The sequence below is a fragment of the Enterobacter cloacae complex sp. IR53041 genome, assembly GCF_049238285.1.
In the GTDB taxonomy this organism is placed as follows: Bacteria; Pseudomonadota; Gammaproteobacteria; order Enterobacterales; family Enterobacteriaceae; genus Enterobacter; species Enterobacter roggenkampii.
Genome location: NZ_JBMKHB010000036.1, coordinates 1 through 44,468 on the forward strand (window position 1 = coordinate 1; position 44,468 = coordinate 44,468).

42 protein-coding genes are annotated in these 44,468 nt (G+C 54.7%); 27 read left to right on the forward strand and 15 right to left on the reverse strand.

What is annotated here, in order from left to right; all coding sequences use genetic code 11:
* Positions 1–122 precede the first annotated feature (122 nt).
* From ACOTXF_RS20135 to mtnN, 3 genes are read right to left on the reverse strand one after another with little or no spacing between them, the layout of a single operon-like run.
* Entirely contained in the window at positions 123–746 is a 624-nt protein-coding gene (locus ACOTXF_RS20135; protein WP_008501922.1) for a TRIC cation channel family protein, read from the reverse strand.
* 27 nt (positions 747–773) lie between these two features.
* Positions 774–1,574, reverse strand: coding sequence for a vitamin B12 ABC transporter substrate-binding protein BtuF (gene btuF, locus ACOTXF_RS20140; RefSeq protein ID WP_045415360.1), 801 nt, complete (start codon positions 1,572–1,574; stop codon positions 774–776).
* Positions 1,567–2,265, reverse strand: a complete 699-nt coding sequence (gene mtnN / locus ACOTXF_RS20145; protein ID WP_048961823.1) for a 5'-methylthioadenosine/S-adenosylhomocysteine nucleosidase — start codon at positions 2,263–2,265, stop codon at positions 1,567–1,569. Before mtnN ends, btuF begins: the two co-directional genes overlap by 8 nt.
* Positions 2,266–2,347: 82 nt before the next feature.
* Here mtnN and dgt point away from each other — a divergent pair, with 82 nt between their 5' ends.
* From dgt to cdaR, 3 genes are all read left to right on the forward strand, one after another.
* Positions 2,348–3,862, forward strand: coding sequence for a dGTPase (gene dgt / locus ACOTXF_RS20150; RefSeq protein WP_008501919.1), 1,515 nt, complete (start codon positions 2,348–2,350; stop codon positions 3,860–3,862).
* A gap of 130 nt (positions 3,863–3,992) precedes the next feature.
* Entirely contained in the window at positions 3,993–5,429 is a 1,437-nt protein-coding gene (gene degP / locus ACOTXF_RS20155) for a serine endoprotease DegP (RefSeq protein ID WP_008501918.1), read from the forward strand.
* Between the two features lie 147 nt (positions 5,430–5,576).
* Positions 5,577–6,734, forward strand: coding sequence for a DNA-binding transcriptional regulator CdaR (cdaR, locus tag ACOTXF_RS20160; RefSeq protein ID WP_008501917.1), 1,158 nt, complete (start codon positions 5,577–5,579; stop codon positions 6,732–6,734).
* Between the two features lie 89 nt (positions 6,735–6,823).
* On the opposite strand, the gene ACOTXF_RS20165 is transcribed toward cdaR, so the two are convergent.
* The 4 genes from ACOTXF_RS20165 to map form a co-directional block, all read right to left on the reverse strand.
* Positions 6,824–7,213: a DUF3461 family protein gene (locus tag ACOTXF_RS20165; RefSeq protein ID WP_008501916.1), complete on the reverse strand. Its 390-nt coding sequence runs from the start codon at positions 7,211–7,213 to the stop codon at positions 6,824–6,826.
* A 111-nt stretch (positions 7,214–7,324) separates the two neighbouring features.
* Positions 7,325–8,149, reverse strand: a complete 825-nt coding sequence (dapD, locus tag ACOTXF_RS20170; protein ID WP_008501915.1) for a 2,3,4,5-tetrahydropyridine-2,6-dicarboxylate N-succinyltransferase — start codon at positions 8,147–8,149, stop codon at positions 7,325–7,327.
* 32 nt (positions 8,150–8,181) lie between these two features.
* Positions 8,182–10,857, reverse strand: coding sequence for a bifunctional uridylyltransferase/uridylyl-removing protein GlnD (glnD, locus tag ACOTXF_RS20175; RefSeq protein ID WP_232927248.1), 2,676 nt, complete (start codon positions 10,855–10,857; stop codon positions 8,182–8,184).
* A 63-nt stretch (positions 10,858–10,920) separates the two neighbouring features.
* Positions 10,921–11,715: a type I methionyl aminopeptidase gene (gene map, locus ACOTXF_RS20180; protein ID WP_232927247.1), complete on the reverse strand. Its 795-nt coding sequence runs from the start codon at positions 11,713–11,715 to the stop codon at positions 10,921–10,923.
* A gap of 321 nt (positions 11,716–12,036) precedes the next feature.
* Between map and rpsB the strand changes: the two genes are divergently transcribed.
* The 20 genes from rpsB (at position 12,037) to tilS (ending at position 35,520) form a co-directional block, all read left to right on the forward strand.
* Complete coding sequence (rpsB, locus tag ACOTXF_RS20185) at positions 12,037–12,762, forward strand: 30S ribosomal protein S2 (protein WP_013095653.1); 726 nt, start codon at positions 12,037–12,039, stop codon at positions 12,760–12,762.
* A gap of 117 nt (positions 12,763–12,879) precedes the next feature.
* On the forward strand, positions 12,880–13,731 hold the full coding sequence (gene tsf, locus ACOTXF_RS20190; RefSeq protein ID WP_014830708.1) for a translation elongation factor Ts: 852 nt from the start codon (positions 12,880–12,882) through the stop codon (positions 13,729–13,731).
* Positions 13,732–13,881: 150 nt separating this feature from the next.
* Entirely contained in the window at positions 13,882–14,607 is a 726-nt protein-coding gene (gene pyrH, locus ACOTXF_RS20195; protein WP_008501910.1) for a UMP kinase, read from the forward strand.
* Between the two features lie 167 nt (positions 14,608–14,774).
* Positions 14,775–15,332 (forward strand): ribosome recycling factor, encoded by a 558-nt coding sequence (frr, locus tag ACOTXF_RS20200; protein ID WP_008501909.1) that lies wholly within the window; start codon positions 14,775–14,777, stop codon positions 15,330–15,332.
* Positions 15,333–15,425: 93 nt separating this feature from the next.
* Positions 15,426–16,625, forward strand: a complete 1,200-nt coding sequence (ispC, locus tag ACOTXF_RS20205; RefSeq protein ID WP_048961825.1) for a 1-deoxy-D-xylulose-5-phosphate reductoisomerase — start codon at positions 15,426–15,428, stop codon at positions 16,623–16,625.
* Between the two features lie 186 nt (positions 16,626–16,811).
* Entirely contained in the window at positions 16,812–17,570 is a 759-nt protein-coding gene (gene ispU, locus ACOTXF_RS20210) for a (2E,6E)-farnesyl-diphosphate-specific ditrans,polycis-undecaprenyl-diphosphate synthase (RefSeq protein WP_021240487.1), read from the forward strand.
* 12 nt (positions 17,571–17,582) lie between these two features.
* Positions 17,583–18,440, forward strand: a complete 858-nt coding sequence (gene cdsA, locus ACOTXF_RS20215; RefSeq protein ID WP_008501906.1) for a phosphatidate cytidylyltransferase — start codon at positions 17,583–17,585, stop codon at positions 18,438–18,440.
* 11 nt (positions 18,441–18,451) lie between these two features.
* Positions 18,452–19,804, forward strand: a complete 1,353-nt coding sequence (gene rseP / locus ACOTXF_RS20220; protein ID WP_008501905.1) for a sigma E protease regulator RseP — start codon at positions 18,452–18,454, stop codon at positions 19,802–19,804.
* 31 nt (positions 19,805–19,835) lie between these two features.
* A complete protein-coding gene (bamA, locus tag ACOTXF_RS20225; protein ID WP_047746674.1) occupies positions 19,836–22,253 on the forward strand; it encodes an outer membrane protein assembly factor BamA in 2,418 nt (805 codons plus the stop codon).
* Positions 22,254–22,375: 122 nt separating this feature from the next.
* Positions 22,376–22,870, forward strand: a complete 495-nt coding sequence (gene skp / locus ACOTXF_RS20230; protein WP_008501902.1) for a molecular chaperone Skp — start codon at positions 22,376–22,378, stop codon at positions 22,868–22,870.
* Positions 22,871–22,873: 3 nt separating this feature from the next.
* The gene (gene lpxD, locus ACOTXF_RS20235; RefSeq protein WP_008501901.1) at positions 22,874–23,899 is read left to right on the forward strand and encodes a UDP-3-O-(3-hydroxymyristoyl)glucosamine N-acyltransferase; all 1,026 of its coding nucleotides are present in this window, start codon (positions 22,874–22,876) and stop codon (positions 23,897–23,899) included.
* A 102-nt stretch (positions 23,900–24,001) separates the two neighbouring features.
* Positions 24,002–24,457, forward strand: coding sequence for a 3-hydroxyacyl-ACP dehydratase FabZ (fabZ, locus tag ACOTXF_RS20240; RefSeq protein ID WP_010426706.1), 456 nt, complete (start codon positions 24,002–24,004; stop codon positions 24,455–24,457).
* Between the two features lie 3 nt (positions 24,458–24,460).
* Complete coding sequence (gene lpxA, locus ACOTXF_RS20245; protein WP_008501899.1) at positions 24,461–25,249, forward strand: acyl-ACP--UDP-N-acetylglucosamine O-acyltransferase; 789 nt, start codon at positions 24,461–24,463, stop codon at positions 25,247–25,249.
* A complete protein-coding gene (gene lpxB, locus ACOTXF_RS20250) occupies positions 25,249–26,397 on the forward strand; it encodes a lipid-A-disaccharide synthase (protein ID WP_008501898.1) in 1,149 nt (382 codons plus the stop codon). The genes lpxA and lpxB overlap by 1 nt, the downstream gene beginning before the upstream one ends.
* Positions 26,394–26,990 (forward strand): ribonuclease HII, encoded by a 597-nt coding sequence (gene rnhB / locus ACOTXF_RS20255; protein ID WP_008501897.1) that lies wholly within the window; start codon positions 26,394–26,396, stop codon positions 26,988–26,990. Before lpxB ends, rnhB begins: the two co-directional genes overlap by 4 nt.
* Positions 26,991–27,028: 38 nt before the next feature.
* Positions 27,029–30,511, forward strand: coding sequence for a DNA polymerase III subunit alpha (gene dnaE / locus ACOTXF_RS20260; RefSeq protein ID WP_008501896.1), 3,483 nt, complete (start codon positions 27,029–27,031; stop codon positions 30,509–30,511).
* A 12-nt stretch (positions 30,512–30,523) separates the two neighbouring features.
* Positions 30,524–31,483, forward strand: a complete 960-nt coding sequence (gene accA / locus ACOTXF_RS20265; RefSeq protein ID WP_234115347.1) for an acetyl-CoA carboxylase carboxyl transferase subunit alpha — start codon at positions 30,524–30,526, stop codon at positions 31,481–31,483.
* Positions 31,484–31,583: 100 nt separating this feature from the next.
* Positions 31,584–33,716: a lysine decarboxylase LdcC gene (locus tag ACOTXF_RS20270; protein WP_047746668.1), complete on the forward strand. Its 2,133-nt coding sequence runs from the start codon at positions 31,584–31,586 to the stop codon at positions 33,714–33,716.
* Positions 33,717–33,781: 65 nt separating this feature from the next.
* The gene (locus tag ACOTXF_RS20275) at positions 33,782–34,171 is read left to right on the forward strand and encodes a VOC family protein (protein WP_023293230.1); all 390 of its coding nucleotides are present in this window, start codon (positions 33,782–33,784) and stop codon (positions 34,169–34,171) included.
* Between the two features lie 59 nt (positions 34,172–34,230).
* Complete coding sequence (gene tilS, locus ACOTXF_RS20280; protein WP_234115346.1) at positions 34,231–35,520, forward strand: tRNA lysidine(34) synthetase TilS; 1,290 nt, start codon at positions 34,231–34,233, stop codon at positions 35,518–35,520.
* Between the two features lie 28 nt (positions 35,521–35,548).
* Here the strand turns inward: tilS and rof are convergent, their stop codons facing one another.
* Positions 35,549–35,809: a Rho-binding antiterminator gene (rof, locus tag ACOTXF_RS20285; protein ID WP_008501890.1), complete on the reverse strand. Its 261-nt coding sequence runs from the start codon at positions 35,807–35,809 to the stop codon at positions 35,549–35,551.
* Positions 35,796–35,996 carry a YaeP family protein gene (locus tag ACOTXF_RS20290; RefSeq protein ID WP_008501889.1) on the reverse strand — a complete coding sequence of 67 codons (201 nt, stop codon included), beginning with the start codon at positions 35,994–35,996 and terminating at the stop codon, positions 35,796–35,798. Before ACOTXF_RS20290 ends, rof begins: the two co-directional genes overlap by 14 nt.
* A 196-nt stretch (positions 35,997–36,192) precedes the next feature.
* On the opposite strand from ACOTXF_RS20290, the gene ACOTXF_RS20295 reads away from it, so the two are divergent.
* The 3 genes from ACOTXF_RS20295 to nlpE are packed head-to-tail and all read left to right on the forward strand — an operon-like array spanning position 36,193 to position 37,890.
* Positions 36,193–36,738, forward strand: coding sequence for a YaeQ family protein (locus ACOTXF_RS20295; protein ID WP_316937193.1), 546 nt, complete (start codon positions 36,193–36,195; stop codon positions 36,736–36,738).
* Positions 36,735–37,157, forward strand: coding sequence for an alternative ribosome rescue aminoacyl-tRNA hydrolase ArfB (gene arfB, locus ACOTXF_RS20300; RefSeq protein WP_045415348.1), 423 nt, complete (start codon positions 36,735–36,737; stop codon positions 37,155–37,157). Before ACOTXF_RS20295 ends, arfB begins: the two co-directional genes overlap by 4 nt.
* A 34-nt stretch (positions 37,158–37,191) precedes the next feature.
* Positions 37,192–37,890, forward strand: a complete 699-nt coding sequence (nlpE, locus tag ACOTXF_RS20305) for an envelope stress response activation lipoprotein NlpE (RefSeq protein WP_021240479.1) — start codon at positions 37,192–37,194, stop codon at positions 37,888–37,890.
* A gap of 47 nt (positions 37,891–37,937) precedes the next feature.
* Here nlpE and proS read toward each other — a convergent pair whose 3' ends face one another.
* From proS to metN, 6 genes are all read right to left on the reverse strand, one after another.
* A complete protein-coding gene (gene proS, locus ACOTXF_RS20310; RefSeq protein WP_045406472.1) occupies positions 37,938–39,656 on the reverse strand; it encodes a proline--tRNA ligase in 1,719 nt (572 codons plus the stop codon).
* Positions 39,657–39,768: 112 nt separating this feature from the next.
* The gene (gene tsaA, locus ACOTXF_RS20315; protein WP_032675982.1) at positions 39,769–40,476 is read right to left on the reverse strand and encodes a tRNA (N6-threonylcarbamoyladenosine(37)-N6)-methyltransferase TrmO; all 708 of its coding nucleotides are present in this window, start codon (positions 40,474–40,476) and stop codon (positions 39,769–39,771) included.
* Entirely contained in the window at positions 40,473–40,877 is a 405-nt protein-coding gene (gene rcsF, locus ACOTXF_RS20320; protein WP_008501883.1) for an Rcs stress response system protein RcsF, read from the reverse strand. The genes tsaA and rcsF overlap by 4 nt, the downstream gene beginning before the upstream one ends.
* Positions 40,878–40,983: 106 nt before the next feature.
* Positions 40,984–41,799: a methionine ABC transporter substrate-binding lipoprotein MetQ gene (gene metQ, locus ACOTXF_RS20325; protein ID WP_014168729.1), complete on the reverse strand. Its 816-nt coding sequence runs from the start codon at positions 41,797–41,799 to the stop codon at positions 40,984–40,986.
* Between the two features lie 40 nt (positions 41,800–41,839).
* Positions 41,840–42,493, reverse strand: coding sequence for a methionine ABC transporter permease MetI (locus ACOTXF_RS20330; RefSeq protein ID WP_003856130.1), 654 nt, complete (start codon positions 42,491–42,493; stop codon positions 41,840–41,842).
* Positions 42,486–43,517, reverse strand: coding sequence for a methionine ABC transporter ATP-binding protein MetN (metN, locus tag ACOTXF_RS20335; RefSeq protein WP_008501880.1), 1,032 nt, complete (start codon positions 43,515–43,517; stop codon positions 42,486–42,488). The genes ACOTXF_RS20330 and metN overlap by 8 nt, the downstream gene beginning before the upstream one ends.
* Positions 43,518–43,705: 188 nt before the next feature.
* Between metN and gmhB the strand changes: the two genes are divergently transcribed.
* On the forward strand, positions 43,706–44,272 hold the full coding sequence (gene gmhB / locus ACOTXF_RS20340) for a D-glycero-beta-D-manno-heptose 1,7-bisphosphate 7-phosphatase (RefSeq protein ID WP_032654754.1): 567 nt from the start codon (positions 43,706–43,708) through the stop codon (positions 44,270–44,272).
* Positions 44,273–44,468: the final 196 nt, after the last annotated feature.

A 44,468-nucleotide genomic window follows, 5' to 3' on the forward strand; every position in this document is an offset into this window, starting at 1 on the left:
ACTACGACCGAAAAACCCAGAGTGTGGTGCGGATAGACTAAAAGTGTTACCTATGTTCCCGGTCTGATCTGTCACCTATGTATCCGGTCATACAGAAGCGCCACCGGGCTTATAAACGACGCCTATCTTGAAGTTTCATCCAGCGCAAACGTCGGCAGCTTCAGGTGCCAGCGTATCGCCGCTAAACGTATCGCCAGCGTCACGATCATCCCCAGCATCGCGGCGTTTTCCAGCGGAATGGCAAAGGTGTAATACGCGGTCGCGTGGACAATGCCGCCCGCAATACAGGCCGTTGCGTAAATTTCAGTACGCAGGATCATCGGCACCTCACGTGCCAGAATGTCGCGAATGATCCCGCCGCCCACGCCGGTTAATACGCCCATGCAGATCGCCACCATCGGACCGGTGCCCGCATTAAACGCCTTATTGACGCCAATACCGACAAACACGGCCAGACCGACGGCATCCAGTACCGGCAATATCCATTTTGGTAATCGACGGGGCTGGCGAACCAGCACAATGGTTAACAGACAGGTGACCATCGCGACCACCAGGTCGGTTGGATCTTTCACCCAAAACACCGGGCCATTGGCCAGCGCCATATCGCGGATTGTCCCGCCGCCCACGGCGGTCACCACGCCCAGCACCAGCACGCCAAACGGATCCATGCGAAGTTTTCCGGCGAGCAGGACGCCGGAGATAGCAAAAACGGCTGTGCCAAGAATATCCAGCCAATAAACGAGCATCGTTAAATCCTCGAAAAGGGTCTTATGTTAGTGACTCTCTGCCAGCGCGGCACAGAGCTGTTTTGCGGCGAGGATAATACGCGGGCTGGCGCGTTCAAACCAGTCGCTGTTGAGGGGTATTACCGGTATTTTTAGCTGCTTTTGCCAGAATTGCTCGATTTTGGGAATTTCGCTCGCATTTCCGACCACCACGATGGCCTGTGGCTGGCGCGCCAGAACCTGCTCACGGCTTACCTGAGGCCACGGTACCCGGCTGGCTGCAAAGATGTTTTCACCGCCACAGACTTCCAGTACCTGATTCTGAATCGACCCTTTACCGGTGGTGAACAGCGGCTGGCTGCCAAACTGCAGGAAGATGCGCTTTTTAACAGGGGTATCGTATCGGGATTTCAGCGCGGCATAGTCGCTGAGCATCTGTTTCGCTGCAGCCTCGGCTTTTTTGGGCGTAGGGCTATAGGGTGCCAGGGCCTGTAGCGCCTGAGCGACCTGCTCAATGCTGACGGCATCAATCCACATGATCTTGATGCCAAGGGAGGTAAGCTGGTTAACCTGCCGCTCGGCGTTTCCGCCGCGCCAGGCCAGCACGAGATCCGGTTTCAGCGCCACGATGCGCTCAAGGTTCATCCCTTGCCAGGTTGCCACCTGTTCAATGCCCGCAGCCTGTGGGGGATAATCCGAAAAGCTGCTCACGCCAACGGGCGTGATCCCGGCGGCAAACGCCAGTTCGGTATTGGCGGGAGAGAGGGTAATCACACGCGGCGCGGCAAAAAGCCACGCCGGTGCGAGCAGAAGCAGGGCGGCCAGCGCCCTGAAGGTATGTTTAGCCACGTGCCAGGTTCTGCACCAGGCGTTCCACCATCACGGTGGACTGTTTTGCCGCAACGGTCAGGAACTCGTCGAAGCTGATGTGGGACTGCTGATCTGCCACGTCAGAGATGGCGCGAACCACTACAAACGGTACGTTGAAATTATGGCAAACGTGCGCGATCGCGGTCGCTTCCATCTCAACGGCCACCGCCTGAGGGAAGTTATGACGGATTTTCGCCAGGCCAACGGAGCCGTTGATGAACGCATCACCGCTGACAATCAGACCGCGTACCGCGTTGAGGTGGAGCTCCGCAATGCAGGTCTCTGCCGCCGCAATCAGTTTGTCGTCCGCTTTAAACCCTGCCGGGCAGCCCGGAAGCTGGCCGTACTCGTAGCCGAACGCGGTGACGTCCGCATCGTGATAGCGCGCTTCGTCGGAAACAACGATGTCACCCACTTTCAGCGTCGGCGCCAGGCCGCCCGCAGAGCCGGTATTCACGATCACGTCCGGCTTGCAGCGCTCAAGCAGCAGGGTGGCGCCCAGTGCCGCAGCGACTTTACCGATGCCTGATTTCAGCAGAGCCACGTCAACACCGTTTAGCTGACCGGTATAGATCTCACAACCTCCCAGAGAGAAGGTCTGACGGTTCTCAATTTTGTCACGCAGAAGCGTAACTTCTTCTTCCATTGCACCAATAATGCCGATTTTCATAGATTTACTCGCGATGTGCCTTGTTAAGATGCATAGTCTATCATGCGGTTAAGGGGAAACGCATTCTCACGCGGGGGAGCACATGTCACCAATCGATTTTCGCACCAAAATTAACTGGCACCGACGTTTCCGTTCGCCGCAGGGCGACAAGAGCGAACATGAGATCCTGCGTATCTTCGAAAGCGATCGCGGGCGGATCATTAACTCGCCCGCCATCCGCCGTCTGCAGCAAAAGACCCAGGTCTTTCCGCTGGAGCGTAACGCCGCGGTGCGCACGCGCTTAACCCACTCCATGGAGGTGCAGCAGGTCGGGCGCTACATCGCCAAAGAGATTTTAAGCCGTCTCAAAGAGCAGCGCTTACTGGAAACCTATGGTCTGGATGAGCTGACGGGGCCTTTTGAGAGCATCGTTGAGATGGCCTGCCTGATGCATGACATCGGCAACCCGCCTTTCGGCCACTTTGGTGAGGCGGCTATCAATGACTGGTTTAAGCAACGGCTTTACCCTTCGGATGCGGTAAGCCAGCCGCTGAGCGACGACCGCTGCATCGTACGCGATTTACGCCTGCGTGAAGGTGAAGAGGGGCTGAACGATCTGCGCCGCAAGGTGCGCCAGGACCTCTGTCACTTTGAGGGTAACGCGCAGGGGATCCGGCTGGTGCATTCCCTGATGCGTATGAACCTGACCTGGGCGCAGGTCGGCTGCATTCTTAAATATACGCGCCCCGCGTGGTGGATGGGGGAGACGCCCGCGTCCCACAGTTATTTAATGAAAAAACCGGGCTATTACCTTTCCGAAGAGGCTTATATTGAACGGTTACGTAAAGAACTTTCATTGACGCCAAACGGCCGTTTTCCATTGACCTGGATTATGGAAGCCGCCGATGATATTTCCTATTGCGTGGCCGATCTGGAAGACGCCGTTGAGAAAAGAATTTTCAGCGTCGAGGAGCTTTATCAGCATCTTTATACGGCCTGGGGCACCCATGAAAAAGGCTCGCTGTTTGCGCAGGTTGTCGAAAATGCCTGGGAAAAATCGCGCTCAAATACATTAAGCCGCAGTACGGAAGACCAGTTCTTTATGTATTTGCGGGTCAATACATTAAATAAGCTGGTGCCGTACGCGGCGTCACGCTTTATTGATAATTTGCCGCTGATTTTCAGCGGGGAATTCAACCACGCCCTGCTGGAAGATGACAGCAGTTTCAGCCAGCTCCTCGAGCTTTATAAACATGTGGCGATGCGGCATGTATTCAGCCATCCGGATGTCGAACAGTTAGAGCTGCAGGGATATAGGGTGATCAGTGGGTTACTGGAAATTTATGCTCCGCTGCTCCAGCTGTCGGTCGACGAATTCAGCGAGCTGGTAGAACACGAGCGCGTGCGCCGTATTCCCATTGAATCACGACTTTATCAAAAACTTTCTACCCGACACCGTCTGGCGTATGTCGAAGCGATTGGCAAGCTGGATCGCCAGTCACCGCAGTGGCCAGTGATGGAATATTATTACCGCTGCCGTCTTATCCAGGACTATATCAGCGGCATGACGGATTTGTATGCCTGGGATGAATATCGCAAGCTGATGGCGGTGGAATAACCCGGAGTTTTGTAAAGACGGCCAATAAATTTTTACCTTTTCCATAAACTTATCGCCGGAACTAAGCGGTATAAAACGAATCTGAGTTACACAGCAATTTTGCGTTACCTGTAAATCGAGATTGAGAAACATGAAAAAAACCACATTAGCAATGAGTGCACTGGCTCTGAGTTTAGGTTTAGCGCTGTCTCCTCTGACTGCTACTGCAGCCGAGACCGCGTCGTCGGCAGCAACCGCGCAGCAGATGCCAAGCCTGGCACCGATGCTCGAAAAAGTGATGCCATCGGTGGTGAGTATTAACGTTGAGGGTAGCACGACCGTCAATACGCCGCGCATGCCGCGTAACTTCCAGCAGTTCTTCGGCGACAACTCGCCGTTCTGCCAGGACGGTTCGCCATTCCAGAGCTCTCCGTTCTGTCAGGGCGGTGGCGCAGGGGATGACAGCCAGGGCGGCGGCCAGCAACAGAAATTCATGGCGCTTGGCTCGGGGGTAATCATTGATGCAGCGAAAGGCTATGTCGTCACCAACAACCACGTTGTTGATAACGCGAGCAGCATTAAGGTTCAGCTGAGCGATGGCCGTAAGTTTGACGCCAAAGTGGTCGGCAAAGATCCGCGCTCCGACATCGCGCTGATCCAGATTCAGGATCCGAAAAACCTGACGGCGATTAAAATTGCCGACTCCGACGCGCTGCGCGTGGGTGACTATACCGTGGCGATCGGTAACCCGTTCGGTCTGGGTGAAACCGTGACCTCGGGTATCGTCTCTGCACTGGGCCGTAGCGGCCTCAATGCTGAAAACTATGAAAACTTCATCCAGACGGATGCAGCGATCAACCGCGGTAACTCCGGCGGTGCGCTGGTCAACCTGAACGGCGAGCTGATCGGTATCAACACCGCGATCCTGGCACCGGACGGCGGCAACATCGGGATCGGCTTTGCTATCCCAAGTAACATGGTGAAAAACCTGACCGCGCAGATGGTGCAGTATGGCCAGGTGAAACGCGGTGAGCTGGGTATCCTGGGTACGGAACTGAACTCCGAACTGGCTAAGGCAATGAAAGTTGACGCCCAGCGCGGGGCATTCGTCAGCCAGGTGATGCCGAACTCCTCTGCGGCGAAAGCGGGCATTAAAGCGGGGGATGTGATCACCTCCCTGAACGGTAAACCGATCAGCAGCTTTGCTGCCCTGCGTGCGGAAGTGGGTTCCATGCCGATTGGCAGTAAAGTCACCCTCGGCCTGCTGCGCGACGGCAAGGCGGTTAACGTCAGCCTGGAGCTGCAGCAGAGCAGCCAGAATCAGGTGGACTCCAGCACCATCTTCAGCGGTATTGAAGGTGCCGAGATGAGCAACAAAGGCGCAGATAAAGGCGTAGTGGTGAATAACGTGAAAGCGAATTCACCGGCAGCCCGTATTGGCCTGAAAAAAGGCGATGTGATCATGGGCGCTAACCAGCAGCCGGTGAAAAACATCGCGGAACTGCGCAAAATTCTCGACAGCAAGCCTTCCGTGCTGGCGCTCAATATCCAGCGTGGGGACACCTCTATTTACCTGCTGATGCAGTAATCCTCTGAAGCCCCTGTTCGCAGGGGCTTTTCTCGTTTCTGTGACCTTTCACACAAGTCCACACTTCTTCCTCTCTCTTTGTGCATCTGCACAATGCGGGCACCGCTGAACTTCCCTATGCTTGAGCTCTGCTCACGGGAGGGTTCTATGGCTGGCTGGCATCTTGATACCAAAATGGCGCAGGATATTGTGGCGCGCACCATGCGCATCATTGATACCAATATCAACGTAATGGATGCCCGCGGGCGCATTATTGGCAGTGGCGATCGCGAGCGTATTGGGGAATTGCACGAAGGCGCGCTGCTGGTGCTCTCCCAGGGGCGCGTGGTTGATATAGACGATGCGGTAGCGAAACACCTGCACGGCGTCCGTCAGGGCATCAATTTACCGCTGCGCCTTGAAGGCGAGATTGTGGGGGTCATCGGCCTCACCGGCGAGCCTGAGTCACTGCGAAAATACGGTGAGCTGGTCTGCATGACGGCGGAGATGATGCTGGAGCAGTCGCGGCTGATGCACCTGCTGGCTCAGGACAGCCGACTGCGCGAAGAGCTGGTGATGAACCTTATTCAGGCGGAAGAGCATACCCCTGCGCTGAGCGAGTGGGCGCAGCGTCTGGGGATCGATCTGAATCAGCCGCGCGTGGTGGCGGTCATTGAGGTCGACAGCGGCCAGCTGGGCGTAGACAGCGCGATGGCCGAGCTGCAGCAGCTGCAAAATGCACTGGCGACGCCGGAGCGCGATAACCTGGTGGCGATCGTTTCTCTGACGGAGATGGTGGTGCTCAAACCGGCGCTCAATGCGTTTGGCCGCTGGGATGCGGACGATCATCGCCGTCGCGTGGAGCAGTTAATTTCCCGTATGAAAGAGAATGGTCAGCTGCGTTTTCGCGTTGCGCTGGGCAACTATTTTACCGGTCCGGGCAGTATCGCCCGCTCCTGGCGAACCGCGCGCACCACCATGATGGTGGGTAAGCAGCGAATGCCGGAAAGCCGCAGCTATTTCTATCAGGACCTGATGCTGCCGGTGCTGCTCGACAGCCTGCGCGGTGGCTGGCAGGCCAATGAGCTGGCGCGGCCATTAGCGCGTCTGAAAGCCATGGATAACAACGGCCTGCTGCGCCGGACGCTGCAGGCGTGGTTCCGTCATAACGTGCAGCCGCTGGCGACGTCAAAAGCGCTGTTTATTCACCGCAATACCCTGGAGTATCGGTTAAACCGAATTTCAGAGCTGACGGGGTTAGATCTGGGAAATTTCGACGACAGGCTGCTGCTGTATGTGGCGCTGCAGTTGGATGAACAGAGATGATGCTGTTTGCCGGGTGGCGGCTTCGCCTTACCCGGCCTACATGCGTTCGTAGGCCCGGTAAGCGAAGCGCCACCGGGCAATAAAACGGCTTATTTGTTGCGGGTTAATTTCTCAAGATCCGCTTCAATCTCGCTGATCTTATTGGTAACAACGCTTTCAAGGTGACGCAGGTCGTCAAGGATCTTGCGCTTGAGATCGACTTCGGTGCGGTCGCGCTGGCAGATCTGATCGAGTTCATCGATCACATAGCGCAGGTTAGGGCTGATTTCCTGTACTTCTTTGTATCCCTGTCCTACACCGTCAGCAACAACGGTCTTACGCTGGCGTGGGTATTTAAACTTCACGCTTTTGGCGAAAAACTCTCCTTTGTCCTTGTGAAAATAGATTTTCAAAATATCGTTATTGGCTTCCTGGCGGAGGCTGTAACGATCAATTTCATCAGGATTGGTAATGCCCAGACTTTTCAGATTATCGTACATAGCGGTACCCTTGATCTCAACATAACCTTTGAATAATTAACGAAAAAATCTATTTTCGCCACCCTCAGATATAAAAAAAGCGGGGTTGCCCCCGCTTTTTGTTATACCCGATTAATCGATGGTGCGCAGCAATTCGTTGATGCCCACTTTACCGCGCGTTTTCGCATCCACTTTCTTCACGATAACCGCACAGTACAGGCTGTATTTGCCATCTTTTGACGGCAGGTTGCCGGAAACCACCACGGAGCCCGCCGGAACGCGACCGTAATGCACTTCACCGGTTTCACGGTCGTAAATACGGGTGCTCTGGCCGATGTAAACGCCCATGGAGATCACGGAACCTTCTTCCACGATCACGCCTTCCACCACTTCTGAACGCGCGCCGATGAAGCAGTTATCTTCGATGATGGTTGGGTTAGCCTGCAGTGGCTCCAGAACACCGCCGATGCCCACGCCGCCGGACAGGTGAACGTTTTTCCCGATCTGTGCGCAGGAACCAACCGTTGCCCACGTATCCACCATGGTGCCTTCATCAACGTAGGCACCGATGTTCACGTAGGATGGCATCAGCACGGTGTTGCGTGCGATGAAGGCACCCTGACGCACCGCCGCAGGCGGCACCACGCGGAAACCTTCTTTCTGGAAACGCGCTTCGTCGTAGTCAGCGAACTTCATTGGCACTTTATCGAAGTAGCGGCTTTCTGCTCCGTCGATAACCTGGTTATCGTTGATGCGGAAAGAGAGCAGCACGGCTTTCTTCAGCCATTGATGAGTGACCCACTGACCGTCGATTTTTTCTGCCACGCGCAGTGCGCCGGAATCCAGCAGGGAAATCACCTGGTTTACCGCTTCACGGGTCACGGTATCCACATTTGCCGGGGTAATCTCGGCGCGACGCTCAAAAGCGGACTCAATAACGTTCTGTAACTGCTGCATTGTTTACTCTTTCCATTTCACTAAAAAACATATCACCCTTTATCGTTTGGATTGAGGGCTGCTGTCAACCGTTGTTGCACTTCAAGCTGCAGGTCATTATTAAGGGCACGCCGGTCGGCGGTGGCGATTATAAATAAATCTTCTACTCGCTCGCCAATCGTTGTAATTCGGGCCCCATGAAGCGAAATTCCCAGATCGGCAAAAACCTGGCCGACGCGGGCGAGCAGCCCTGGCTGGTCGAGCGCGATCAGCTCCAGGAACGATTTACGATCGGTGTGGGTCGGCAGGAAATTGACCTCGGTATCCACGGTAAAGTGGCGCAATTTTGCCGGCTGGCGACGCGGCTGCGGGGGCTGCCAGCTGCGCTGGGTAATCGCCTGCTCCAGACCAAAACGTATCCCTTCATGCCTGTCCGACGACAGCGGGCTGCCGTCCGGCTCCAGCACGATAAAGGTGTCCATGGCCATACCGTCGCGGGTGGTGAAAATCTGCGCGTCATGCACGCTCAGGTTACGTCTGTCCAGCTCGGCGCAGACGGCAGCAAACAGATAAGGGCGGTCCGGGCTCCAGATGAAAATCTCCGTTCCGCCGCGCGTGGCCTGCGGGCTTAGCAGGATCATCGGCTGGGACAGATCGTGCTTGAGCAGATGCCGCGCGTGCCACGCCAGCTGGTTTGGGCTGTGGCGGACAAAATAGTTGGCGCGGCAGCGGGCCCAAATCTGATGTAGCGCCTCTTCATCAATGTTATCCATCCGCAGCAGCGCCAGCGCCTGAAGCTGGTGGTGACGCACGCGCTCGCGCATGTCCGGCGTGTTCTGCATCCCGCGACGCAGCTGTTTCTCCGTAGCGAAGTACAGCTCGCGCAGCAGGCTCTGCTTCCAGCTGTTCCACAGGGTCTCGTTGGTGGCGCAGATATCGGCGACCGTCAGGCAGACCAGATAGCGCAGGCGGTTTTCCGTCTGAACCTCTTCCGCGAACTGCTTAATGACTTCCGGATCCTGAATGTCCCGACGCTGGGCGGTGACCGACATCAGCAGGTGATGGCGCACCAGCCAGGCCACCAGCTGCGTTTCACGCGAGTTGAGGCCGTGCAGCTCGGCAAATTTCAGCACGTCCTGCGCGCCGAGCACCGAGTGATCGCCGCCGCGGCCTTTGGCGATGTCGTGGAACAGGGCGGCAATCAGGATCAGCTCCGGATGGGTCAGACGCGGCCACAGCTCGACGCACAGCGGGTGGCGGGAGCGCGTCTCTTCTTTCGCGAAGCTTTCCAGCTTGAGCATCACGCGGATCGTGTGTTCATCCACCGTGTAGGCGTGGAACAGATCGAACTGCATCTGCCCGACGATGTGAGACCACTGCGGCATATAGGCCCACAGCACGCTGTGACGGTGCATAGGCAGCAGACCGCGGCTGACGGCACCCGGGTGGCGGAGCATGCTCAGGAACAGCGAGCGTGCTTCCGGGATATAGCATAGCGGCTGCGTCAGATGGCGGCGCGCGTGGCGCAGATGGCGCAGGGTGGTGGAGTAGATCCCGGTGATGGTGCTGTTGCGCACCATGGTATAGAACATCCGCAGAATCGCTTCCGGCTCGCGGATGAACAGCGTTTCGTCGCCCAGATCGATAAGCGTGCCGCGCAGCTGGAATTCGTCATCAATCGGGCGCGGCTTTTCGTCGGCCGTCAGGGCCAGAATGGCCTCGTCGAACAGCTGCAACAGCATCTGGTTCAGCTCGGTGACCCGGCGGGTGACGCGGAAGAAATCCTTCATCATCTGCTCAACCGGCTCGTTACCTTCCCCCTGGTAATTCAGGCGCTGCGCCACGCTGAGCTGGCGGTCAAACAGCAGACGGTTATCGTAGCGGGTGACTTCCAGATGCAGGGCAAAGCGGATGCGCCAGAGCAGGTGCAGACACTCGTTAAGCTCGTTACGCTCCGCCTCGGTTAAAAAGCCGAAGCCAACCATCTCGTCCAGCGAGGTGGCGCCAAAATGGCGACGGGCGACCCACTGTAACGTGTGGATGTCGCGCAGGCCGCCGGGGCTGCTTTTAATATCGGGCTCAAGGTTATAGCTGGTGCCGTGGTAGCGCTGGTGGCGCTGGTTTTGCTCCTCGACCTTCGCGGCGAAGAACTTTTCTGACGGCCAGAAGCCATCGCTGAAGATGTGTTTTTGCAGCTCCAGGAACAGCGCGACGTCGCCAATCAGCAGGCGAGTTTCAATCAGGTTGGTGGCGACGGTCAGGTCCGATAGTCCCTCCAGCAGACACTCTTCCAGGGTACGCACGCTGTGGCCGACTTCCAGTTTTACGTCCCAGAGCAGGGTCAGCAGCTCGCCGATTTTTTGCGCCTGCTCGTCCGGCAGCTTTTTGCGGCTTAAGATCAGGAGATCGATATCGGAAAGCGGATGCAGCTCACCGCGGCCATAGCCCCCGACGGCAACCAGCGCAACATCGCTGATTTGCCCAAACCCGTAATCGATCCACAGGCGCTGCAGCAGCTGGTCGATAAATTCGGTGCGCGCCTCAATCAGCTGTTCTGCTGATATGCCCGCATCAAATGCGCTGCCCAGCCAGCGGTGAAAGACGTCCATGTGCGCCTTGATGCCGGGACAGGTCAGCTCGTGCTGCGGCCAGACGCCCGGGTTATCGGGCTGGTCGGGGAGGGTGGGAAGGGCTGTGTTAGCATACTGTTCGGGTAAAAGATTACTCATCGTGCGCCACCCATAAGAAAAAGCTATAGCCATTAAAAAAGCCGGCATTTGCCGGCTTTTTTATCATTCGTCGTGCGTCAGTATCGCCGGGATGGTGTCATCCTTGCGCAACGTCATAATTTCGCAGCCGTTGTCAGTTACCACAATAGTATGCTCGTACTGCGCAGACAAGCTTCTGTCTTTGGTTTTCACCGTCCAGCCGTCTTTCATGGTACGGATGCGGTAGTCACCCGCGTTGACCATTGGCTCAATGGTAAAGGTCATACCTTTTTGCAGCACCACGCCGCCGTCATCAGCATCATAGTGCAGCACCTGCGGCTCTTCGTGGAAGACGCGACCGATGCCGTGACCGCAGTACTCGCGCACCACGGAGAACCCTTCCGCTTCCACAAACTTCTGGATTGCCGCACCGATGGTGCGCAGGCGAATACCCGGCTTCACCATTTTCAGCGCCAGGTAGAGGCTGTCCTGGGTAACTTTGCACAGACGCTCGCCAAGAATGGTTGGCTTGCCAACGATGAACATTTTTGAGGTGTCACCGTGGTACTCGTCTTTAATGACGGTCACGTCGATGTTAACGATGTCGCCGTCTTTCAGCAGTTTTTCATCGTCCGGAATACCGTGACACACCACTTCATTAATAGAGATGCAGACGGATTTCGGGAAACCGTGGTAGCCGAGGCAGGCGGAAACCGCGTGCTGCTCGTTCACGATATAGTCGTTACAGATGCGGTCCAGTTCACCGGTGCTGACGCCCGGCTTCACGAACGGCTCGATCATTTCCAGCACTTCCGCGGCCAGCCGACCGGCGATGCGCATCTTTTCAATTTCTTCAAGTGTCTTAATAGAGATAGCCATGTAATCTGTCCATCGGTGTCGATTTTTTCGACAATACTAGTCTAAGTGTCGTCAATGGTATCAGTCAGGCACGCTTCGTGCCAAATTGAGAATCATTAACAGCACACTCCGCCAACAACTGTTGGTTTCTGGTCGTGTTTTGTGGTATAAAGCGCGCCGGACTTCCGATCCATCTCAGATACACAGGCTGGACGGGAGCGACAAATCTCACTTTGTGTAACAACACACACGTATCGGCACATATTCCGGGGTGCCCTTCGGGGTCGGTAATATGGGATACGTGGAGGCATAACCCCAACTTTCAATATAGAGGTTTTAAACATGGCAACTGTTTCCATGCGCGACATGCTCAAGGCTGGTGTTCACTTTGGTCACCAGACCCGTTACTGGAACCCGAAAATGAAGCCTTTCATCTTCGGCGCACGTAACAAAGTTCACATCATCAACCTTGAGAAAACTGTACCAATGTTCAACGAAGCCCTGGCTGAGCTGAACAAGATCGCTTCCCGTAAAGGTAAGATTCTGTTCGTTGGTACTAAGCGCGCTGCAAGCGAAGCTGTGAAAGATGCTGCTAACAGCTGCGACCAGTTCTTCGTGAACCATCGCTGGTTGGGCGGCATGCTGACCAACTGGAAAACTGTTCGTCAGTCCATCAAGCGCCTGAAAGATCTGGAAACCCAGTCTCAGGACGGTACTTTCGACAAGCTGACTAAGAAAGAAGCGCTGATGCGCACTCGTGAACTGGACAAGCTGGAAAACAGCCTGGGCGGTATCAAAGATATGGGCGGCCTGCCAGACGCGCTGTTCGTAATCGATGCAGACCACGAGCACATCGCAATCAAAGAAGCTAACAACCTGGGTATCCCGGTATTCGCTATCGTTGATACCAACTCCGATCCGGACGGTGTTGACTTCGTTATCCCGGGTAACGACGACGCAATCCGTGCTGTTAGCCTGTACCTGAGCGCTGTAGCTGCTACCGTTCGTGAAGGCCGTTCCCAGGATCTGGCTTCTCAGGCGGAAGAAAGCTTCGTAGAAGCTGAATAATAAGGTTTTACCCCTTATTAGTACCGTGTATGAATAGGGGCCCATTACCGGCCCCTTTTTTCAATTTACACTGTTTGGCCCCCGGCCGGGCAGTTCACATCTCCCGAGGATTTAAGAATGGCTGAAATTACCGCATCCCTGGTAAAAGAGCTGCGCGAGCGTACTGGCGCAGGCATGATGGATTGCAAAAAAGCGCTGACTGAAGCGAACGGCGACATCGAGCTGGCAATCGAAAACATGCGTAAATCCGGTGCGATCAAAGCAGCTAAAAAAGCAGGCAACGTTGCTGCTGACGGCGTGATCATCACTAAAATCGACGGCACCTACGGCATCATTCTGGAAGTTAACTGCCAGACTGACTTCGTTGCTAAAGATGGTGGTTTCCAGGCATTTGCTAACAAAGTTCTGGACGCAGCTGTTGCTGGCAAAATCACTGACGTTGAAGTTCTGAAAGCACAGTTCGAAGAAGAACGTGTTGCGCTGGTTGCTAAAATCGGTGAGAACATCAACATCCGTCGCGTTGCTTCTCTGGAAGGCGACGTTCTGGGCTCTTACCAGCACGGTGCACGTATCGGTGTTCTGGTTGCGGCTAAAGGCGCTGACGAAGAGCTGGTTAAACAGCTGGCTATGCACATCGCTGCAAGCAAGCCAGAATTCGTTAAGCCAGAAGACGTGTCTGCTGAAGTCGTAGAAAAAGAGTACCAGGTTCAGCTGGACATCGCGATGCAGTCTGGTAAACCAAAAGAAATCGCAGAGAAAATGGTTGAAGGCCGCATGAAGAAATTCACCGGCGAAGTTTCTCTGACTGGCCAGCCATTCGTTATGGATCCAAGCAAGTCTGTTGCTCAGCTGCTGAAAGAGCACAACGCTGACGTAACTGGCTTCATCCGCTTCGAAGTGGGCGAAGGCATCGAGAAAGTTGAGACTGACTTCGCAGCAGAAGTTGCTGCAATGTCCAAGCAGTCTTAATGATTGAAAAGGAGCCGCCTGAGGGCGGCTTCTTTTTGTCACCCGTCACAGGAAATCAGACAGGCTCCAGTATCGCTGTACTGATTTGCGGCATATCATGTCGCCAGAATTAACCCCCATCTTAATCGTTGACAGTCTCAGGAAAGAAACATGGCTACCAATGCAAAACCCGTGTACAAACGCATTCTGCTTAAGCTGAGTGGCGAAGCGCTGCAGGGATCGGAAGGCTTCGGTATTGACGCAAGCATCCTTGATCGCATGGCACAGGAAATCAAAGAACTGGTCGAACTGGGTATCCAGGTTGGCGTGGTCATTGGCGGTGGCAACCTTTTCCGTGGTGCTGGTCTGGCGAAAGCGGGGATGAACCGCGTTGTGGGCGACCACATGGGTATGCTGGCAACCGTCATGAATGGCCTGGCGATGCGTGATGCGCTCCATCGCGCCTATGTTAACGCTCGCCTGATGTCCGCAATCCCCCTGAATGGCGTATGCGATAATTACAGCTGGGCAGAAGCCATCAGCCTGCTGCGCAATAACCGCGTGGTGATCCTCTCCGCCGGTACGGGTAACCCGTTCTTTACAACCGATTCCGCTGCCTGCCTGCGCGGTATCGAGATCGAAGCTGATGTGGTGCTAAAAGCGACTAAAGTCGATGGCGTGTTTACTGCCGACCCGGCAAAAGATCCTTCTGCGACCATGTACGATCAGCTGAGCTATAGCGAAGTGCTGGATAAAGAGCTGAAAGTGATGGATCTTGCCGCCTTTACGCTGGCTCGCGACCACAAACTGCCGATCCGCGTCTTCAACATGAACAAGCCAGGCGCATTGCGTCGCGTGGTCATGGGCGAAAAAGAAGGCACTTTGATCACGGAATAATTTCCGTTGACGATAAATACAGGTAAGATTCCGCTTTATTTTGTAGTGGTATCTTACCCGGGCGCGCCTTTGGCGTTGTCATGAATTAAACGCGACTATACTTAGCACACCTGTAGCGCTGTGCTGGCGGATAGTCTGCCTGAGACAAGTTTTCAAGGATTCGTAACGTGATTAACGACATCAGAAAAGATGCTGAAGTACGCATGGAAAAATGCGTAGAAGCGTTCAAAACCCAAATCAGCAAAATCCGTACTGGCCGTGCTTCCCCAAGCCTGCTGGATGGCATCATCGTAGAGTACTACGGTACGCCAACCCCTCTGCGTCAGCTGGCAAGCGTGACGGTAGAAGATACCCGTACGCTGAAAATCAACGTATTCGATCGTTCTATGGGCCCGGCAGTTGAGAAAGCGATCATGGCGTCTGACCTCGGTCTGAACCCAAGCTCTGCGGGTGCTGACATCCGCGTTCCGCTGCCACCGCTGACCGAAGAGCGTCGTAAAGACCTGATCAAAGTGGTGCGTGGCGAAGCTGAGCAGGGTCGTGTCTCCGTACGTAACGTCCGTCGCGACGCGAACGATAAAGTCAAAGCGCTGCTGAAAGAAAAAGAGATCAGTGAAGATGACGATCGTCGTTCCCAGGACGACATTCAGAAAATGACTGACGCTGCGATCAAGAAAATTGATGCGGCGCTGGCAGATAAAGAAGCGGAACTGATGCAGTTCTGATTTTTGTCGTACACTGATAAACGCCGTTCAGAGAGACTTTGGGTCTTGCTGGCGGCGTTTTGCTTTTATCTGGTCTAACTTTTCGGGCATCCCATGAAGCATTTAACACTCCTCGGCTCAACCGGCTCTATCGGTTGCAGTACTCTCGACGTTGTTCGCCATAATCCTGAGCTTTACACCGTGACAGCGCTGGTGGCCGGTAAGAATGTGCAGCGAATGGTTGAGCAGTGCCTGGAGTTTACGCCTCGCTATGTGGTGATGGATGACGAAGAGAGCGCGCGCCTGCTGAAAGCACAGCTGCTTGAGAAGGGTAGCCGAACCGAGGTGCTGAGTGGCCAACAGGCCGCCTGCGAAATGGCGTCGCTGGATGAGGTGGATCAGGTGATGGCGGCCATCGTCGGGGCGGCAGGATTATTGCCGACGCTTGCCGCAATTGATGCCGGTAAGGACGTTCTGCTGGCCAATAAAGAGTCCCTGGTCACCTGCGGACGCCTGTTCATGGAGGCGGTGAAGCAGCATGGGGCGCGTCTTTTGCCGGTCGATAGCGAGCACAACGCGATTTTTCAGAGTTTACCGCAACCTTTTCAACAGAACCTGGGGTACGCTGACCTGGAGCAGAATGGCGTCGTGTCGATTCTGCTTACCGGGTCTGGTGGCCCGTTCCGTGAAACGCCACTGTCTGAACTGCGTGCGATGACGCCGGATCAGGCGTGCCGTCATCCGAACTGGTCGATGGGGCGTAAAATCTCCGTTGACTCTGCCACCATGATGAACAAAGGTCTGGAATACATTGAAGCGCGCTGGCTGTTTAATGCGTCAGCGAAACAGATGGAAGTTCTGATTCACCCGCAATCGGTGATTCATTCGATGGTGCGTTATCAGGATGGCAGCGTGCTGGCGCAGTTGGGCGAACCTGATATGCGTACGCCGATTGCCCATTCCATGGCGTGGCCGAATCGAGTGAAGTCCGGCGTGAAGCCGCTTGATTTCTGCAAGCTAAGTTCCCTGACGTTCAGTGAACCAGACTATGACCGTTACCCTTGTCTGAAGCTTGCAATGACGGCCTTTGACCAGGGGCAGGCGGCGACAACGGCACTGAATGCAGCCAATGAAATTACCGTTGAAGCATTTCTGAATCAGCAAATTCGTTTTACCGATATTGCGGCGTTAAATTTATCGGTACTGGAGATGATGGATTTGCGCGAACCACAGAGCGTGGAAGAGGTGCTGGCGGTGGATGCAGCTGCGCGTAATATTGCGCGCCAACAGGTGACACGTCTCGCAAGCTGGTGATAAAGCAACCACTAGTCGTCGTGCTATTTGTTAGCGTTGGGCTTCAGTGATATAGTCTGCGCCACCTGATCGCAGGTATTTGACTTTATGTGGTCAGGTGAGCCGTGGTTTGACACGGCTTTTTTATGTATCGGCTTCAGTATTCCTGAGTACCGTTAAATCCTTTTCAGGGACAAAAAACGCGTTATGTTGTCTGCGAATCAACCAATAAGCGAAAACTTGCCAGCTCATGGCTGCCGTCATGTAGCAATCATTATGGATGGCAATGGCCGCTGGGCGAAAAGACAAGGGAAGATACGAGCCTTTGGGCATAAAGCTGGGGCGAAATCCGTTCGCCGCGCCGTTTCTTTTGCCGCCAATAACGGCATTGATGCGTTAACGCTCTATGCTTTTAGCAGTGAAAACTGGAATCGACCACTGCAGGAAGTGACTGCGTTGATGGAACTGTTCGTGTGGGCGCTAGACAGCGAAGTAAAAAGCCTGCACCGCCACAACGTCCGCCTGCGTATCATTGGCGATACCAGTCGTTTTAACTCACGTTTGCAGGAACGGATTCGTAAAGCAGAAGCGCTGACGGAAAACAACACCGGTCTGACGCTGAATATTGCGGCGAATTACGGCGGACGCTGGGATATTATCCAGGGCGTTCGGCATCTCGCCGAACAGGTTCAGGAAGGGCTGTTGAGACCTGACCAAATTGATGAAGAGGCGCTGAGCAAGCAAATCTGCATGAATGAACTGGCACCTGTGGATTTGGTAATTAGGACAGGGGGGGAGCATCGCATAAGTAACTTTTTGATATGGCAAATTGCCTATGCCGAACTTTACTTTACAGATGTTCTTTGGCCCGATTTTGATGAACAAGACTTTGAAGGTGCGCTGCATGCCTTTGCCAATCGAGAGCGTCGTTTCGGCGGCACCGAGCCTGGTGGCGACAACGCCTGATGGGGGTAGCTTTTGCTGAAGTATCGCCTGATTTCCGCTTTTGTATTAATACCCATTGTCATTGCGGCGCTGTTTTTACTGCCCCCGGTGGGATTCGCTATTGTTACGCTGGTGGTGTGCATGCTCGCCGCGTGGGAATGGGGACAGTTTAGCGGCTTTACCTCGCGTACGCAGCGAGTATGGCTTGCGGTACTTTGTGGCTTTATTCTGGCCGTAATGCTGTTCACGTTGCCTGAATATCATCATGATATTCATCAGCCTCTGGTGGCTGGTTCCTTGTGGATATCGTTGGCCTGGTGGGTTGCCGCGCTGTTGCTGGTGCTGTTTTATCCCGGCTCCGCGGCGTTGTGGCGTCATTCAAAAGTGCTGCGACTGATTTTTGGTTTGCTCACCATTATTCCTTTTTTCTGGGGTATGGTTGCGCTGCGCGCCTGGCACTACGACGAAAACCACTACAGCGGTGCGATCTGGCTGCTTTATGTGATGATTCTCGTCTGGGGGGCTGACTCCGGGGCCTATATGTTTGGTAAACTGTTTGGCAAACATAAGCTGGCACCGAAGGTTTCTCCGGGCAAAACCTGGCAAGGATTTATCGGCGGTTTGTTTACGGCCGCGATCATCTCCTGGGGCTACGGCGTCTGGGCGAATCTTGAAGTGGCACCATCAATACTGCTGGTGTGCTCGATTTTTGCTGCGCTTGCCTCCGTGCTCGGTGATTTAACCGAAAGTATGTTCAAGCGTGAAGCAGGGATTAAGGACAGTGGACACCTGATTCCAGGGCATGGCGGTATACTGGATCGCATTGATAGCCTGACAGCGGCTGTTCCAGTGTTTGCATGTTTGCTTTTACTGGTATTCGGGACGATTTAACGGAAGGTTTTATGCTGAGCATTCTCTGGAATCTGGCGGCGTTCATAGTTGCACTGGGTGTACTGATTACCGTGCATGAATTTGGCCATTTCTGGGTTGCTCGCCGCTGTGGCGTGCGCGTAGAGCGATTTTCCATCGGTTTTGGTAAATCACTCTGGACGCGCACCGACCGCCACGGTACGCAATTTGTCATCGCCCTTATCCCGCTGGGTGGCTACGTCAAAATGCTCGACGAACGCGTCGAGCCTGTCGCGCCTGAACTGCGACACAGCGCATTCAACAATAAAACCGTTGGACAACGCGCCGCCATCATCGCTGCCGGACCGGTAGCCAACTTCATCTTTGCAATTTTCGCTTACTGGCTGGTGTTTATCATCGGCGTCCCTGGCGTGCGTCCGGTAGTAGGTGACATTGCCCCCAACTCCATCGCGGCGAGTGCGCAAATTACATCCGGGATGGAACTTAAAGCGATTGATGGCATCGAAACCCCTGATTGGGATGCCGTGCGACTGCAGCTGGTTGCTAAAATTGGCGATCCGCAGACCACCATCAGCGTATCGCCATTTGGGTCAGACGCCCGTCAGGACAAAGTGCTCGATTTACGTCAATGGCGTTTCGAGCCAGACAAAGAGGATCCCGTCGCTGCGCTGGGCATTCGTCCGCGCGGCGCGCAGATCGAGCCGGTATTAGCCGAAGTACAGGCAAACTCGGCGGCGAGCAAAGCGGGTTTGCAAGCAGGCGACAGGATCGTTAAAGTCGATGGTCAACCATTAACAGAGTGGATGACCTTTGTTACTCTGGTGCGCGATAATCCGGGTACGTCTCTCGCGCTGGAAGTTGAAAGGCAGGGCAGTCCGCTTTCGCTGACGCTGATCCCGGATACGAAGTCGGTCGGCAAGAAGGCAGAAGGGTTTGCAGGCGTTGTGCCAAAAGTGATCCCGCTGCCAGATGAGTACAAGACAATACGCCAGTATGGGCCGTTCAGCGCCATCCTTGAAGCCACGGATAAAACATGGCAACTGATGAAGCTGACGGTCAACATGTTGGGGAAATTGATAACCGGTGATGTGAAACTGAACAACCTCAGTGGGCCAATTTCGATTGCCCAGGGGGCTGGGATGTCAGCGGAATTCGGGGTGATTTACTATCTCATGTTCCTCGCGCTCATTAGCGTGAACCTTGGGATAATCAACCTGTTCCCGCTTCCCGTTTTAGACGGGGGTCATCTGCTGTTTTTAGCGATTGAAAAGCTAAAAGGCGGGCCGGTATCCGAGCGAGTTCAAGACTTTAGTTATCGCATTGGCTCGATTTTGCTGGTGCTGTTAATGGGGCTTGCACTTTTCAATGATTTCTCTCGGTTGTAAGAGAGTTAGTTAGGAAGAACGCATAATAACGATGGCGATGAAAAAGTTGCTCATAGCGTCGCTGCTGTTTAGCAGCGCCACCGTATACGGTGCTGACGGGTTCGTAGTGAAAGACATTCATTTCGAAGGCCTTCAGCGTGTCGCCGTTGGTGCGGCCCTCCTCAGTATGCCTGTGCGCCCCGGCGATACGGTTAATGATGATGATATCAGTAATACCATCCGTGCTCTGTTTGCCACCGGCAACTTCGAGGATGTCCGCGTCCTGCGTGATGGTGATACCCTGCTGGTACAGGTAAAAGAACGTCCAACGATCGCCAGTATCACTTTCTCCGGTAACAAGTCGGTGAAAGATGACATGCTCAAGCAAAACCTTGAAGCATCCGGTGTTCGTGTGGGTGAGTCTCTGGACCGCACAACCCTTTCAGACATTGAAAAAGGTCTGGAAGATTTCTACTACAGCGTCGGTAAATACAGCGCCAGCGTGAAAGCGGTTGTGACTCCGCTGCCGCGTAACCGTGTTGACCTGAAGCTGGTCTTCCAGGAAGGTGTCTCTGCGAAGATCCAGCAGATCAACATTGTGGGTAACCACGCGTTCAGCACCGACGAACTGATCTCCACCTTCCAGCTGCGCGATGAAGTGCCGTGGTGGAACGTGGTGGGCGATCGCAAATACCAGAAACAGAAACTGGCGGGCGACCTTGAAACCCTGCGCAGCTACTATCTGGATCGTGGTTACGCGCGTTTCAACATCGACTCGACGCAGGTGAGCCTGACGCCGGACAAGAAAGGCATCTACATTACGATCAACATCACGGAAGGCGATCAGTACAAGCTTTCGGGTGTTGAGGTGAGTGGTAACCTGGCGGGGCATTCTGCTGAAATCGAATCGCTGACCAAAATTCAGCCCGGCGATCTCTATAGCGGATCCAAAGTCACCAAAATGGAAGACAGCATTAAGAAGCTGCTCGGCCGCTATGGTTATGCCTATCCGCGCGTACAGACTCAGCCGGAAATCAATGACGCGGATAAAACCGTTAAGCTGCACGTGAATGTTGACGCGGGTAACCGTTTCTACGTGCGTAAGATCCGCTTCGTCGGTAACGACACCTCCAAAGACTCCGTTCTGCGTCGCGAAATGCGTCAGATGGAAGGCGCATGGTTAGGTAGCGATCTCGTTGATCAGGGTAAAGAGCGTCTGAACCGTCTGGGCTATTTTGAAACGGTTGATACTGATACCCAGCGCGTACCGGGTAGCCCGGATCAGGTTGATGTCGTTTATAAAGTGAAAGAGCGTAACACCGGTAGCTTTAACTTCGGTGTGGGCTACGGTACTGAAAGCGGCGTCAGCTTCCAGGTTGGCGTGCAGCAGGATAACTGGCTGGGTACGGGTTACTCTGTCGGAATTAACGGTACCAAAAACGACTACCAGACCTACTCTGAGTTCTCTGTAACGAACCCATACTTCACCGTTGACGGTGTGAGCCTGGGCGGTCGTATCTTCTACAACGACTTTAAAGCCGACGATGCGGATCTGTCCTCCTACACCAACAAGAGTTACGGTGTGGACGGAACGCTTGGCTTCCCGATTAACGAATACAACACCCTGCGAGCGGGCTTAGGTTACGTGCATAACGACCTGTCCAATATGCAACCGCAGGTGGCCATGTGGCGTTACCTGGACTCTATTGGCCAGTCGGCGAGCAAAAACAGCGATAACAACGGTTTCGCTGCAGATGACTTCACCTTCAACTACGGCTGGACCTATAACCGTCTCGACCGTGGTTACTTCCCAACGGAAGGTTCTCGCGTCAACCTGAACGGTAAAGTTACCGTCCCGGGTTCCGATAACGAGTTCTATAAGGTGACGCTCGATACTGCGTCCTACTTCCCGATCGATGACGATCACAAGTGGGTGGTTCTGGGTCGTACCCGTTGGGGTTATGGTGATGGTTTAGGCGGCAAAGAGATGCCGTTCTATGAGAACTTCTATGCCGGTGGTTCAAGCACCGTGCGTGGCTTCCAGTCTAACAACATTGGTCCGAAAGCGGTTTACTACGGCGGAAACGACAAAGACAACTGCGAAAGCCGAGATCCAAAAGATGTATGTAGCTCTGATGATGCTGTAGGCGGTAACGCCATGGCCGTGGCGAGCCTGGAGTTCATCACGCCAACGCCGTTTATTAGTGATAAATATGCGAACTCCGTCCGTACATCCTTCTTCTGGGATGCGGGTACGGTGTGGGATACCAACTGGGAGAACACTGCCCAGATGCGTGCGGCGGGGGTTCCGGACTACAGCGATCCGAGCAATATTCGCATGTCTGCCGGTATCGCATTACAATGGATGTCACCGCTGGGGCCGTTGGTCTTCTCTTACGCCCAGCCGTTTAAGAAATATGATGGAGACAAAGCGGAGCAATTCCAGTTTAACATTGGTAAAACCTGGTAATAATCCGCTGCAAAGGAATGCGTTGGCAGTGTAGCGCTGACAACTGGCGATCGGTAATACGGTCGCCTTGCCACGCAAAGAACGGTACCTTCTGGTGCCAATGGGATGGTAAGGAGTTAATTGTGAAAAAGTGGTTATTAGCTGCAGGTCTCGGTTTAGCGATGGCAACTTCTGCTCAGGCAGCAGACAAAATTGCAATCGTCAACATGGGTAATTTGTTCCAGCAGGTTGCACAGAAAACAGGTGTTTCTGCGACTCTGGAAAACGAATTCAAAGGCCGTGCAAGCGAACTGCAGGGTATGGAAAACGATCTTCAGTCCAAAATGCAGCGTCTGCAGCGTGATGGTTCTACCATGAAGGCAAGCGACCGCAGCAAGCTGGAAAAAGACGTAATGGCTCAGCGCCAGGCGTTCTCCCAGAAAGCGCAGGCTTTCGAGCAGGATCGTCAGCGTCGTTCTAACGAAGAACGCGGCAAGCTGGTGACTCGCATTCAGACCGCTGTTAAAGCAGTGGCTGCCGATCAGAGCATCGATCTGGTTGTTGATGCGAACGCCGTCGCTTTCAACAGCAAAGATGTTAAAGACATCACTGCTGACGTTCTGAAACAGGTTAAATAAGTAATGCCTTCAATTCGACTGGCTGATTTAGCTCAGCAGTTGGATGCAGAATTACACGGTGATGGCGATATCGTCATCACCGCTGTTGCGTCCATGCAATCTGCTAAAGCTGGCACGATTACCTTCATGGTAAGCCCTAAGTACCGTGAGCAACTGGCTCAATGCCAGGCGTCAGCTGTTGTTCTGACGCAGGACGATCTTCCATTTGCCACTGTAAGCGCGCTGGTAGTGAAAAACCCCTACCTGACGTATGCCCGCATGGCTCAAATTCTTGATACCACGCCGCAACCGGCCCAGAACATTGCTGCCAGCGCAGCGATTGATGAGACGGCCAGGCTGGGTAACAACGTCGCCGTTGGTGCGAATGCGGTTATCGAATCCGGCGTCGAGCTGGGCGATAACGTCGTCATTGGCCCGGGCTGCTTCGTTGGGAAAAATACGAAAATCGGCGCCGGGACCCGTTTATGGGCGAATGTGTCCGTATACCATGACGTTGAAATTGGCGAAAACTGCCTCGTCCAGTCCAGCACCGTGATTGGTTCTGATGGCTTTGGTTACGCTAACGATCGCGGTAACTGGGTTAAGATCCCGCAGCTTGGTCGCGTTATTATTGGCGATCGCGTGGAGATCGGCGCCTGTACCACCATTGACCGTGGCGCGCTTGACGACACGATCATTGGCAATGGTGTTATCATCGATAACCAGTGCCAGATTGCGCATAACGTTGTGATTGGCGACAATACCGCGGTTGCGGGTGGCGTCATCATGGCGGGCAGCCTGAAAATTGGCCGTTATTGCATGATTGGCGGTGCGAGCGTGATTAATGGCCATATGGAAATCTGCGACAAGGTGACCGTGACGGGAATGGGCATGGTAATGCGTCCTATCACTGAACCTGGCGTCTATTCCTCCGGCATTCCGCTCCAGCCCAACAAGGTATGGCGTAAAACAGCAGCTCTGGTGATGAACATTGATGATATGAGCAAGCGCCTCAAGTCCCTTGAGCGCAAGATCGATCAACAAGACTAAGCGTCATCCGTTTAACGCTATTTTTCCCGGCCTGTCGGCTTTCTAATAAACCGGCAGGCCGTGTTATTATTGTTATCAGTACATTTTGACAGGAAGAGTATTTTGACTACTGACACTCATACTCTGCATATTGAAGAGATTTTAGAACTTCTGCCGCACCGCTACCCGTTTCTGCTGGTAGACCGTGTGCTGGATTTTGAAGAAGGTCGTTTTCTGCGCGCAGTGAAAAATGTTTCCGTGAATGAGCCGTTCTTCCAGGGGCACTTCCCTGGTAAACCTATCTTCCCGGGTGTGTTGATTCTGGAAGCGATGGCTCAGGCTACCGGTATTCTGGCGTTTAAAAGCGTCGGTAAACTGGAACCCGGTGAGCTGTATTACTTCGCGGGTATTGACGAAGCGCGCTTTAAGCGTCCTGTCGTGCCTGGTGATCAGATGATCATGGAAGTCACTTTTGAAAAAACGCGTCGTGGCCTGACTCGCTTCAAAGGCGTAGCGCTGGTTGACGGTAAAGTTGTTTGCGAAGCGACGATGATGTGTGCTCGTAGCCGGGAGTCCTGATACGTGATTGATAAATCCGCCTTTATTCATCCTACCGCCATTGTGGAAACGGGTGCCATCGTTGGTGCTAACGCCCACATTGGCCCGTTTTGTATTGTTGGACCCCATGTCGAAATTGGTGAGGGTACAGTGCTGAAATCTCACGTTGTGGTGAATGGTCACACGACCATTGGCTGCAATAACGAGATCTATCAGTTCGCCTCCATCGGCGAAGTTAACCAGGATCTGAAATATGCTGGTGAGTCGACCCGTGTGGAAATCGGCGATCGTAACCGTATTCGCGAAAGCGTCACCATTCATCGTGGAACAGTACAGGGTGGTGGGTTGACGAAGGTGGGCAGCGATAACCTGTTTATGGTGAATGCGCATATCGCGCACGACTGTACCGTGGGTGACCGCTGTATCCTTGCCAACAATGCCACGCTGGCAGGACACGTATCAGTTGATGACTTCGCAATTATTGGCGGCATGACCGCAGTCCATCAGTTCTGCATCATTGGTGCGCACGTGATGGTCGGCGGATGCTCCGGTGTGGCGCAGGACGTCCCACCGTATGTGATTGCGCAGGGCAACCATGCCACGCCGTTTGGCGTGAACATCGAAGGCCTCAAGCGTCGTGGTTTTAGTCGCGAAGCGATTACTGCCATCCGCAACGCGTACAAACTGCTGTACCGTAGCGGTAAAACGCTGGAAGAGGCGAAGCCGGAAATTGCCGAACTGGCGAAAAAGCACCCGGAAGTGGACGCGTTCATGGAGTTCTTTGACCGTTCAACAAGGGGTCTGATTCGTTAATGGTCGACAGTCGTCCGCTTACGATAGCCCTGGTCGCCGGAGAAACCTCCGGCGATATTCTTGGTGCCGGTCTCATCCGTGCGCTTAAGGCTCGCGTACCCAATGCTCGCTTCGTCGGTGTTGCTGGCCCGCTGATGCAGGCCGAAGGCTGTGAGGCCTGGTATGAAATGGAAGAGTTGGCCGTGATGGGGATCGTTGAGGTGCTGGGACGGTTACGCCGTTTGCTGCACATCCGTGCCGATCTCACCCGCCGCTTTACCGAACTCAAACCCGATGTGTTTGTCGGTATCGATGCACCTGATTTCAACATTACCCTCGAAGGGAATCTGAAAAAGCAGGGCATTAAAACGATTCACTACGTCAGTCCGTCCGTCTGGGCGTGGCGACAGAAACGCGTTTTCAAAATCGGACGGTCCACCCACCTGGTGCTGGCTTTCCTGCCTTTCGAAAAAGCGTTTTACGACAGATTTAATGTTCCGTGCCGTTTTATCGGTCATACCATGGCGGATGCGATGCCACTGGATCCGGATAAAAACGCGGCGCGCGACGCGCTGGGCATCCCGCATGATGTGCACTGTCTGGCCTTACTGCCAGGCAGCCGTGGCGCAGAAGTTGAGATGCTGAGCGCCGATTTTCTTAAGACTGCGCAACTTCTTCGCCAGACCTATCCCGATCTTGAAGTGGTCGTGCCGCTGGTGAATGCCAAACGCCGCGAGCAGTTTGAGCGCATCAAAGCTGACGTCGCCCCGGATCTTCACGTCCGTCTTCTGGACGGGCAGGGGCGGGAAGCGATGTATGCGAGCGATGCCGCACTGCTGGCCTCCGGCACGGCGGCGCTGGAGTGTATGCTGGCGAAATGCCCGATGGTGGTCGGTTACCGCATGAAGCCGTTTACCTTCTGGCTGGCAAAACGTCTGGTGAAAACAGATTACGTCTCCCTGCCAAACCTGCTTGCGGGTCGCGAGCTGGTGAAAGAGCTCTTGCAGGATGAATGCCAGCCACAGGCGCTGGCGGAGGCCCTGCTGCCGCTGCTCGCCAACGGTAAAACCAGCCACCAGATGCACGATACCTTCCGAGAACTGCATCAACTGATCCGCTGTAATGCTGATGAGCAAGCGGCCGATGCGGTGCTGGAGTTAGCAAAATGATGGAATTTGTTTATCCTCACACCCACCTTGTGGCGGGTGTGGACGAAGTGGGTCGTGGTCCGTTAGTGGGAGCCGTGGTGACCGCTGCGGTGATCCTCGATCCGGCTCGGCCGATCGTCGGGCTGAATGACTCAAAAAAATTGTCTGAAAAGCGCCGGCTGGCGCTGTTTAGTGAGATTCAGGAGAAAGCGCTGGCCTGGAGCCTCGGGCGTGCTGAACCGCATGAGATAGACGAGCTGAATATTTTGCATGCCACGATGCTGGCGATGCAGCGTGCGGTGGCGGGGCTGAAAATTTCCCCTGAATATGTCCTGATTGACGGCAACCGCTGTCCGGCATTGCCCATGCCTTCAATGGCAGTGGTCAAAGGCGATAGCCGGGTCGCAGAAATTAGCGCAGCTTCTATTATTGCCAAAGTGACACGCGACGCCGAAATGGCCGCGCTGGACCTCACTTACCCTCAGTATGGTTTCGCCCAGCATAAGGGATATCCCACACCTTTCCACCTGGAGAGGCTGGCTGAACATGGCGCAACCGAACACCATCGGCGCAGTTTTGGCCCGGTAAAACGCGCCCTGGGACGGGTGTCCTGAATCATTACGCAAGCAATTAAGTAACGCGGAATCTGAAGATGGCTGAACCACGTTTCGTACACCTGCGGGTGCATAGCGACTACTCCATGATCGATGGGCTGGCGAAGACCGGGCCGCTGGTAAAAAAGGCGGCCTCGCTTGGCATGCCTGCGCTGGCGATCACCGATTTTACCAACCTGTGTGGCCTGGTGAAGTTCTACGGAACGGCGCACGGCGCGGGGATGAAGCCGATCGTCGGCGCAGATTTCCACGTGCAGAGCGACCTCATCGGGGATGAACTGACGCAAATCTCCGTGCTGGCGATGAACAACACGGGTTACCAAAACCTCACGCTGCTTATCTCAAAAGCCTATCAGCGCGGATATGGTGCGCTGGGCCCGTGGATCGACCGCGACTGGCTGGCTGAACTGAACGAAGGGCTGCTCCTGATCTCAGGCGGCCGGATGGGGGACGTCGGCAAATCCCTGCTGCGCGGTAACAGCGCGCTGGTGGATCAATGCGTCTCGTTCTATGAAGAATATTTCCCTAATCGTTATTACCTGGAGTTGATCCGTACCGGCCGTCAGGATGAAGAGAGCTATCTTCATGCCGCGGTGGCGCTCGCAGAAGAGCGCGGGTTGCCCGTAGTGGCCACCAACGACGTGCGGTTCCTTGAGGCGGGCGATTTTGACGCTCACGAAATTCGCGTGGCGATCCACGATGGCTTTACCCTCGACGATCCGAAGCGGCCGCGCAATTACTCCGCACAACAGTACATGCGCAGCGAGGAGGAGATGTGTGAGCTCTTCTCCGATATCCCCGAAGCGCTGGAAAACAGCGTAGAGATCGCCAAGCGCTGCAACGTCACCGTCCGCCTTGGCGAATACTTCCTGCCGCAGTTCCCGACGGGTGACATGACTACGGAAGATTTCCTGGTCATGAAATCGAAAGAAGGTCTGGAAGAGCGTCTGGAATTCCTGTTCCCGGATGAAGAAGAGCGTAAAAAGCGTCGTCCGGAGTATGACGAACGCCTGGACATTGAACTCCAGGTGATCAACCAGATGGGCTTCCCGGGCTACTTCCTGATCGTTATGGAGTTCATCCAGTGGTCGAAGGATAACGGCGTGCCGGTTGGACCGGGGCGTGGCTCCGGCGCAGGTTCGCTGGTGGCGTATGCGCTGAAAATTACCGACCTCGATCCGCTGGAGTTCGACCTGCTGTTCGAACGTTTCCTCAACCCGGAACGTGTCTCGATGCCCGACTTCGACGTCGACTTCTGCATGGAGAAACGCGACCAGGTGATCGAGCACGTGGCCGACATGTACGGCCGTGATGCGGTATCGCAGATCATTACCTTCGGTACGATGGCGGCGAAAGCGGTTATCCGCGACGTGGGCCGCGTGCTGGGCCACCCGTACGGGTTTGTCGATCGCATCTCTAAACTGGTGCCGCCCGATCCGGGCATGACGCTGGCAAAAGCCTTTGAGGCTGAACCGCAGCTGCCGGAAATCTATGAAGCGGACGAAGAGGTCAAAGCGCTGATCGACATGGCGCGCAAGCTGGAAGGCGTCACGCGTAACGCCGGTAAGCATGCGGGGGGCGTGGTTATCGCCCCGACCAAAATCACCGACTTCGCGCCGCTGTATTGCGATGAAGCGGGCCAGCATCCGGTCACCCAGTTCGACAAGAACGACGTAGAATACGCCGGGCTGGTGAAGTTCGACTTCCTTGGCCTGCGTACGCTGACCATCATCAACTGGGCGCTGGAGATGATCAACGCCCGCCGCGAGAAGAACGGCGAGCCGCCGCTGGATATCGCGGCCATCCCGCTGGACGACAAGAAAAGTTTCGACATGCTGCAGCGCTCGGAGACCACCGCTGTCTTCCAGCTTGAATCCCGCGGCATGAAAGATCTGATTAAGCGCCTGCAGCCCGACTGCTTCGAAGATATGATCGCGCTGGTGGCCCTGTTCCGTCCGGGCCCTTTGCAGTCAGGGATGGTAGATAACTTTATCGACCGTAAGCACGGGCGCGAAGAGATTTCCTACCCGGACGTTCAGTGGCAGCACGAAAGCCTGAAGCCGGTACTGGAGCCAACCTATGGCATCATCCTGTATCAGGAACAGGTGATGCAGATCGCCCAGGTGCTTTCCGGCTATACGCTTGGCGGCGCGGACATGCTGCGTCGTGCGATGGGTAAGAAAAAGCCGGAAGAGATGGCCAAGCAGCGTTCCATCTTTGAAGACGGGGCGAAGAAAAACGGCGTCGACGGCGAGCTGGCGATGAAAATCTTCGACCTGGTGGAGAAATTCGCCGGGTACGGATTTAACAAATCTCACTCAGCCGCCTATGCTTTGGTGTCGTATCAAACGCTGTGGCTGAAGGCACACTATCCTGCGGAGTTTATGGCTGCGGTAATGACCGCCGATATGGACAACACCGAGAAGGTGGTGGGCCTGGTGGATGAGTGCTGGCGCATGGGGCTGAAGATCCTGCCGCCGGATATCAACTCGGGTCTTTATCATTTTCACGTCAATGACGACGGGGAGATCGTTTACGGGATTGGCGCGATCAAGGGCGTAGGTGAGGGGCCGATCGAGGCGATCATCGAAGCGCGCAACAACGGCGGCTATTTCCGCGAGCTGTTCGATCTTTGCGCCCGTACCGATACCAAAAAACTGAACCGCCGCGTGCTGGAAAAACTGATCATGTCCGGCGCGTTCGACAGGCTGGGGCCGCACCGCGCCGCGCTGATGAACTCGCTGGGCGACGCCCTGAAAGCGGCGGATCAGCACGCAAAAGCGGAAGCCATTGGCCAGGCGGATATGTTCGGGGTGCTGGCGGAAGAGCCGGAGCAGATTGAGCAGTCGTATTCCAACTGCCAGCCGTGGCCAGAACAGGTGGTGCTGGACGGCGAGCGTGAAACGTTAGGTTTGTACCTGACGGGTCACCCGATCAACCAGTACATTAAAGAAATTGAGCGCTATGTCGGCGGCCACAGGCTAAAAGACATGCATCCGACAGAACGTGGTAAAATCACCACGGCTGCGGGGCTCGTGATTGCTGCAAGGGTTATGGTCACCAAGCGCGGCAATCGTATCGGCATCTGTACGTTGGATGACCGTTCCGGGCGTCTGGAGGTGATGTTGTTCACCGACGCGCTGGATAAATACCAGCAATTGCTGGAAAAAGACCGCATACTTATCGTCAGCGGACAGGTCAGCTTTGATGACTTCAGCGGGGGGCTTAAAATGACCGCCCGCGAAGTGATGGACATTGACGAAGCCCGGGAAAAATATGCTCGCGGGCTTGCTATCTCGCTGACGGACAGGCAAATTGATGACCAGCTTTTAAACCGACTCCGTCAGTCTCTGGAACCCCACCGCTCGGGGACAATTCCAGTACATCTCTACTATCAGAGGGCGGATGCACGTGCGCGGTTGCGCTTTGGTGCAACGTGGCGTGTCTCTCCGAGCGATCGTTTACTGAACGATCTCCGTGGCCTCATTGGTTCGGAGCAGGTGGAACTGGAGTTTGACTAATACAGGAATACTATGAGTCTGAATTTCCTTGATTTCGAACAGCCGATTGCTGAGCTGGAAGCGAAAATCGATTCTCTGACAGCGGTAAGCCGTCAGGATGAAAAACTGGATATTAACATCGACGAAGAAGTGCATCGTCTGCGCGAGAAAAGCGTAGAGCTGACGCGCAAAATCTTTGCCGATCTCGGCGCATGGCAGGTGGCCCAGCTGGCACGCCATCCACAGCGTCCGTACACCCTGGATTATGTCCGCCTGGCGTTTGACGAATTTGACGAACTGGCAGGCGATCGCGCATACGCTGACGACAAAGCTATCGTAGGCGGTATCGCGCGTCTGGACGGACGCCCGGTGATGATCATTGGTCATCAGAAAGGTCGTGAAACCAAAGAGAAAATCCGTCGTAACTTCGGTATGCCAGCCCCAGAAGGCTACCGTAAAGCCCTGCGTCTGATGGAGATGGCTGAGCGTTTCAACATGCCAATCATCACCTTTATCGACACCCCAGGTGCCTACCCTGGCGTGGGCGCGGAAGAGCGCGGTCAGTCTGAAGCCATCGCGCGCAACCTGCGCGAGATGTCTCGTCTGAAGGTGCCGGTCATCTGTACCGTTATCGGCGAGGGTGGTTCCGGTGGCGCGCTGGCGATTGGCGTGGGCGATAAAGTGAATATGCTGCAGTACAGCACCTATTCCGTTATCTCCCCGGAAGGCTGTGCGTCCATTCTGTGGAAAAGTGCTGACAAAGCGCCTCTGGCTGCCGAAGCGATGGGCATCATTGCGCCGCGTCTGAAAGAGCTTAAGCTGATCGATTCCATCATCCCGGAACCGCTGGGTGGGGCTCATCGTAAGCCGGAAGTGATGGCGGCGTCCCTGAAAGCGCAGCTGCTGGCCGATCTGGCAGACCTGGACGTGCTGAGCAAAGAAGGTCTGCTCAACCGCCGTTACCAGCGTCTGATGACTTACGGCTACGCGTAAGCTTCACAATTATCTGAAAAGCCGCACAATGTTGCGGCTTTTTTTATACCTGCGGTTTAGCCGGACTATGCTTAGCTAATGTTTTTTAAGGAGGAAGCCCATGAATATCATTGCCGTTATGGGGCCACACGGCGTCTTTTATAAAGATGAGCCGATTAAGGAGCTGGAGCAAGCCCTGCAGTCGCGCGGGTATCAGCTAATCTGGCCGCACAACAGCGCCGATCTGCTGAAGTTCATCGAGCATAACCCGCGTATCTGCGGCGTGATCTTCGACTGGGATGAATATGACCTCGAACTGTGCAGCGATATCAACAAGCTGAACGAATATCTCCCGCTGTACGCGTTTATTAATACCCACTCAACCATGGACGTCAGCGCCAATGATATGCGTATGGCGCTGTGGTTCTTTGAATATTCCCTCGGCGTGGCGGAAGACATTGCGACCCGAATTCAGCAATACACGAATGAATATCTCGATAACATTACGCCGCCCTTTACCCGGGCGCTCTTCACCTACGTGAAAGAGGGGAAATATACCTTCTGTACGCCTGGGCATATGGCGGGAACGGCCTACCAAAAAAGCCCGGTGGGCTGCCTGTTCTATGATTTCTTTGGTGGCAACACGCTGAAAGCGGACGTGTCCATTTCAGTCACCGAATTAGGCTCGCTGCTGGATCATACCGGACCGCATCTGGAAGCCGAAGAGTATATCGCCCGCACCTTTGGGGCCGAGCAGAGCTATATGGTGACCAACGGCACCTCGACCTCGAACAAAATCGTCGGAATGTATGCCGCGCCTGCGGGGAGCACCCTGCTGATTGACCGTAACTGCCATAAATCGCTGGCGCACCTGCTGATGATGAGCGACGTTGTACCGCTCTGGCTGTCGCCCACGCGCAACGCGCTCGGTATTCTTGGCGGTATTCCGCGGCGGGAGTTCACGCATGAAGCCATTGAACGCAAGGTCGCGGCAGTGCACGGCGCAGGCTGGCCTGTCCATGCGGTGATCACCAACTCGACCTATGACGGTCTGCTGTACAACACGGACTGGATCAAAAAGACTTTGGACGTGCCGTCGATCCACTTCGATTCCGCGTGGGTACCGTACACCAATTTCCACCCGATTTACGCGGGTAAAAGCGGCATGAGCGGTGAACGCGTGCCGGGTAAAGTGTTCTTCGAAACGCAGTCGACGCACAAAATGCTGGCCGCGTTTTCCCAGGCTTCGCTGATTCACATCAAAGGCGAATACGACGAAGAGACCTTTAACGAAGCCTTTATGATGCATACCACCACCTCACCAAGCTATCCGCTGGTGGCGTCTATCGAAACGGCTGCGGCGATGCTGCGCGGCAATCCCGGTAAACGTCTTATCAATCGCTCTGTGGAGCGCGCGCTGCATTTCCGTAAAGAGGTTCAGCGGCTGAAAGAGGAAGCCGACGGCTGGTTCTTTGATATCTGGCAGCCGGAAGAGATTGATGAAGCAGAATGCTGGCCGGTTTCGCCCGCCGAAGACTGGCATGGCTTCCGGGATGCCGATAGTGACCATATGTTCCTCGACCCGGTAAAAGTGACGATCCTGACGCCGGGTATGGATGAGCAGGGCAAGATGAGCGAGGAAGGGATCCCGGCTGCGCTGGTGGCGAAGTTCCTTGATGAACGCGGCGTGGTGGTGGAGAAAACAGGCCCCTATAATTTGCTGTTTCTGTTCAGCATCGGGATCGATAAAACCCGGGCGATGGGGCTGCTGCGCGGTCTGATGGAATTTAAGCGCGCCTACGATCTCAACCTGCGGGTGAAGAACATGCTGCCGGATCTCTACGCGGAAGATCCTGACTTCTACCGCAATATGCGTATTCAGGATCTGGCCCAGGGGATCCACAGGCTGATCCGTCAGCACGATCTGCCGCGTCTGATGCTACAGGCGTTCGATGTGTTGCCGGAGATGAAGTTTACCCCGCACAAGGCGTGGCAGCGCCAGGTGAGGGGGGAGGTCGAAACCGTCGAGCTGGAAAATCTGGTTGGGCGCGTATCGGCAAACATGATCCTGCCGTATCCGCCGGGCGTACCGCTCCTGATGCCGGGAGAGATGATTACCGAAGAGAGTCGGGCCGTGCTCGATTTCCTGCTGATGCTCTGTTCGGTAGGGCGTCACTATCCCGGTTTTGAGACGGATATCCACGGTGCGAAGCGCGACGAAAACGGCGTGTACTGGGTGCGAGTCCTAAAATAAGGGTGACCGCTTGCCAGGTGCGGGTTTTCGGTTGTAACGTTCAGGCATCATAAAAAGGAGAAGCTATGCTGGGTTTAAAACAGGTTCATCATATTGCGATCATTGCGACCGATTACGCGAAGAGTAAGGCCTTCTACTGCGACATTCTCGGCTTTACGCTGTTGAGCGAGGCCTACCGCGAGGAGCGCGACTCCTGGAAGGGCGACCTGGCGTTAAACGGGCAGTATGTGATTGAACTGTTCTCTTTTCCTTTTCCGCCTGCGCGTCCGTCCCGTCCGGAAGCCTGTGGCCTGCGCCATCTTGCCTTCAGCGTCGATGACCTGGATAGCGCAGTAAAACATCTGGAAGCGCACGGCGTGACGTGTGAAGCAATCCGCGTCGATCCGTTTACCGACAAGCGCTTTACCTTTTTCAACGACCCGGACGGCCTGCCGCTGGAGCTTTATCAGCAGTAATCTTCGTCCTGTGTGATAATGCCCGCTCAGTTCGGGCATTTTTTTATGTGTAATTCCCTATGACCTTACCCGCTATCGCACACGCCGTTTCACCGTACCGCCAGCTGCTGGTGGGGTTTAGCGGTGGCCTGGATTCCACCGTTCTGCTCCATCGTCTTAAACGCTGGCACGACCAGGAGCCTGACGTCCAGCTGCGGGCGATACATATTCATCACGGATTAAGTCCTCACGCAGAGGAGTGGGTGGCGCACTGCGAAGCCTTGTGTGCGGCGTGGGCGATCCCGCTTCTCGTCGAGCGCGTCACGCTTGCGGAGGAAGGGCTGGGCATTGAGGCGCAGGCGCGTAAAGCCCGCTATGCCGCCTTTGCCGGGGCATTGCGTACAGGAGAAGCACTGGTCACAGCCCAGCACCTGGACGATCAGTGTGAAACCTTTCTGCTGGCGCTTAAGCGGGGCAGCGGACCGGCAGGGCTTTCAGCCATGCCTGAGCGTTCTGAGTTTGCCGGTACAAGGTTACTGCGTCCGCTGCTTGGCGAGACGCGCGCCTCGCTTGAGGCCTGGGCGCGAGAACATCAGCTCAGCTGGATTGAAGATGAGAGCAACCAGGATGACGGCTATGACCGTAACTTTCTGCGTCTGCGCGTTCTCCCGCTATTGAGCGAGCGCTGGCCGCATTTCGCCGAGGCGACGGCAAGAAGCGCTATGCTGTGCGCCGAACAGGAATCGCTGCTGGACGAGCTGTTGAGTGACGAGCTGGCTGAACTGATTTCTGAAGACGGAGCGCTGGCGATTGCACCGCTGAAAGCGATGAGCCCGGTGCGTCGCGCCGCACTGATACGGCGCTGGCTGTCCTCTCATCACGCCGCGATGCCGTCGCGGGCGATGCTAAACCGTATCTGGGACGAGGTTGCCCTGGCGCGGGAGGATGCTTCCCCGTGCGTCCATCTGAACGGTTTTGACGTAAGGCGCTACAAAGGGGAACTCTGGTGGGTAAAATCAACGCCCTCACTGACCAATGTGGTGCTCGACTGGCTTTCACCTGAGCTTCCGCTGATATTGCCCGCTGACGCTGGACGTGTTTCTCTTATACCGTCTGGTCATGTGAGGCTGCCAGAGGCAGGAGAACCGGTAACGGTACGCTTTAAGGCTGGCGGCATGCTGCATATTGTCGGGCGCAACGGGGGACGCAAGCTGAAGAAAATCTGGCAGGAGTGCAACGTGCCGCCGTGGCTGCGCGATACCACGCCGCTGTTGTTCTATGGTGAAACATTGATTGCTGCTGCGGGCATTTTCATCACGGAAGCGGGATGGGCGGAAGAGGGTGTCAGGTTTGAGTGGCAGAAAGCGTAACGGGCAGCCAGGCTGCCCGTTAATGTCATCAGGATTCGCTCACCACGACGGTGCCGATTTGCGGGTGGCTGAAGCTGGCTATTTTATCCAGGCGCAGCTCACGCGTCGCACCGGCATCTTCCACTATCAGGTATTCCACATTCTTACGTGAAACCAGATCGCTGGCCTTCGCCTTCAACACTTCGCCATCTTTTAGCTCCAGCGTCAGTAATAAATGATGCTGGCAGGCGAGTTCGAGGTTGTCATAGTCATCACAATTGATGGGTTGATAAGTATCATTCATCGACATAATCGCTCACCAGTAAATTCGCCGCAGCATACGCTGCTTTTTCCCTGACCGACTCTGAAAGGCTCTCATCAGAGGCCACTTCATTAAGCACTTTCAATACACAGCCCAACGCGTCCGGGACATACCCCAGATCTCCGCTGGCGATTTCCGCATACCGTTTGCGAATTAACTCACAATAATTATTCACATCCCCTCCCGCCAGCGCACTGACTTACTGTGAGATATCATTAAGCCTACGAAGATAAACTCGGTTTAGCAAGGTGACTATACCATACTCATTTAAGCAATATCAGCGCCTTGATAGCGGTGTATTTATCACCCTACAACAGCCTTTTGCCGCGGTTTTCGCTACAATGAGCGCCTGATTCGAATGGAGTTCTCTCATGGCGCTGAAAGCGACAATTTATAAAGCAGTGGTCAATGTGGCCGATCTTGATCGCAACCAGTACCTGGACGCCTCGCTGACGCTGGCTCGCCACCCCTCCGAAACCCAGGAGCGCATGATGCTGCGCCTGCTGGCGTGGATTAAGTACGCTGACGAGCGTCTGCAGTTTACCCGTGGGTTAAGCGCAGAAGACGAGCCAGAAGCCTGGCTGCGCAACGATCATCTGGGTATCGATTTGTGGATCGAACTTGGACTGCCGGACGAGCGCAGAATTAAGAAGGCCTGCACTCAGTCCGCTGAAGTGGCCTTATTCGCGTATAATCAGCGCGCTGCGGAGATTTGGTGGCAGCAAAACAAAAGCAAGTGCGGACAGTTTAAAAATCTCACGGTCTGGTATCTGGATGATGAGCAGCTGGCGCAGCTGAGCGACTTTGCCAGCCGGACCATGGTGTTGCAGGCGACGATTCAGGACGGTGCCATCTGGCTCTCTGATTCTCAGAATAATCTGGAAATTCATTTGACGGCGTGGCAACCGGCCTCATGATCGTCTTGTCCCGAAACGTCAGCATTCCGGACAACGAGCTGGAGATCACCGCCATCCGTGCTCAGGGGGCAGGTGGGCAGCACGTCAACAAGGCCTCAACGGCAATCCATTTGCGTTTTGACATTCGGGCCTCAAGCCTGCCAGAGTATTATAAAGAAAGTCTGCTTGCTGCCAGCCATCACCTGATCACCAGCGATCGCGTGATGGTGATCAAAGCCCAGGAATACCGCAGCCAGGAGCTCAACCGGGAAGCGGCGATAGCCAGGCTGGTGGCGGTCATTAAAGAATTAACGGCAGTACAAAAAAGCCGCCGGGCAACGCGGCCAACCCGCGCATCGAAAGAGCGTCGGCTGGCCTCGAAGGCCCAAAAATCCACAGTGAAAGCACTACGCGGTAAAGTTCGTCGCCCCACAGAGTGACGAAAGGGAACACACTTTTCATAAGGAATTCATTGTGAAAAAAGCATTATGGTCAGCGCTGGCAGTGAGTACGCTGTTTGCGCTTTTCGGGTGTAACAACCGCTCCGAAACGCAGGTTTTACAACCCACGCAGACGGAAGAATTAAAACCGATGCAGCAGAGCTGGCGCGGCGTATTGCCTTGCGCGGACTGTGAAGGCATTGAAACGTCACTGTTCCTGCAAAAAGACGGCACCTGGGTGATGAACCAGCGCTATCAGGGCGCAAAAGAGCCTTCTTCTTTTGCAACTTATGGAACATGGGCGCGAACGGCGGAGAAGCTGGTTCTGACGGATACCGCTGGCGAGAAAACTTATTTCCGCGCCAAAGGCGAGGGGATGGAGATGCTGGATCGTGAAGGCAATCCAATTGAATCCCAGTTCAACTACACGCTGGCGCCGGTAAAAGCGGCTCTGCCCGCGACGCCGATGGCGATGCGGGGGATGTACTTCTACATGGCGGATGCGGCGATCTTTACCGACTGCGCAACCGGTAAGAAGGTCAGCGTGGCAAACAATGCGCAGCTTGAACGTGATTACGCGGTGGCGCGCGGCAATGACAGCAAACCGGTATTGCTGACGGTGGACGGTCACTTTACGCTGGAGCCAAACCCGGATAGTGGAGAGATGGTGAAAACGCTGGTGGCAGATAAAGACGCGAAGTTTGTTGCGGGTAAAGACTGTAACAGTAAATAAGCTGACGCTGAGCCATTAAAAAACCCCGCCTGAGCGGGGTTTTTTGTTTAGCCTTTGATGGCTTTCACCAGGTAATCAAGAATCTCGCCTGTCTTGATCATCTGTTTTTCGCCGCTGCGACGGTATTTGTATTCAATCTCGTCGCTGTCGAGGTTACGGTCGCCGATCACGACGGTGTGTGGGATACCGATCAGTTCCATATCGGCAAACATCACGCCCGGACGCTCTTTACGGTCATCCATCAGCACTTCGATACCCTGCGCACGCAGCTCGGCATACAGCTTCTCGGCCAGTTCCTGCACGCGGTAAGACTTGTGCATGTTCATTGGCAGAATAGCAACCTGGAACGGTGCGATGTTGTCTGGCCAGACGATGCCGCGCTCATCATAGTTCTGCTCAATGGCGGCAGCTACCACGCGCGTCACCCCGATACCGTAGCAACCCATGGTCAGGATCTGGTTACGGCCATCTTCACCCTGAACAGCGGCGTTCAGCGCGCGCGAGTATTTATCGCCCAGCTGGAAGATGTGACCGACTTCAATGCCGCGCTTGATCATCAGGGTACCCTGACCGTCCGGGCTTGGATCGCCTGCGACCACGTTACGGATGTCTGCTACTTCCGGCGTCGCCACGTCGCGATCCCAGTTGATGCCGAAGTAGTGTTTACCGTCGATGTTCGCACCGGCGGAGAAGTCGCTCATCGCGGCTACCGTGCGGTCAATAACAACAGGAACCGGCATATTCACCGGACCAAGAGAACCTGGGCCAGCATTGACCACGGCGCGGATTTCCGCTTCCGTCGCGAACGTCAGCGGGCTGGCGACCTGCGGCAGCTTCTCAGCTTTCACTTCGTTCAGCTCGTGATCGCCACGCACCAGCAGGGCAACCAGCGGGTAAGCGCTCCCTTCGGTGGCTTTCACCAGCAGCGTCTTAACGGTTTTTTCGATCGGCAGGTTGAACTGCTCAACCAGCTCGGCAATGGTTTTCGCGTTTGGCGTATCAACCAGCGTCATCTCTTGCGTTGCCGCAGCACGTGGTTCTTTTGGTGCCAGCGCTTCTGCGAATTCGATGTTCGCCGCGTAATCTGAAGAGTCAGAGAAGATCACATCGTCTTCACCGCTCTGCGCCAGTACCTGGAATTCATGAGATGCGCTACCGCCGATGGAGCCGGTATCAGCCTGCACAGCACGGAAATCCAGCCCCATGCGGGAGAAAATTTTGCTGTATGCCGCGTACATTTTGTCGTAGGTCTCTTGCAGGGATTCCTGAGAGGTATGGAAAGAGTAGGCGTCTTTCATCAGGAATTCGCGAGAGCGCATGACGCCGAAACGCGGGCGAACTTCGTCACGGAACTTGGTCTGGATCTGGAAGAAGTTCAGCGGCAGCTGTTTGTAAGAGCTCAGCTCATTACGAATCAGGTCGGTGATGACTTCTTCATGCGTTGGGCCGAGAACGAACGGACGCTCGCCACGATCGACGAAGCGCAGCAGTTCAGGACCATACTGTTCCCAACGACCGCTCTCCTGCCACAGGTCAGCGGGCTGAACCACGGGCATGGACACCTCGATAGCACCGGCGTTGTTCATCTCTTCACGCACGATGTTTTCGACTTTTTTCAGGACGCGCACGCCGGTCGGCAGCCAGGTGTATAACCCGGAGGCCAGCTTGCGGATCATCCCGGCGCGCAGCATCAGCTGATGGCTGATCACTTCGGCGTCGGCAGGCGTCTCCTTCAGAGTGGAGAGCAGATATTGGCTAGTACGCATGTTGTTACGGTTCCATTTCGACGATTGGAACAGGCTGAAACACCAGCCTGACACAAAAAAAGTGGTTTAGTTTACCAGTGTGGCAAAGATGCCAAAAGAGAGGAGAACAAAATTACCTGGGTTCAAGGGCAAACACTTCAAAACCTGCCCCGGTGACGCGCCAGCGAACGTTAAAATCCAGCAGCCAGACGGCGTACGTTTTACCTGCTTCCTCTTCTTTACGGTAGGCCGGACGCGGGTCCTGTGCCAGAACTTCTGTGATGAAATCCCGTAAGCGAGGATAGCGTTTCTCCAGTTGGCCGAACTGAGCGGTTATCTCAGGCGTAAAATATACAGGCATGTCCGCCTGTGGGGCGTCCTGAGCATAGCTTGCACGCGCGTCCGGAAGGGCTTCGGCGAAGGGCAAATAGGGTTTGATGTCGATCACCGGCGTGCCGTCGACAAGGTCCAGGCTACCTAACTCCAGTATCACCCGATCTTTCTGGCAGCGTATGCCTTTCAGTTCAACCAGTGACATGCCAACCGGGTTTGGACGGAAGGTCGAGCGCGTCGCAAACACCCCCATTCTCGCATTGCCGCCAAGACGAGGAGGACGCACGGTAGGACGCCAGCCGCCTTCCATCGTCTGGTGAAACACGAACACCACCCACAGGTGGCTGAATGCCTCAAGCCCGCGTACCGCATCGGCCTGATTGTAAGGCGCAATCAGGTGAAGCTCACCGCGTCCGCTGGTGACAAGACCGGGCTGGCGGGGGACGGCGAACTTCTCTTTGTAAGGAGAGTGGATAACGCCTATCTGCTCGAACTGAAATGCACTCATTTCGCCGTGATGTTCAGCGCAGAACCGATGCACACCGCCTGACGGTAGCAGCCCGGCGTGCCGCTGGTGACTTCACAGCTGTGCAGCAGGACCGCGTTGGCTTTCATTTTTGCGGCATTAATCTGCATGCGTTTACGCGCTGTCGGGATATTCGGTGGTGAGTCCTGATTGGTCGCCTGACAGGATTCGCCGCTCACTTCGCCCAGTTCACGGAACGGTTTACCGACGAGTTCATCCGCTTTCGTGATAATGCGAACCGGCGCAGGGCGAACCACTTTCGGTTTCGCAGGCTCGGTCTTTGGCGGGGTTGCCGTGCTTTGAACAGGTTCAACGGGAGATCTGCTTAGCATAGAACAGCCGCTCAGCATGAGTGCTAAAAGACAGATCGGTAAAGCACGCATAATATTTCCTCAATGGATAATCAAAACGTCAGATATTGAATCAGTTGACTGCACAAATGACAAGACGGGCATAAGCCCGTCCTGATGATATTACACTGAGGTGAGATTACCAGCCTTTAACAGCGCCGCCGTTAAACACTTTGTTGGCTTCCTGGTAAACTTCGTCAGACTGATAGGCCTGTACGAATTTCTTCACGTTTTCCGCGTCTTTGTTGTCTTCGCGAGTCACGATCAGGTTTACGTATGGAGAGTCTTTATCTTCAACGAAGATACCGTCTTTAGCTGGGGTCAGGCCAATCTGGCTGGCGTACGTGGTGTTGATAACGGCCAGGGCAATCTGCGCATCGTCCAGAGAACGTGGCAGCTGCGGTGCTTCCAGCTCAACAATTTTCAGATTTTTCGGGTTCTCGGTGACGTCCAGAACGGTTGGCAGCAGGCCAACACCGTCTTTCAGTTTGATCAGGCCCACTTTCTGCAGCAGCAGCAGGGAACGACCAAGGTTAGTTGGGTCGTTAGGGACGGCAACCTGAGAGCCCGGCTGCAGTTCGTCCAGGGATTTAATTTTCTTAGAGTAACCGGCAATTGGATAAACGAAGGTATTACCCACGCCCACCAGTTTATAGCCGCGATCTTTGATCTGCTGGTCCAGGTATGGTTTATGCTGGAAGGCGTTCGCGTCGATATCACCTTTGCTCAGCGCTTCGTTCGGCAGAACATAATCGTTGAAGGTCACCAGCTCCACGTCCAGGCCATATTTCTCTTTCGCTACTTTCTGAGCAACTTCTGCAACCTGCTGTTCTGCACCTACGATAACGCCCACTTTAATGTGGTTCGGATCTTTTTCATCCTGACCGCAACCCACCAGTGCCAGAGAGCCGATCAGCGCGCCTACTGCTGCGAAGGTCTTTAATTTAAACGCCATGTTTTATCCTTAACTCGTAGAGTTTATGTTGTGTGTAACGTTATTTGTGCGTAACAGCCCGGACGATGCGATCGCCAGAGAACTGGATTAAGTAAACCAGAACAACCAGCAATACCAGAACGGTATTCATCACGGTCGCGTTATATCCAATATAGCCGTACTGGTAACCAATCTGACCTAAACCGCCCGCGCCTACGGCACCGCCCATCGCGGAATAACCGACCAGGGTGATAAGCGTAATGGTTGCCGCATTCACCAGCCCTGGCAGTGCCTCAGGCAGCAGAACCTTGCGGACGATCTGCATCGGCGTGGCGCCCATCGCGCGGGACGCTTCGATCAAACCGGTTGGGATCTCCAGCAGGGCGTTTTCCACCATACGGGCGATAAACGGCGCAGCGCCAACGGTCAGCGGAACGATCGCCGCCTGCAGACCGATAGACGTTCCGACGATCACGCGGGTAAACGGAATCATCCACACCAGTAAGATAATGAACGGGATAGAACGGAAGATGTTCACCAGCGCAGAGAGCGTACGGTACAGCTTCGCGTTCTCAATGATTTGACCCGGACGCGTCACGTACAGCAACACGCCGACCGGCAGGCCAATCACAAAACCAAAGAAGCCAGAGACAAAGGTCATTGCCAGCGTTTCCCAAACGCCGCGAACCAGCAGCCACATCATCGGCTCAGACATAACCCAGTACCTCTACTTTTACGTGATGTTCTTGCAGCCAGGCAATGGCTGCCTGGGTTTCTTCTTGTGTGCCGTGCATTTCTGTCAGCATGATGCCGAACTTCACGCCACCGGCGTAATCCATCTGCGCGCTGATGATGTTGTTATTCACGTTAAAGCGACGTGCGGTTTCGGAAAGCAGGGGAGCATCAACGGACTGGCCGGTGAACTCCATGCGCAGCATCGGGACGCTGTCTGCTGTTGCTTCTGTTTTCAGACGTTCCAGATAGTCTTCCGGAATATCCAGATGCAGCGTGGACTGGATGAACTGCTGCGCCAGCGGGGTTTTCGGATGCGAGAACACTTCGCTTACCGTGTCCTGCTCGATCAGTTCACCGTTACTGATGACCGCCACGCAGTCGCAGATGCGTTTCACCACATCCATCTCGTGCGTAATAAGGAGGATCGTCAGGCCCAGACGACGGTTAATGTCTTTCAGCAGTTCCAGAATAGAACGCGTGGTTGCCGGATCCAGTGCGCTGGTGGCTTCATCACACAGCAGCACCTTAGGATTGCTTGCCAGCGCGCGGGCAATGGCCACACGCTGTTTTTGCCCACCGGACAGATTTGCCGGGTAGCTATCCTGTTTGTCGCCCAGACCCACGAGGTCGAGCAGCTCGGTGACGCGGCGCTTCACTTCTTCTTTCGGCGTGTTATCCAGCTCAAGCGGTAAGGCAACGTTGCCGAACACGGTGCGGGAAGCCAGCAGGTTAAAGTGCTGGAAGATCATGCCAATCTGACGACGCGCTTTGGTGAGTTCTTTCTCTGAAAGGGCGGTAAGTTCCTGGCCGCCAACTTCTACGCTGCCCTGGGTTGGGCGCTCAAGCAGGTTAACACAACGGATCAGCGTACTTTTACCTGCACCCGATGCGCCAATGACGCCATAAATTTGACCAGCAGGAACATGCAGGCTGACGTTGTTCAGCGCCTGAATGGTTCGGTTCCCCTGCTGGAACACTTTGGTGATATTGGAAAGTTTAATCATTAGATTATTTTTATCGTATGTAAGTTAGCCGTGGCATTTTCTTCTGCCAGATACGGGTGATGACCGTAAACAAAACGGATGTTAAGGCATCCAGACGTCTAAATCAATCCAACTCTGTACGATGAGCACTTTATTGCGCTGCGATTCATGAGATACTAGCTGAACATGCCTTTTTCAGGAGCAAACCGGTGGCAAAATCAGTACCCGCAATTTTTCTCGATCGTGACGGCACTATTAATGTGGATCACGGTTATGTCCATGAGATTGATGAGTTCGAGTTTATCGAGGGCGTAATAGATGCCATGCGCCAGTTGAAAGATATGGGCTATGCGCTGGTGGTGGTGACGAACCAGTCTGGTATTGCACGCGGTAAATTCACCGAAGCGCAGTTCGAGACGCTGACCGAATGGATGGACTGGTCACTTGCCGACCGCGGTGTGGATCTGGATGGCATCTACTATTGTCCGCATCATCCGCAGGGAACCGTAGAAGCGTATCGTCAGACCTGTGATTGCCGTAAGCCGCATCCGGGGATGTTTATCTCTGCGCAGGAGTTCCTGCACATTGATATGGCGGCTTCTTATATGGTGGGCGATAAACTGGAAGATATGCAGGCAGCCGCAGCCGCGGGTGTAGGGACTAAAATATTAGTGCGTACCGGCAAGCCAGTGACGCCAGAAGCTGAGAATGCGGCGGATTGGGTGATTAATAGTCTGGCCGATCTGCCAAAAGAGATTAAAAAGCACCAAAAATAGCCTTTTTGGTGAAAAGGTGAGCGGTTGAAATAAAAATGCATTTTTCCGCTTGTCATTCCTCGGCGGCTCCCTATAATGCGCCTCCATCGACACGGCGGATATGAATCACTTCACAGACAACGCGGTCGGTTGAAGAGAAAAAATCCTGAAATAACGGGTTGACTCTGAAAGAGGAAAGCGTAATATACGCCACCTC

Excerpts from the sequence above, each read along its gene's own strand:
- ACOTXF_RS20135 (WP_008501922.1), bottom strand. The coding sequence starts at position 746 with ATGCTCGTTTATTGGCTGGATATTCTTGGCACAGCCGTTTTTGCTATC.
- mtnN (WP_048961823.1), bottom strand. The coding sequence starts at position 2,265 with ATGAAAATCGGCATTATTGGTGCAATGGAAGAAGAAGTTACGCTTCTG.
- dgt (WP_008501919.1), top strand. The coding sequence starts at position 2,348 with ATGTCACCAATCGATTTTCGCACCAAAATTAACTGGCACCGACGTTTC.
- degP (WP_008501918.1), top strand. The coding sequence starts at position 3,993 with ATGAAAAAAACCACATTAGCAATGAGTGCACTGGCTCTGAGTTTAGGT.
- cdaR (WP_008501917.1), top strand. The coding sequence starts at position 5,577 with ATGGCTGGCTGGCATCTTGATACCAAAATGGCGCAGGATATTGTGGCG.
- ACOTXF_RS20165 (WP_008501916.1), bottom strand. The coding sequence starts at position 7,213 with ATGTACGATAATCTGAAAAGTCTGGGCATTACCAATCCTGATGAAATT.
- dapD (WP_008501915.1), bottom strand. The coding sequence starts at position 8,149 with ATGCAGCAGTTACAGAACGTTATTGAGTCCGCTTTTGAGCGTCGCGCC.
- glnD (WP_232927248.1), bottom strand. The coding sequence starts at position 10,857 with ATGAGTAATCTTTTACCCGAACAGTATGCTAACACAGCCCTTCCCACC.
- map (WP_232927247.1), bottom strand. The coding sequence starts at position 11,715 with ATGGCTATCTCTATTAAGACACTTGAAGAAATTGAAAAGATGCGCATC.
- rpsB (WP_013095653.1), top strand. The coding sequence starts at position 12,037 with ATGGCAACTGTTTCCATGCGCGACATGCTCAAGGCTGGTGTTCACTTT.
- tsf (WP_014830708.1), top strand. The coding sequence starts at position 12,880 with ATGGCTGAAATTACCGCATCCCTGGTAAAAGAGCTGCGCGAGCGTACT.
- pyrH (WP_008501910.1), top strand. The coding sequence starts at position 13,882 with ATGGCTACCAATGCAAAACCCGTGTACAAACGCATTCTGCTTAAGCTG.
- ispC (WP_048961825.1), top strand. The coding sequence starts at position 15,426 with ATGAAGCATTTAACACTCCTCGGCTCAACCGGCTCTATCGGTTGCAGT.
- ispU (WP_021240487.1), top strand. The coding sequence starts at position 16,812 with ATGTTGTCTGCGAATCAACCAATAAGCGAAAACTTGCCAGCTCATGGC.
- rseP (WP_008501905.1), top strand. The coding sequence starts at position 18,452 with ATGCTGAGCATTCTCTGGAATCTGGCGGCGTTCATAGTTGCACTGGGT.
- bamA (WP_047746674.1), top strand. The coding sequence starts at position 19,836 with ATGGCGATGAAAAAGTTGCTCATAGCGTCGCTGCTGTTTAGCAGCGCC.
- lpxD (WP_008501901.1), top strand. The coding sequence starts at position 22,874 with ATGCCTTCAATTCGACTGGCTGATTTAGCTCAGCAGTTGGATGCAGAA.
- lpxB (WP_008501898.1), top strand. The coding sequence starts at position 25,249 with ATGGTCGACAGTCGTCCGCTTACGATAGCCCTGGTCGCCGGAGAAACC.
- rnhB (WP_008501897.1), top strand. The coding sequence starts at position 26,394 with ATGATGGAATTTGTTTATCCTCACACCCACCTTGTGGCGGGTGTGGAC.
- dnaE (WP_008501896.1), top strand. The coding sequence starts at position 27,029 with ATGGCTGAACCACGTTTCGTACACCTGCGGGTGCATAGCGACTACTCC.
- accA (WP_234115347.1), top strand. The coding sequence starts at position 30,524 with ATGAGTCTGAATTTCCTTGATTTCGAACAGCCGATTGCTGAGCTGGAA.
- ACOTXF_RS20270 (WP_047746668.1), top strand. The coding sequence starts at position 31,584 with ATGAATATCATTGCCGTTATGGGGCCACACGGCGTCTTTTATAAAGAT.
- ACOTXF_RS20275 (WP_023293230.1), top strand. The coding sequence starts at position 33,782 with ATGCTGGGTTTAAAACAGGTTCATCATATTGCGATCATTGCGACCGAT.
- tilS (WP_234115346.1), top strand. The coding sequence starts at position 34,231 with ATGACCTTACCCGCTATCGCACACGCCGTTTCACCGTACCGCCAGCTG.
- rof (WP_008501890.1), bottom strand. The coding sequence starts at position 35,809 with ATGTCGATGAATGATACTTATCAACCCATCAATTGTGATGACTATGAC.
- ACOTXF_RS20295 (WP_316937193.1), top strand. The coding sequence starts at position 36,193 with ATGGCGCTGAAAGCGACAATTTATAAAGCAGTGGTCAATGTGGCCGAT.
- arfB (WP_045415348.1), top strand. The coding sequence starts at position 36,735 with ATGATCGTCTTGTCCCGAAACGTCAGCATTCCGGACAACGAGCTGGAG.
- proS (WP_045406472.1), bottom strand. The coding sequence starts at position 39,656 with ATGCGTACTAGCCAATATCTGCTCTCCACTCTGAAGGAGACGCCTGCC.
- tsaA (WP_032675982.1), bottom strand. The coding sequence starts at position 40,476 with ATGAGTGCATTTCAGTTCGAGCAGATAGGCGTTATCCACTCTCCTTAC.
- rcsF (WP_008501883.1), bottom strand. The coding sequence starts at position 40,877 with ATGCGTGCTTTACCGATCTGTCTTTTAGCACTCATGCTGAGCGGCTGT.
- metQ (WP_014168729.1), bottom strand. The coding sequence starts at position 41,799 with ATGGCGTTTAAATTAAAGACCTTCGCAGCAGTAGGCGCGCTGATCGGC.
- ACOTXF_RS20330 (WP_003856130.1), bottom strand. The coding sequence starts at position 42,493 with ATGTCTGAGCCGATGATGTGGCTGCTGGTTCGCGGCGTTTGGGAAACG.
- metN (WP_008501880.1), bottom strand. The coding sequence starts at position 43,517 with ATGATTAAACTTTCCAATATCACCAAAGTGTTCCAGCAGGGGAACCGA.